Source organism: Tabrizicola sp. (genome assembly GCF_051645465.1).
Taxonomy (GTDB): domain Bacteria; phylum Pseudomonadota; class Alphaproteobacteria; order Rhodobacterales; family Rhodobacteraceae; genus Tabrizicola.
On the sequence record NZ_JBOFBI010000078.1, the window covers coordinates 1 to 44,181 of the forward strand.

Here is a 44,181-nt window from a genome sequence, read left to right on the forward strand (position 1 = left end):
CGAGCACTTCGTGCACTCCTCGCGAGGTCTTCCCGAGGAGTGCACGAAGTGCTCGACGAGGTGCCCCCAGTCAGGGGTTCGCCTCGATCACCTGGTTCAGCCAGGGCACGAACTTCGAGATGTTGGTATAGGCCGAGAATAGCGCCGTCTCCTCGCACCCCCGACCCTCCATGCCGGTCAGGCCCCAGCTCACGATCCCGGCCTGGATATAGCCGCCACCCTCGACCGGCACGACCAAGGGCCCGCCGCTGTCGCCGTTGCAGCTGGTCTTGCCGCCCTCGAACGTCCCCGAGCAGATCATGTTCTCCGAAACCGGCTTCGGCGCGCGGGCGACAAGCTCGTCCCAGATCGCGTAGGCGTCCGCTTCCGACACCCCCAGGGTCTGTACCGCATAGCCGAACCCCCCGGCCGCATCCTCGGCCCGTGCTTCCAGCATCGCGGTATTGCAAAGTTCGCGGTCCAGGACCTGGATTTCGGCCTGCCTAAGCTCAGCCGAAGCCATCCCGCCTTCCTGCAGACCCCAGCCGGTGACGATGGTCGTGACACCCTGCTGGTTCAGGATATCTCCGTACTCGGCGTCCGGCACCTCGATCGTCTGGTAGGGGACCTGCGGCGCGCGCGACAGCTTGATCAGCGCGATGTCAAAGTCGAACCCGCCCCCGACATAGGACGGATGGCGGAAGACCGCCTCGACCGGGATCAAGTCGCCAGTCCCCTCGGCCAGCTGGTTCGTGCCGACCAGGACCGCAACATCCTGCGGCCAGAGATCGGCGTAGCTGCCGTCGTCCTGCTGCATGTGAACGCAATGGGCCGCCGTCAGGATCCAGCGGTCCATGACCAGCGACCCGCCACAGAACTGGCTTTCGGTCGATACCGGGGCCCCGCCGACCAGAAGCGCCACCTGCCAGGGCCAGGCACCATCCGCCGCAACCTCGCCGCCGATGACCTTGGCCCCGGCCTCGCCCGCTGACTTCGCCCGCTCAGCCTTGGCGCCAGACTTGGCATAGGTGTAGGGCGACGCGATCGCCGGTTCTTTCGGCGTGGCGTAATCCGCCGTCTCTTCGCCCAGAACCGGGGCGGCAAGCGCGCCCACAAGGGCAGCGGCGGACAGGAACCTGAACGTCATTTCAATTCTCCATGGCAACATCGGGGGCGGTCGCCCCGGGTTTCAGGCGCACCAGCTGGCGGATCATGCTAAGCGGCGCGGGTTTTAAGCTAAAGCCCCGGTTTGTGGCCTCGGGGTCCATCCGGCCCTCCAGCCAAAGGCTCATCGGGTCCGGGGTTCCGGCAAAGGCGCGGGTCATTTCGGGTGTCGCCAGGCGCGTCAGGTCAACACGCGGGGCGTCGGGGTCAACCGGCACGGCAAGGACCCAGATTTCCTCCAGTCCCGCCACGCTGCCCTCTTCGATCATCAGGCCCACCCGCACGCTTTCGCCGGGGGCAAGTCGGTTCGCCAGGTTCTGCGTGGGCCAGATCGGCGCGACCCTGAAGTCCGCCGCAAAGTACAGGACCGAGACGTCCTGCGCCTTCCCACCCGTGTTGGTCAGCGTCAGCCAAAGCTGATCGCAAGGGGCAACTCCTTCGGCCGGGTCGAAAGGCGCCGCCACACCGACCTTGTCACACCCCGCTTCAGCCGCGTGGCGTTCCACCGTCATCGCAATCGGCGCTTTCCCGGTCAGGCTGCGCCCGGTCGCCCCCGCCAACACCTCACGCAGCCGCAGACCATGGGCCGCCTGCCCCAGCATCCGCTCCACCGCCTCAGCCGGAGTCTCTCCGGGTTCGGGCCGGATGCGGGGGGTACTGCCCGGCCCTTCCGGGTCGAGCACCCCATCCGCCCCGGCCAGCGCGACCACTCCCTCCGTCAGGATCGGCACCAGATCGGCGTCGGGACCAGCGAGCGGCAGCGCAACCGTCCAAGGCGCATAATCAAACCCGTCCGCCACATCCACCCTCACCGGCACCGCCAGGGTCAAAGGCGCGGGCGGCGGGGCCGAAACGACCTCGGCCCAAGTGGCGCCCTCCGGCACATTGCCCACCAACCGCGCATTGCGCAGAGTCACCTCACCCAAGGTCAGCACCGCCAGCGGCTCCCCACTTGCGGAGTGTTCATAAACCGCAACCTCCGCCCCTTTCGTCAGCCCCTCCAACAACCCAGCAGAAAGGGTCCCTCCCTCAATCAGCATCCGCACGGCACGCGTGCCCTCACCGAAGACCTGCCCCTCCAGCATCGGCCCCTCGCCGTCCGGCATCTGCCGGGCCGGGCCTTGCACCATCGCCTCGGTCGTCGCCGCCAGGACCTGAGCCCAGCTGGCCTCGCGAGCGTCACGCAGGGTTTGTGCAAGCCGCAAGGTGAATTCCCCGTGCCATGTGCCATCGGCCATCGGATATTCGAAAGACCGCTGGTCGGACTGCGAGGAGTAAAGGAATACGAACTCGCCGCTCAGCGGCGCCACCGGGTCCCCCGCCACCGGCACAACATCGTCCGGGATACCTAGCGCAGCCTCGTCGATCACCCGCGCCACGCCCTGCCCGGCCACCGCCCGGAACCCGGTCGCGGAATGGCAGGCGTCGATCAGGCCCACCACCTTCACCCCCCGATCCAGCATCCCTTGCGCCCAGACCTGCAGCTCGTCATCCAGGATCGCGTTTTCCACCGCCCCGATGGCGCCCTTCCACCCCGCAGCATCGGCGGGAAGAAGCAGCTCATCATACCCCCCACCCTCATCCCCCGACATATCCGGCGCCTGCGCGCCATGGCCGGAGAAATAGAAGACCACCGTGTCGCCCTCGCCCGAGGCCGCAGCGGCCGCATCCAATGCCGCAAGGATCCCGGCCTTCGTCGGCTCGCCCACAGCGGCACCCTCCGGCACGCCGGTCGGGTCGGTCGTGAGGACCGTCATCCCACCCGCAACCACCCCCCGCACAGCGAGCGTCTCGGCCATCAGACGGACATCGTTCGCTGGGCCTTTCAGATCCGCATCCAGCGTCAGGTAATCCCCCACCCCCACGAGCACGGCCCGCACCTCGGCCCTGGCCGCGGGGGCGGTCAGCAAGGCCGTCGTGGCAAGAAGCGATAGAAGACCCGCGCGCATGATGCGGCCAAGATACCGCCGGGCCAAAACGGAACAAGTGCCGTCCCGACCATGACCGCATTTGTCATGCCCCCCGCCAGCCCAAATTTTTCGCAGAAAAATTGTGGGCTGTCTCAGTTCCCCACAGGCATCACCCGACGCCCGCCCGCCGCGATGCCGTCCTCGATCCGGCCATCCACGTCGTTCCCCGCCAGCGAGGCGAGGAACCCGTTGAACTCCGGCGTCATACGCGTCGCCATCCGACCCGCCTCGATCACCATGTCCACCTGGTCGACCGGAAGCTTCAGCCGCGTCGGCACCGCGTCCAGCTGGTCGCGCATGGCCGTCGGCAGGCTGGCGAAACTCGCCTCGCCCACGAACAGCTTCACGTCCTTGCAGTCCCACCCCGCCGTCGAGCCCCGCAACCGCCGCACCTCGGACAAAGGCAAAGCACAGCGCCATTCGATCAGCTCGCTTTCCCAAAGCCTCAGCTCGCCCCGCATCGAATCGTAGCCCGACCGAGACGCCGCCGCCATCGCGCTTGTCGCGATCGACATCGCAAGGTTCACCCCACCCGGACCTTCGACCTTCCTTGTCCAGTCATAGTCCTTGTCGACCCCGGCATTCGCCACCAGGAACAGCATCCGCTTCAGCTTCACCGCCTCTTCAGCCGTCAAGGGCGCGTAAGGCACCTGCGCCCGCGCCCGTTCCACCGCCAGCCCCGTCGTGCCGAAGTTATCCGTGATCCCCCCGTCCAGAAGCTTCACGAACTTCACTTCCTCGGGGTTCGTATAGCTTTCCAGCGCCCGCGCATGCGCCCGCATCGCCGCCGTCGCTTCGGGGTTATACCGCGCCGCCGTCAGCCAGTCCGGCTCGCGGTAGGTGCACTTGCCCTGATGGGCTTCCAGAACGATCGGCGTGAAGGCCAAGGGAAAGGCCGCCGAGGCCGCAACCGCCTCGGACAGCTTTACCTTCGACAGGTCGGAGCACAGCGCATCAAACGTCTCAGGCGAGAACAGGAATGGCGTGTTGTTCGCCATGTCGGTCGCGTTGATCCAGGTCTTGATGCGGCTCTGCTTCCGCAAGTCCCCGAAGGTGGCGCCCTTGAACAGCGTCTCGTCCAGATAGCGCCCGAAGGTCTCGCGCCCGTTCACCCCCCCGGCGACCCCCTTGATGATCGTCAGCGGGTTCAGCGCCGAGGTCACCATATAGGTCTCGGCATTGGTGATCAGGAACTGCTCGCGAAAGCCCGCAATACCCTCCGGCCCGTAAAGCCCGAACTGCGCCGCCATGACCGACCCGCCAGAGACGCCCGAGACAAGGTGGACATGGTCCAAAAGCCCGTTTGGTGTGCCGGTTTCAACGCCCGCCGCCCGAAGCTCCTCCAGCATGCCATAGGCGAACGACGTCGCCCGCATCCCCCCGCCGGAAAAGGCGAGGCCAATGTAAAGCTCGCCATCCCCCGCGCTCAGCGGCTCGACCAGTGGCGCGTTCTCGCCCTCAAGCGGTTGGTTCTGGGGCTGATTCCAGGGCGCGCAGCCGAAAAGCAGCAGAAGGGGAATAAGCGCGCGCCGCATTGGAAACCCGGAGTTAAAGATCACTCCGATTGCTGAAGCTTCGGCCAGTGGATTTCAAGCACGAATCCACCCGCGCTCTCCGGCAACGTCAGCCGCGCCCCGTGGCGGGCGGCAATTGCCCGGACAAGCGCCAGTCCCAACCCGTGCCCTGTGATCCCGCGGTCACGCTCGGCCCGGACAAACCGCTCGAACGCTTCGCCCCGGATATCGGCCGGAAGCCCCGGCCCGGTGTCAGCGACCCGCATCAGATGGCGCTCGCCCGCATCCTTCAGCGAAAGCGTCAGCTGATCGCCCGCCGCGCAGTACTTGATCGCGTTGTCGAGAAGGTTCGACAGCACCTGCGCAATCAGGTTGCGGTCGCCCAGCACCTTCAGGCCGGGGGCGATGGCGGCACTCGCGACCAGCCCCTTGTCCTCGGCCACGGGCTCGTAAAGCTCCCAGACCTCGGTCGCGACGGCTGACAGGTCCACAGGCACCAATCCCCCGCCCGTCCCCTGATCGGCCTCGGCCCGGCTGATGTCCAGAAGCGAATCGAACATCCGGATCGCCTGCCGCATCTCGGCCTTCAGCTCCGCCGTCAGCTCCTCCTGCCCTTCGATCCGGGAAAGCTTCTGCAGCATCCGGTTCAAGGGCGTGCGCAGTTCATGCGCGATGGTATCGGACAGCCGGTGCGTGGCCCGGTTCAGGTTCTCGATCCGGTCCAGCATCCCGTGGACATGGGTTTCCAGAAGCCCGAACTCGTCATCGCTGCGCGGGCCCGGCAGCCGGGCGTCAAGCGCACCTTCGGCCACCCGGTCGGCCAGGTCGTTCACCCGCCCGATCCGGCCCATCACCGACCGCGCGGCCAGCCAGCCCACGACTCCGCCCGCAACCAGCATCGCCGCCAGAAGCCCCAGCATCCCCCGTCGCATCGCGGCCAGCGTCTCGTCCAGCGGGCGCAACGACCGGGCGACCAGTAGGGGAAAGCCACCCGGCAGTTCGCGCGCGACAGCCAGCCAGCGGGTGTCGGCCTCCGCGAACACCACCGCGCCGTCCACGGTAAAGCCACCGCCAACCGGGGCCAGCCCCTCTGGCCAGGCCGGTCGCGTGCCCGCCAGAACACGGCCGCTCCGGTCCAGAAGAAGGAGCATCTCTTCGCCAGTCGCCGCTGCCGCGCGATAGTCGATGGCCTGCCGCAGCGCGATGATCCGCCGCTGGTCGTAAAGCGCCGCAAGCCCGTCAAGATCGGCGGTCAGAAGGCTCCGCTGCGCCTCCATCAACCGGCTCTCGACCAGCCGGTACTGAAGCGCCATCGCCCCAAGCGAAAGAAGCGTGACTGCAAGTGCCATCATGGCCGCCAGCCGCAAAGTCGCCCTTGCGGCCATTGGCCGGGAAAGCGTCACCCGGCGGCCCCGACCTTCGGCGCGAAGATATAGCCCTCACCCCGCGCCGTCTGGATCGCCTGAGACCCGGCGTCCTCCAACTTGCGGCGCAGGCGACCGACATGGACGTCGACCACATTGGTGCCCGGGTCGAAATGCAGGTTCCAGACGTTTTCCAGAAGCTGCATCCGGGTGACGATCTGGCCTGCATTCCTGGCGAAATAGGTGATCAGCTCGAATTCCTTCGGGCTTACCGCGACATGGTTCCGCTTCACATGCACCGTGCGGGCCTTCAACCTGATCTCCAACTCGCCAAACGCCAGAAGGTCATTGTCCAGAACCTGGATCGTGCCCCGCCTGAGCAGCGCCCTCAGCCGCGCCCGCAGCTCGTCCGGCTCGAAGGGTTTCGGCAGATAATCATCCGCCCCCTTCTCCAGCCCCTCCACCCGGTTCGCAGCCCGCCCCAAAGCGGACAGGATCAGGATCAGCGCGGTCGACCCGCCCGCCCTGATCCTCGCCATCGCTTCCACCCCGTCGCCGCCCGGCAGCATCCGGTCGAGCACGATCACCTTGTAAGGCGTGCTGATCGCAGCCTGGATCCCGGCCTCCAGCGTATCGCAGTGATCCACCGCGCAGCCCAAAGCCTCGACCTCCGCCCGCACCGCAGCCGCGGTCTCGGCGTCGTCCTCAACGATCAGGATGCGTTCGTCCATTCCCATGCCTTCTTTCAGAACACCACCACGTCCGGGTCAAGCACATTTGCCCCGCCAACCGGCCTTACACCCTCCATCGCGCCCCAAGGGTCGAGATAAATGTGCCGCGTCTCGCCTCCCGGAGCCTCCACCAGGATCAGCACCGCCTCGGTGATCTCGTAGGCCTGCAGGTCCACCGTCCCGCCGTTCACCGTCAGGATCCGGTCCCCCTGCGCCAGCCCCGCCATCAGGGCGGGCGAGTTATCCGTGACCGCCGTCACCAGCCCGCCATCCTCCAGCACCACCCCAAGCGCGGCCAACCGGTAGGCCTTCACGACCTCCGGAGCCCCTTGCGATACCTCCCGCAGCCTCGCCCCCAGCCCCTCGGCCTCCGCTTCAAAGGCCAAAGACAGCTCCACCCGCTCGCCATCGCGCAAGATGCCCAGCGTGATCTCTCCCGCCTCAGCAGCCCGCTCCACCGCAAAGGCCAGGTCGCCCGGTTCCGCCAGATCGGCCCCGTCCACCGCCACGACGATGTCGCCCCCCGTCAGCCCCGCCGCCTCGGCCAGCCCCCCCGCTTCCACGCCGTCCACCAGTAGGCCAACAGCCGTCACGCCCAAAGCCTCGGCCACCTGCCGGTCCACCGGACGCGCCCGCAGCCCCAGCTTCGGGAAAGCCGGCAGCGTTTCCTCGACCAGCCCGGTAACGATGACCTCCAGATCCGCCGCGGAAATCGCATACGCGATCCCCACGAACATCCGGCTCCCATCCGCGATCTGGCTGTTCATCCCCAGAAGCCGCCCCTCGGCGTCCACCAGCGGCCCGCCGGACGACCCCGGATTGACCGCCGCGTCGTGCTGCAGCATCCGCAAGGGCACCGTGATCTCCACCTGCCGCGCCATCGCCGAAATCCGCCCCTCGGTCAGCGTGAACTCCACACCCAAAGGCGCCCCCAGCGCAAAGACCTCATCGCCCAGGCCCGGCACCTCAGGCGCCAACGCCAACCCCGAGCGCCCCTCGGCCACCGAGATCACCGCCACATCCCGCACCGCGTCCCGCGCGATCACCAGCGCTACCTCTTCAACCCCATGCCGGTCGACCAGCCGCACCTCCTCGGCCTCGCCCACCACATGCGCATTCGTCACCGCCACCGACCCATCGCCCCACAGGAACGCCGAGCCCAGAAACCGGTCCTCGGCATCCGCACTGTGCACCGTGAACACCCGCTCCATCGCGGCGTCCAGGGGCGAGGCCGATGCAGGCCGAACCAATGCCACCAACGTAATCACCACCAGCACTGCCAGCGCCTCACTCACGAACCGAAGCGGTTGTCTCCGCTTGCGCCCTTTTCCGGCCACCATGATCAAACCTCTGCTTTGCCTCGTTCCGGCCTTGCTACCAGCGCTCCGGATGAAGGGCACATGACAAAGGCCGTCATGTAGAAATCTCGCATTTACAGTCGGTAACGCCCGCCCCATTTTCGGCTCTGACAGAAGCCAGACGAGTCACACGTATGCGCCGCACGCTTATAGCCCTTCTCCTCTCCAGCCTCGCCCTTCCGGCGCTGGCCGAGGCACCCTCGCCCGTGAAGGTGGCCGAGCTTTCCGCCCGGCTTTACGCCCAAGGGGTTGAGGCGGGCGATCCCCTCCTCATCATCTCGGCCGCGAAACTCCGAAAGTCGCTCGCCCCCGTGGCCAGCGACCGCGCCGCAACGGGGGGCGAGACCGTCGAAGGCATGCCCCTGACCTGGGAAGAGATGCTGGCCAGCGCCGAACCCCTCATCGAAGGCGATGACATTCTCCTTGGCCTGATCGATGATCTTCGGGTCGAGACGGACAAAGGCGTCGCCTCCGGTCCGGTCTACAACATCGGCTCGCTCGCGAACGGCCGTGGCGATACCTACCCGCCCATCGAATTCCGCGGCGGCGAGTATGCCGAGGTCTATGTCGAGGCGAAGGCCGCAACCAACCTCAACCTCAGCATATACGACGACAAGGGGCGGCTCGTTTGCTCCGACACCGATATCTCCCACATCGCCTATTGCGGCTGGACCCCGGCGCAGCCCGGCAACTTCACGCTGAAGGTGGAAAACAAGGGGCCAGCGTCCGCCTCCTACGCGTTGATGACCAACTGATGCTGCGCGCGCTCCTCACCTCAGCCCTGTGCCTCGCCGCCCTGCCCGCCTTGGCGCGCGAGAACCATGCGCTCCTGATCGGCGCGAACCAGTATCAGAACCTTGAGGAGCGCTGGTGGCTGAAGGGCCCCGCGAATGATGTGCAGCTGGTGGCGACCTACCTGACCACCCAGGCCCCCGTTCCCTTCGCGGCGGACAACGTGACCGTCCTGACCGACGGGGTCGACGGCTACACGGCCCCCACGCTGGGCGCGATCCGTACCGCTTTCGCCGACCTGACCGCCAGGGTCCAGCCCGGCGACTTTGTCTACCTCCACTTCTCCGGCCACGGCACACAGGCGCCCGCGCTTGACCCCGCGACCGAGCTTGACGGGCTGGACGAGCTTTTCCTCCCCGTCGACATCGGCCCTTGGTCCGACCAGATCGGCGCGGTGGAGAACAGCCTCGTCGATGACGAAATCGGCGCGCTGATCGACGGGCTCCGCGACAAGGGTGCAAACGTCTGGGCCGTCTTCGACAGCTGCCATTCCGGCACCGTCACCCGCAGCCTTGATGGCTCGGACGAAGAGGTCCGCACCCGCCAGCTGCCGCCCGGCGCCTTGGGGATCGATCCCGCCACGGTCGAGGAGGTCACCACCCGCTCCATCGGCGACCCGCGTGAGGGGGCCGAGGCGCCCTTCGACGCGGGAGAAGGCGAGGGCAGCTTCGTCGCCTTCTTCGCCGCCCAGACAAACGAAGTGACGCCCGAAAAGAACCTGCCCAAGGGTAAGCCCGACCGCAAACCGCAGGGCGTCTTCACCTGGACGCTGATGGAGGTTCTGGCCGAATACCCCGGCGCTACCTACGGCCAGATCGGGCAGGAAGTCCTCCGCCGCTATTCGGTCAAGAACCTGGCCAAGTCGACACCCCTTTTCGAAGGCGACCTCGACCAGGTGGCCTTCTCAGGCGAAGCAGGCGCACGCGTGGCCCAATGGCAAGCCGAGGTGACCGAGGCCGGGATCAGCATCCCCGCCGGTACGCTGCACGGATTGTCGGAAGGCGCGACCCTTGCCGTCATGGCCAGCGCGGCGGATGCCGACGACGCAGCCCTTGGCTTCGTCCAACTGACCAGCGTCGAAACCTTCGCCTCGACCGGCGAGCCTGTCGAAGTGGACGGCAAGGCCTTGCCCGCAGACCTGCCCAAAGGCGTGACCCTCCGCCAGCTTGACGAAACGCTCGATTTCACCCTGACCGTGGCCCTCCCCCCCGCAGGCAGCGCCCCCGCTGACACGCTTCTTGCCGCGCAAGCTGCGCTGGCGGATGCCGCAGGCCCTCGCCTGATCTTCGTCCCCGACAGCGAAGAGGCCGACCTCCGCCTCGCCGTCCTGCCCGACAGCCCGCGCCCGGACGCGATCTGGGTCCTCCCCGCAACTGGCCTGGTCGAGGATTTGGCCTCGACGCCCTCCGTCTCGACCGCCGACAAAGACGGCGCGACGCTAGCGGCCACGCTGGCAGACACGCTCACCACAATGGCCCGCGCGCAAAACCTGCTGAAACTCGGCGCGGCGGTGGGGACCGGCACTCTCGACGTCGAGGTCGAACTGCTGACCCGCACCCCCGAAGACCGTACCCTGCGGCCCCTGCCGTTCGCCCCCGTACCAACCCTTCTGCCCGAGGACGAAGTCCATGTCCTGGCCCGCAACAACACCGACGGGCCGGTCGACGTGAATGTCCTCTACATCAGCGCGGACTGGTCGATCAGCCACTGGTTCTCGGGCCGCCTGCAGCCGGGGGACGAGCTGAAGAAGGGCCTCTTCAAGATTTCCGACAACGTTCTGGGTCAGGAACGGATGCTGGTCGTGGTGACCCCCGCCAAACCGCAAAGCCCGGTCGAGGATCTTTCCTACCTCGCCCAGGACGCGCTCGACGTGACGCGCAGCATCGGTGGCTCGGCCTTCGACAATGCGCTGGCCGAGGCGGGCTTCGGGGTCACCACCCGCGGCGCCGTGGCCCTGTCGGACGAGGGCGAAGACACCGGCCCCGCACCAGCTATCCTGCAACTGGAACTTAGGACAGTGGCAGCCAACTGAAACAGAAAAGGTTTAGGCTTCCCTAACGAATTCGTATAATTATTTGAAATATAATGATAAAACTGGGCGTAACTCAGCGTTACGGCCAGCCCCGATCAAAGCACCTCGCTCAGCTTCACCGTCCGCCCCTCAGCCACCGACTTCAGCGCCGCCTCCGCCAAGGCCAGGGCCAGCAGCCCATCCTCGCCCGAAGGGCTCGCCTTGGCCTTCCCTCCCATCGCCTCGATGAAAGCCCCGATCTCGGCCGCGTAGGCCTCGGTATAGCGGGTCATGAAGAAGTCATGGAGCGGCGGCCGGGTATACCCCGCCCCTGTCGCCACCTCGATGCTGACCGGCCGCTGGTTCTCGGCCGCCGCCATCCCCTTCGACCCATGCACCTCGATCCGCTGGTCATACCCATACGTCGCGCGGCGGCTGTTCGAGATGACCGCCATCTTCCCCGACCCCGTCCGCAGCATCACCTGAACGGAGTCGCTGTCCCCCGCCTTCCCGATCGCCGGATCGACCAGCACCGACGCCATGGCCGACACCTCCGCCACTTCCTCACCCAGCAGGAATCGCGCCATGTCGAAGTCATGGATCGTCATGTCCCGGAAAATCCCCCCCGACCGCGCGATGTAGTCCAGGGGCGGCGCGCCGGGATCACGGCTGGTGATCACCACCATCTCGACGGTCCCTACGCTCCCCTTGTCGATCTCCGCCCGCACCGCGCGGAAATGCGGGTCGAAGCGGCGGTTGAACCCGACCATCAGCGTCCCCTTCTGGGCGCGGACGACCTCAAGACACTGCTTCACCCGGGCCAGCGACAGATCGATCGGCTTTTCACAGAAGACCGCCTTCCCGGCCTTCACGAACTGCTCGATCAGGTCGGCATGGGTGTCGGTCGGGGTGCAGATCACCACCGCGTCAATATCCTTGGCGGCGGCGATCTCATCGATCGACCGCACCGCGCAGCCATACTGGCTGGCTATCGCTTCTGCCGCCGCAGGCATCGCATCGGACACCGCCACCAGCTTCGCGCCGGGATTGCCGGTCACTGCCCTGGCGTGAACCTTCCCGATGCGCCCGGCACCCAAAAGCCCGAACCTGATCGTCATGACGTCTCCTTGCTCCGGGTGTTCCTTGTCCCGGTTGTGTTTCGTTTTGGTCTGCATATCCCGATATCAGGCATAGGCGGTGTCGGAAGCACCCTTCACGCCCGTGATGTAGGACACGATGTCGTTCCCGTCGGTCTCGTCCCGCTTCAGCGACGCAACGATCCGCCCGCGCCGGAAGACCACGATCCGGTCCACCAGATCGAAGACCTGACGCAGGTTGTGGCTGATCAGGATCATCGGGATGCCCCGCTCTTTCAGGCCCCGGATGATGTTCTCGACCTGCCCGGTTTCCTGCACCCCGAGCGCAGCGGTCGGTTCGTCCATGATCACCAGCTTCGACGCAAAGGCCGCCGTCCGCGCAATAGACACGCACTGCCGCTGCCCACCCGACATGTTCCGGATCGGGTTGTCGATGTTCGGGATCTTCACCGCGGTCTTCGTCAGGGCATCCAGCGTCCGGTCCCGCATTGTCTTGCGGTCAAGCCAGCTGAACGGGCCAAGCTTCCATTTGAAAAGCTCTCGCCCCAGGAACAGGTTCGAGGGCACATCCAGATCGTCAGCCAGCGCGAGGGTCTGGAACACCGTCTCGATCCCGGCTTCCCGTGCTTCAAGCGGTCCTTTGAAATGCACCGGCTGGTCGTCGAAGAATATCTCGCCGCCCGTGCGCTGCTCGACCGCCGTAACCTGACGCACGAAGGTCGATTTGCCCGCGCCGTTGTCGCCCACGACGGCGACATGCTCACCCTCATGCAGGACGAAGTTCGCGTCTTCCAGCGCATGCACGCCGCCGTAGTGCTTGGTCAGGCCGCGGGTTTCGAGGATGATCTTTGACATCGTTCCTAGCCCCTTGCCCGTTGCCGCTGGCGCCACTGGTCCAGCACCACCGCACCAACGATGATCGCGCCCTTCACCATCTCCTGATAGTAGGCGTCAAGCTTGATCGACGTGAATCCCGAGATGATGACCGAAAAGATCGCGGCCCCGAGCACGGTGCCGATGATCGATCCCCGTCCTCCGGCCAGCGAGATGCCACCGATGACCGCCATGGCAATGGCGTCAAGCTCGTACATCATTCCCATGCCGGCCTGCGCCGTGAGGTTCTTCGAGGTCAGAAGAATGGCCGCAACGGCGGCAAGCACCCCGGCGATCGCATAGACCAGTACCTTGTGCCGGTCGACATTGATCCCCGACATCCGCGCCGCCGCCTCGTTCGACCCGATCGCATAGCTGCGCTTGCCGTAAAGCGTGTAGGTCATGATCAGGTGAAACAGCACCGCCAGCGCCACAAAGATCACTGCGGGGTTCTGGCCGTCCCAGCTGAGAAGACCGAAAGTCATCGTGCCCAGGATGTCCCCATTGGCAAGGCTGCCGTACTCCACCGTCGGGAAGCTGACCGGCTGACCGTTCGACCACCACCGTGCAGCACCCCTGGCCGACACCATCACGCCCAGCGTGGCGATGAAGGGTGGGATTTTCGTGTAGGCGATCAAAAGCCCGTTCACGAGACCCGCGAACAGCCCGCAGGCGAGGCCCACGACGATAGGCACGATCACCGGCAGGTCCATCGCCCAGTCGCCGAAGATCGCCTTCGGGTTCGGGTTACCGTTGACCATCGCGGTCTGGGCAAAGCTCATCACGATCATCGCCGTCGCGCCCACGATCGAGCCCGACGACAGGTCGATCCCGCCGATGATGATGACCTGCGTCACCCCAAGCGCAATGATCCCGATGATCGCGACCTGCAGGATCATGATGTCCAGCCGCTGCTGGTTGAAGATCGCGTCGACGTTGTCGCGCATGTTGAAAAGGAAAGAGCCGCCCTGGAGGCGGTTCAGTATCTCGAAGATCACGACGATCAGGACCAGCGCACCGAAGACATTCCATTCAGGCGCGCGCGTCCTCTTCGCCGGATCGTACTTCAGGCCGCCAAGCCCGTGGGTCGCTTGTGCCAAGGCGCGTTCCTCCCCCGAGTTTCCGCTCGTATAAGCCTGGTTGTGGCTGCCGATTGCAGCGACGCAAAAGCGGGGCGGCCAGAGCCGCCCCGTATGTGATCCCGAGACGCTGCCTAGTTCTTCGCCAGGTAGTCAGCCATATTCGCCGGGGTCACCAGTTCGAACGGCACATACACCTTCTGTTCGACCGTCTCGCCCGCGGCCAGCTTCACGGCCGCATCAAGCGCGCCGCCACCCTGCGCTGCTGCATTCTGGAACACGGTGATGTCAAGTTCACCCGCCTGCATCGAGGCCAGCGCATCCTGCGTCGCATCCACACCCGAGACGATGACCGAGGCCATGTCGATACCGGCGGCCTTCATCGCCTGAAGTGCGCCGAGCGCCATCTCGTCGTTGTTGGCAAGTACGCCATCAAAGGCGGTGCCGGTCGACAGCCAGTTGGTCATCAGGTTCTGGGCTTCGTCCCGGCTCCAGTTCGCAGTCTGCTGGTCGATGACGTTGATCTTGACGGCGCACTCTCCGGCCTCGATCACGTCGTAGTAGTTCTGCGTGCGCTGCACCGCTGCCTGGTTCGACAGCTGGCCCTGCATGACATAGACGCCGACTTCGGTCTTGCCGGCTGCTGCCCACTGGTTGCACTGCTCGATAAAGCCCTGCCGGGACGATTCGGCTTCGTTCGAGGCGACGAAGGCCTGGTTGTCGGGCAGGGTGTCGACGTTGATCGGCTGACGGTTCACATAGACGAGCGGCACGCCCGCGGCAGCCGCGGCATCGGTCATCGCCTGCGTGGCCGACGTGTCGACCGGGTTCACGATGATCGCATCCACGCCCGAGGCGATGAAGTTGTTGATCTGGTCCAGTTGCTTGGCAACGTCGTCCTGCGCGTCTTCGATCTGCACCGACAGACCGGCCGCATCGGCCTGGGCCTGGATGCCGTTGCGAAGAACGGTCAGGAAGTTGTCGTCAAAGCGTGCCATCGACACGCCGATGCCTTCAGCCATTGCAGTGGTCGACAGCAACGAAGCAAAGCCAGCAGCGATTAGGGTCTTCTTCATGGGTCACTCCTCCCAGTGATTGCCCGCTGTACGCTACAACGGGTTCAGTTTTCATTTCGTCCGATTGCGCCTCCCAGCACGGTTCGGACGACTCGATCAGCCTGCGCAATGAGACTGAGGAGTTGGATGTGGGCCGTCAACCGATTTTTGCAACCGGTTGCAAAGCCTGCAATCCGCCCTCGGTTCACCCCAAGGTTCACGGCTTTCTGGCCCAAGGGTGCCGCGGGTCATGCCACGACCTTGGCGATGAGATCCATGCTTGCCCTCAGTGCATCGGCGGGGTCGGCCAAGGCATGAACGACCGGAGAAAATGCCTCGAAAGAACACGGTCCGTCCCAACCGGCCGCCTGCAGTGCCGCGATCTGTTCGACGTTGCCCAGCCTGTCCCCTTGCGTGACCAGAACGCGATGCGGATCGCGCATCTCGGCCACGCTGACCGTCTGGTCGGTGACGCCAGAGATGTGAACGATGCCGGTATGATCCGGGAAGATCGGCCCGCCCGGCGCCAGCGTGTGGTGAAAGGTGTCGTGGACCAGCTTGAAGCGGCTCTTGCCGCCCACGGCTTCGATCGCCTCGACGGCTTCGGCCTTGTAGCGCAGCGCACAGATTTCAAAGCCCAGAGGTTCGACCATGCCGATCAGGCCGTGGTCGTCCAGCATCGGCCTCAGTGCCTTCAGCGCAACACGCAAAGCCGCCTGGCGTTCGCCGTTGCCCATGCCAAGGTTGTCGTTGCGCGGGATCAGGCTGACCGCTTCGGCACCGGCGGCCTTTGCGATAGTCATCAGTGACAGCGCTTCGTCCGCCTTGTCTTCCGACCAGTCGTTGAAGCGCTTCACTTCGGCCAAGGCCAGCAGACGAAGCCCGTTCTGCCGCACAAAGGCCCCTGCCGCGGCGGGGTCCATGCCGTCAAACAGCGGCTGGGGCAGATCGTTCCGCACTTCGATACCGACGCAGCCGAGCTTCGATGCCAGCGCCACAAGCTCATGGAACGACAAGCGCGCCACAGTCATGTGGTTCAGTGCGAACTGCGGCATCCCGGGCATCCCCTAAACCTTGGCGGCGTTACGGGGTGGACCTTCTGCAGCGCTTTGCCACACGTCAACCGGCACATGGGCCGAACGCATCATTCCTGACGAACCGACATCTGATCCTGTGATGCTATTTCGTCAAACCGACTCGGACAAGTAGAGGTCCGGCTGCAGGAAGTGTTGTCCCTGCACGGTGGCCATGCCCTCGACAACCGCCTCCGAAGCAAGGCGGACCAGATCGTCGCAAAGCCGCTGCAAGGGCGTGCCGATCACCATGGTGACATGCCGACTGATCAGCGCCGCCCGGCTTTCCGGCGTCAGTTCGTTGACCACAAGGGCGACCTCACCCGGCTGCCGCGCCTCGCGCACGGCGGCAATGGCGCCCTCCATCCCGCCCCCCGCGCAATAGATGCCGCGCAGATCGGGGTGACGGCCAAGCAGGTCCAGCGTCGCCTCGTAAGTCAGCTGGCGCGTCTCAAGGTTGATCAGCGTGTCCAGCACCTGAAACTGCGGGGCATGTTCCCGCAGATAGCTGCGCACCCCGGTTTCGCGCAGTTCATGCCCGTGCCAGCGGTAGCCACCAACGAAAATCGCAACCTTTCCAGCATGATGCGCCGCCGTAGCGATCATATGGGCCGCGATGCGCCCGACCTTGAGGTTGTTCAGACCAAGGTAGTTCTGCCGCACCCCCTGCGCAAAGTCGTTGAGCAAGGCAAAGCAAGGTATTCCCTTTGCATTCAATCGCATGACCGCTTCGGTGACTTCCGGATGCGTGACGGCGGTCGCCGCGATCGCGTCAACGCGCCCCGCCATCCCCTCCATCAGGCTGGTGAAGTCCTTCGGAGACTGGGACGTCGCAAAAGCCACCTGCAGGGTTGCCCGCACGCCGATGGCCTGGGTCACCGCGCGCTCGGCCACGGTCTTGAATTCCTGGTAGAAGGCCTGGCGTTCCTTGTGCAGGACCATCCCCAGCCGAAGTCGCGGCAAGTCCGCGTGGACCCTTTGCCCGATCAGCGGCGCCGCGTGATAGCCGATCAGCCGTGCCGCCTCATAGACCTTGCGGGCGGTATCCTCACGCACCTTCTCGCGCCCGTTCAGCACCCGGTCGACAGTCGCGGTCGAGACGCCTGCCTCACGCGCAACATCATGGATCGTCGGTCTGTTGGCCATATCTTCCTGACGAAAAACAATCATCTCATGCTTCAAGCATGATGGATCATGACGAAACCTTCAAGTACAAGGCTAGCCGATCCGCCCACCCCGCCATTATCCACAAGATGAGGCGGGATCAGGCAGCGGCCCCAAGGCCGGAGCATGTCAGGAGAGGCAAGATGGGTCAGCGCGACTATAACCCCTTCGGCACCGACGCACGCCGCGCGGTCGAAAGCGGGCTTACGGCGGCGGAGTGGTACCACACCGAAGTCCCACGCAAGGTGATGAAGGATCTCATGGCCCGCAGCGACGGCCCCGCCATCCGCGACACGATCCTCCTTTACGGCGCGATGATCCTTTTTGCCGGCATCGGCATCGCGCTCTGGCCGACCCTCTGGTCGATACCGTTCTGGCTCGCCTACGGCGTCCTCTACGGCTCGGCGTCCGACTCGCGCTGGCACGAATGCGGCCATGGCACCGCCTTCCGCACGCCCTGGCTGAACAACGTCGTCTACGAAATCGCCAGCTTCATGATCATGCGCAACTCTGCCACCTGGCGCTGGAGCCACGCCCGCCACCATTCCGAGACCTACCTCGTCGGCCGCGACCCCGAAATCGCCGTCATGCGCCCGCCGGAACTGGCCAAGCTGATCGTCAACTTCTTCGGCGTGATGGATGTGCTGCGCTTCATCCCCGTGATCCTGCGCAATGCCGTCTCGGGTCCCACACCCGAGGAAAAGACCTTCGTGCCGGAAAGCGACTGGCCGAAGGTCCGGAAGGTCGCAATCGTCCATGTCACGATCTACTCTGTGACCATCCTGTCAGCCATCGCCTGGGGCTCGCTCCTGCCCCTTATGCTGATCGGCCTGCCCAGGATGTACGGCGCCTGGCACCACATCATGACCGGCCTCCTGCAGCACGGGGGCCTCGCCGACAACGTCGTCGACCACCGGCTGAACAGCCGCACCGTCTACATGAACCCGATCAGCCGGTTCATCTACTGGAACATGAACTACCACGTCGAACATCACATGTTCCCGATGGTGCCCTACTACGCCCTGCCCCGGCTGCACGAGGTGATCAAGGACGACCTGCCGCCCCCGAACCGCTCCATCACCGACGGCTTCCGCGAGATGTGGCCCGCGATCAAGCGTCAGGTCCTGAACGAAGACTACTTCGTCAAGCGCGCGCTGCCGCCCACTGCCAAGCCCTACCGCGAAGACTTCCACCAGTACGTGCCGGGGATGACTGCACCTCGGGCCGCCGAATGAGGGAACCATGCCCCGGATCGATACGATGGTAGAGGCCGGGGCCACCGCTGCCCGCTTAGGCAGCAGGCCCCGCAGGCCCTATACACCACCGCCGGTTTCGGATACTGGCCCCGAACGGTCGAGATTCCGGAACTGTGGGCGAGGGGGCCCGCACCAAAGGGACACGGGCCGTTTGGCTTGAACGGGCGCAATGCGCGCTCCTCCTTTGGAAAGACATCCATGACGATTGAGAACGTGGCCACGCCGCTGGCGAAGGCTTTGGCGGACAAGGGCTATGAAAGCCTGACCGCAGTACAAGAGGCCGTGCTGGCCGAAGGCGTGGCGGGCCGCGATGCGCTGGTCTCGGCGCAGACCGGGTCGGGCAAGACCGTGGCCTTTGGCCTTGCGGTCGCGCCGGAAATCCTGGGCGGACAGGATGTCCTCCTTTACGCCGACAAGCCGATTGCCCTGGCCATCGCGCCGACGCGCGAACTGGCCCTGCAGGTCGCGCGTGAGCTGGAATGGCTCTACGCCGGTGCCCAGGCCAAGCTTGCCACCTGCGTCGGCGGCATGGACTACCGCACCGAACGCCGGGCCTTGGAGCGCGGCGCACATATCGTCGTCGGCACTCCGGGCCGTCTCCGCGATCACATCGAACGCGGCTCGCTCGACCTTTCCGGCCTTCGCGCCGTGGTGCTGGACGAAGCGGATGAGATGCTTGACCTTGGCTTCGCCGAGGACCTGGAATTCATCCTCGCCGCCGCACCGCCCGAACGCCGCACCCTGATGTTTTCGGCCACCGTGCCGAAGGAAATCGAAAAGCTCGCAGGCGAGTTCCAGAAAGACGCCCTCCGCATCGTCGCGCAAGGCGAGGCGAAGCAGCACGTCGATATCGAATACCGCGCCTATAGCGTGGCCGTCCGTGACCGCGAGCACGCGATCTTCAACGTCCTGCGCTTCTATGAGGCCCGGACCGCCATCGTCTTCTGCAAGACGCGGGTGAACGTGAACCACCTTCTGGCCCGCATGGGCAACCGCGGCTTCCAGGTCGTGGCGCTTTCGGGGGAACTATCCCAGCAGGAACGTACCCACGCCCTGCAAGCCCTGCGCGATGGCCGCGCGCGGGTCTGCATCGCGACCGACGTCGCCGCCCGCGGCATCGACTTGCCGGGGCTGGAGCTGGTCATCCACGCCGACCTGCCGTCGAACTCTGAAACGCTCCTCCACCGGTCGGGCCGGACCGGCCGGGCCGGAAAGAAGGGCGTCTCGGCACTGATCGTGGCGCCCGCCGAGTTCAAGAAGGCCCAACGCCTCCTCTCTGGTGCCAAGGTCGTCGCCGAATGGGGTGCCGCCCCCGGCGCCGATGACGTCCAGGCCAAGGACGACCTTCGGATCCTGGAACACCCCGCCCTGACCGCGCCCCTTGGCGACGATGCGGGGATCGCGGGCGATCTTCTGGAGCAGTTCGGGCCCGAGGCGCTTGCCGCCGCTTTCGTCCGCCTCTGGCGCGAAGGCCGCTCGGCGCCCGAGGTCCTGTCGACCGACCTGCCCGTTCCGCCGCCCTCGGCCCCGCGCGAGCGTGGCGAGTTCGGTCCCTCGGTCTGGTTCCGCGTCTCGGTCGGCCGCGCTGGCCGGGCCGAGGCGCGCTGGCTTCTGCCGAAGATCTGCGACGCCGGCAGCATCGCCAAGGACGGCATCGGTGCGATCCGGGTGCGCGAGGATGAAACCTTCGTCCAGATCGCCGAGCCGCTGGCCCCCCGCTTCGGCACCCAGATCGAGCTCGACAAGGGCCTCGTGATGGAGAGGGTCGAAGGCGAGCCCGATTTCGACAAGCCCCGCTTCGTGCGCCCTGAACGGGCCGAACGGCCCGAGCGCCGGGAGCGGAGCGAGAAGCCCGCCTATAGCCCCAAGCCACCTCGGGTGGTCGAGGACGGCGAAGCAGAGGCCCCTCGCCGCGAATACGCTCCGAAGCCCAAGGCGAAGTACGAAGATCGCCCGCGCGTAACACCCGCCGAGGCCCGGCCCGACTGGAAGGACAAGCGCGACGAGCGACCCGTCGCCCGCACCGACGACCGTCCAGCCCCCAAGCCCTACGCCGACCGCGCCCCGCGCCCGGCGGGCGAGACCGACGACCGCCCGAAAAAGCCGCGCTGGTCGCCCGATCAGAAGTCGGCCCCACGGTCGACGGGCTACAAGAGCCACGGCGGGTCACCCGACAAGCCTGGCCGCGCGACGGGCTACAAGAGCCATGCAACCGAGGGTTCCAGCTTCAAGCGCCGCGAGGACGGCGACCGGCCTAAGCCCGAGGGCTACAAGCCCCGAAGCGAAGGTTACAAACCGCGCGAAGCGGGTGACCGCCCGGCGAGGAAGCCTTACGCCGCGAAAACCGAAGGCTACGCACCGCGGGCGCCACGGGAAGACGGGGATCGGCCTGCCCGGAAACCCTATGCCCCGAAAGCCGAAGGCTACAAACCGCGCGAGGACGGCGACCGTCCGAAAAAGACCTACGCCCCCAAAGGCGACGAGGCGCGGCCTTTCGTGAAGCGGGATGGTCCAGGCAAGCCCGGCGGGTTCAAAAGCCACGCGGCAGGGGGCAAGAAGCCCTTCGACCGCAAGCCCTCGGACAGCCCGCGCCCGACCAAACCCAAGGCCGATGCGCGCGACACCTCCAAGCGGTTCGTCCCGCCCAAAGCGCCGAAACGGTAGGGGGCCGTACGCCCCCTCACGCCCTCCCGGTCCGACTCGCGCGGGTTGGTTAACGCGCGAAAACCGAGACGCGGGCCGAGACGGAAACAAGATGAAACCAAGACGGGACCAAGATCACTAACCTGTTCGAAAAGTGCAAGAATTAAGCAAGCGTTCCCAAGAGGTTGGGAGCGCTTGCGCCACCCCTTGCGTGACCCTTTGAGATTGCCCGTTCACACTTCGTCAACCAGACCGCGCGGCGCCTGAAACGCAACGCCCCAACCTGGCAGGTGGGGCGGGGTCTCACCCGCTTCGATGTTGGACGATCACGCTAGAGAAGAATGGTGCCGGTGAAGGGACTCGAACCCCCGACCCCATCATTACGAATGACGTGCTCTACCAGCTGAGCTACACCGGCATTCTTCTCTGGCGCGGGGGAGCCTTTAGCACCGCGACATCGCAGTGTGTAGCCCTAATTTGCGCGCCGCGCGATCTCATCCGGCGGCAACTGCTCCCCCGCCTGATCCGCCAGCTGCGGTGCAGGTCGCGCCTCCATCAACGGCAGAAGGTCGGCGAGGGCTGACGAAGCGGCAGTCGTGGCAGGCGGCTCGCGCCATGAGAGCGTATCGAAACTGCCGCAATTGTCACATACCGGGTGCCAGCTGCCATGGATCGCATGGCATTTGTCGCAGACCCACTGCGGCCCCCGCGGCGCTGCGATAGCCTTCGCGATCAGCTCGCGCACAACAGTGTCCTCTGCACCCTCGCCGCGGGCGATTGCCGCAAGAATCGCCAATGATCGTTGGGTCGGATGGCGCGTTGCCAGATCGTCCAGAGCCCGGCGCGCACCGGGAAAATCCTCGGCAGCCACCATCAGTTCGGCCAAAAGCTGTTTAGATTCATCGCTGTCGGGACGTGCATTCGTCAGCGTCCGAAAACGTTTCAGCCGCTCCTGCGGACCCTCCTCCGGCTCGATCTCGGCAAACGCCGCCGCCAGATCGGGATGCGGCATCACCTCCCAGGCCTTCTTCAACACCCGCGTCGCGTTCTTCTTGTCACCCTTCGCGACATACCCCCGGGCGGCCAGGGCAGCGGCGGGTATCAGATCCGGCGACAGCTTGTTGGCCTCGATCGCCGCCTCACGGGCCTCGATGCTGGCCTCTTCGTCGATCACCGTCCGTGCCTGCTGCAAGGCCAGCACCGCATCGCGCCGGCGGTAGACGTCTTTCGGGAGGGTCCCGGCCTTCAGCTTGGCGCCAAGCGTCGCCCGCGCACCCGACCAATCGCCCGCATCCGACTGAAGCTTCAGCAGAATATCCTGTGTCTCAGCATGCTTCGGACGCAGCTCGAACGCCTTCTCGGCCAGCTTCAGCGCAACGTCCCGGTCCCCGTCTATCAGCTTCTGCTGCAACAGTCCCCGTACCCCGACGAACCTTGTCGCGTCGTCCTTGAGAAGCGTCTTGTAGGCTTCCGTCGCCCGCTTGCGATCCCCCGCCGCCTCAGCCGCCTGAGCAACCAGAAGCGTCGTCAGTTCCGGCTTGCCCAGAAGCCGCTCGGCGCTTTGCGCCCGGGTCAGCGCCAGCCGCGCCTCCCCCGAGGCCAGGGCCATCATCCCCTCTGACAGCGCCCGATAGCCCTTCCGTTCCCGGTTGCGGTCGAAGTACCGGGAAATCGCGGTTTCATCGCCGTTCAGGAACCGGAACGTCGCGCCAAGAAAGCCAAGGATCTTCAGCGACAGCCAGACGACCACGAACAGAAGCACCGCCAGCACCGTGGCCTGCACCGGGCCGATGGTGAACTCCCAGCCCGCGACAGTGATGCGCATCGCCTCGCCGGTTTCAGAAAGAAGCCCAGCCGCAAAGGCCAGCGCCGCGATCGCCACTACAAACAGAATGACCTTTGTCAGCGACCAGAGCATCATTCCCCCCCAGTCGCCTGACCTGCCGCCTGCAAGGCCGCAGCCGCGGCCAGATGTGCCTGGGCCTGGGCAATCCAGCCGTCCAGCGGGGCCTTCACCGCCGCGTCAAGCGGCGCAAGTTCGGCCACTGCATCGGCCACCCGGCCTTCAGACAGCGCGAATTCAGCCCGCGAAAGAACGGCGTCGGCCCCGTCGCCCTCTTGCGGAGTCAGCGGCCGTGCCTCGGTCTGCGACGCAAGGAAATCCACCAACCGGTCGCCCCAGCCATCCTCGGGGCTGATGTCGCGCGCAACCTGGAGCGCGTCGCGTGCCGCGTCCGGGAACCCGGCCTGCAACGAGGCCAGCGTCGGTACTCCTGCATTCGCCAGCGGGGCCAAGGCCTCGGTCAATGCCGTATCTCCCACGGCCTGTAATTCAGCAGCAAAAGGCGCCCCCGATGCGACAGCGTCACCCAGCGCATCCAGCGCCGTCTGGCGCGCCGCTGCGTCCGCCGCCGCTTCTGCCTCGGTCGCGCGGGCCGTAGCGGCGGCCTCGGCCTCATTCAGCCTTGCAAGGGCGGCGTCGAGCTTTTCCTGCAGCGCGGGGTCCGATCCCCCATCTGGCAAAGCAGCGATCTTCCGCTCCAGCTCGGCCAGCTTGGCGGTCAGGGCGGCGGTCGATGCAGCGCCATCCGATGGCATCGCTTCGATCACCGCAAGCCGCTCGGCAAGCGCGTCGACCGCTGACAGGTCCGGCGGCTCGGGCGGCGGGGTTGCCTCAAGCTTCGCCACGCGTCCGGCGACCGAGGCAATCTCACCACTGATCCCGTCCAGCGCCGAGGCCTGCTGTGACCCCAGTTCCTCCAGTTGCGCGGAGAGGGCAGCCAGGTCTGCCGAAGCGTCCTGCACCGCAAAGCCGAAGACATTGAAATGTGACAGCGCAAATCCACCCAAAGCTGCCAGTGCGCCACCCAAAAGCGGCCCCATCACGCCGGGATTGCGCGACGGCGGCGGGGGCGGCGGAGGAAGTGGCGGGTCGGGAGGTGGCGGCTCAGGGGGCTCTTCCACTGCCGCCAGAGGATCTGCCTCAGCGGACACAACACTGTCAGGCTCTGCCAAGACGGCATCGGCCTCAGGTTTGGGGTCCTTGCGTCTGGTCATCCGGCGGCCCTTTCCGTCTCTGGGCTAACCTAAGCACTCGTGACCCCCAGGTTCAAGGCAGCGAGACGGCGGCAAGCAGCTTCCCGACCGCTTTCAGGATGCTCTCGGCATCGGGCTCGTCCGCGATCACCAGCGCGCTATGTGGCACCGCCGCAGCGGCTTTGGCAACCTCGGCGCTTATCACCGCGATGTGCAGGCTCGCCCGGGCCTCGGGCGGCAAAGCCTCGATGAAAAGCGCAGCGCTCCGGGGCGAGAAAAGCGGCAGGATCACATCGCCCGACGCCCGCAGAAGATCAGCCCCTTCGGCACTAAGTGCTTGCGGCGCTTGCCGATACACCACCAGCGACTGGGTCCCTATGCCGACGGAGTTCAGCCGTTCCGCCACATCGCCGGTCGTATCTTCCCCCCGCAGATGCAAGAGACACCCAAAAGGCCGATCAGCCGCAATGCCGGCAACAAGCGCATCTGCATCCTTGTATGCCGAGCGTACATCAAACCCTGCCGCCTCCGCCACTTTTGCCGTCCGTCTGCCCACACAGAAGGCCTGACCTGGAAGGTGCACGCCAAGCTGCGCTGCGCCCGCAACGCCCCAGATCGAGGTGAAGATCACAGCCGTGAACTCTCCTTGGGGCAGGTTCGGTGCCAGGAATTGCGGGGCCATCAAGGGGGCGACGATGGGCCGCACGGCATCGCCAAACCGTTTTGTCAGCGCCTTCGCAAAGACACGCGACTGCACCTCGGGTCGCGTCAGCAGCACCGGCGTCCCGCGGGCTATGGATTGTGTCGTCATGTCCGTGGTGTTACCTGCCGCGAAGCCTACACGCAACGGCGGCTATGGACCGGACCCTTACCTTCCTCGGCATCGAGTCGAGCTGCGACGATACCGCCGCCGCCGTGGTCCGCGCACGGGTGGGTGCGGCGCCGGAAATCCTGTCGTCCGAGGTTCTTGGCCAGACTAGCTTGCATGAGGCGTTTGGCGGCGTCGTGCCCGAGATCGCCGCCCGCGCCCATGCGGAACGGCTGGACAGCGTGGTGGAAACCGCGTGGTCGGTGTCGGGCGTTGCCCTCGATGAGATCGACGGCATCGCGGTGACAGCCGGGCCTGGCCTTATCGGTGGCGTGCTCTCTGGCGTGATGCTGGCGCGCGGATTGGCGGCTGCGCGTGGGCTGCCGCTGGTTCCCGTGAACCACCTTGCGGGTCACGCCCTTACGCCACGCCTGACCGACGGCATCGACTTTCCTTACCTGATGCTCTTGGTCTCGGGGGGACACTGCCAGTTTCTGCTTGTTGAGGGGGTCGACCGCTTCCGCCGCCTTGGCGGCACGATCGACGACGCGCCGGGCGAGGCGTTTGACAAGACCGCGAAGCTTCTGGCCCTGCCCCAGCCCGGCGGACCCTCGGTCGAGGCCGAGGCTGCGTTGGGCGATCCGAAGCGGTTTCCCTTCCCACGCCCGCTTCTTGATCGCGAGGGCTGCGACATGTCCTTCTCGGGGCTGAAGACGGCGCTTCTGCGGGCGCGGGATGCGTTGATCGCTGAAAAGGGCGGGATCACGGTGCAGGACCGCCGCGACCTTTGCGCCGGGTTTCAGGCGGCGGTGGCCGAGGTCCTGGCGGTCAAGACATCCCGAGCCTTGGCCATGGCCGCTGATGCCCGGCTTACGGCTCTCGCTGTCGCCGGGGGGGTTGCCGCGAACAAGGCCGTCCGGGCTGGGCTGGAGACCGTCTCGGCCCGCGCGGGCGTTCCGTTCCTTGCGCCCCCACTAAGGCTTTGCACCGACAATGCCGCGATGATCGCCTGGGCCGGGATCGAGCGTTTGCGTGCGGGCATCCCCCCGTCCACCGATTTCATCGCCCGCCCACGCTGGCCGCTGGATGAGACCGCCCCTGCGCTTCTCGGCTCCGGAAAAAAGGGGGCCAAGGCATGATCGGGATCGTCGGGGCCGGGGCGTTCGGAACGGCACTTGCCGTGGCACTGGCCAAGGGCGGGCGAGAGGTGCGCCTTTGGGCACGCGACCCGGTGCGGGTGAAAGCCATACAGGACACCCGGCGGAACGAGGCAGCCCTGCCCGGTGTCGATCTGCCGGAGGGCCTGTCGATCCACGCCGACTTGGCGTCTGTCTGCGGCGGGCAAGCTCTTCTCCTCGCCACGCCGATGCAGGCGCTTGGCGGGCTTCTGGACAGTTGGTCCGTGATTGACACTCGGCAACCCCTTGTCGCCTGCTGCAAAGGTGTCGACCTTGCCACACTGCGTGGCCCGGTCGCAGTGATCGAGACGCGCAGACCGGGGGCAAGGGCCGCGATCCTTACCGGCCCGAGCTTTGCCGCCGACATCGCCCGAGGCCTGCCAACGGCGCTGACGCTGGCTATGGCGGGCGATGGGGCGGGGCTTCAGGAGCTTCTGTCGACCCCGACCCTGCGCCTTTACCGGACCGATGACGTAAGGGGCGCCGAGCTTGGCGGGGCGCTGAAGAACGTGATCGCCATTGCCGCCGGAACGGTGATCGGTGCGGGGCTGGGGGATAGCGCGCGGGCCGCGTTGATGACACGGGGCTATGCGGAGATGGTTCGCCTTGCCCTGGCGCTGGGCGCGCGGGCGGAGACGCTTGCGGGGCTTTCGGGGTTTGGCGATCTGGTTTTGACCTGCACGTCGGCGCAGTCGCGGAACTTTCGGTATGGGCTCTCGCTTGGGAAAGGTGAGAGCTTTGACCCGTCGGTCACCGTTGAGGGGGTCGCGACTTCCCGCGCGGTGCGGAAGCTGGCGGAGGGGATTGGCGTCGAGATGCCGGTGACCGCCATGGTGGATGCCCTTGCCTCGGGCCGCATCGCGCTGAATGATGCCGTCGGTCAGCTGATGAGCCGGCCCCTGAAACCTGAATAACCCCAACAGGAATGACCATGCGCTACGCCCTGATCTGCCTCGACAAGCCGAACGCGTTGCAAACCCGGGTCGAGAACCGGCCTGCTCATCTGGAGCATATCCAGTCGACGGGGGTGGTCGAGCAAGCCGGGCCGTTCATCGACGCGGCGGGGCAGATGTGCGGGAGCCTGATCATCCTGAACGTCGGAACCCGTGCCGAGGCGGAGGCCTGGGCGGCGGCGGATCCTTATGGGAAAGCGGGGCTGTTCTCTTCGGTCATGATCCAGGAATGGAAGCGGGTGGTGGGATGAATTACTGGCTCTTCAAATCGGAACCGGATGTCTGGGGCTGGGACCATCAGGTCGCCAAGGCTGAGGCCGGGGAGGAGTGGCACGGGGTCCGTAACTATCAGGCCCGCAACAACATGCGGGCGATGAAGGTGGGGGACCTTGGGTTCTTCTATCACTCCAACATCGGGAAAGAGATCGTCGGGATCGTTGCGGTCAGCCGGGAGAGTCTTCCCGATACGACGACTGATGACCCGCGCTGGGACTGCGTGATGATCAAGGCGGTGAAGCCCCTGAAACGGGCGATCGGCCTTGAGGAGTGCAAGGTCACGCCGGGGTTGGAGAAGATGGTCCTGGTCAACAACTCCAGGCTTTCGGTACAGCCGGTCAGCCCGGAGGAATGGGCGATCATCTGTCGGCTGGGGGGTGTGGAGTCGTAGCTGTTCACTGTGAACAGGTTTTTCGGCTCAATGAAATCAGTGTCTTGGCTGGGGGGTGTTAGGAGTCTGGTAAGACTTCGTCGCTCGACCTCTGGCGCCGCTTCCCCCTCACCCCGGCCCTCTCCCCCAAGAGGAGAGGGGGCGCCTGGGGTTGGGGTCAGCAAGGGGCTTTGGCCGGCTGGCCTGCGGTGCGGTTGGCAAGAAGCTGGTTGAACCACGGGGGCGCATCTGTATTCCTTCTGTCGACAGGGGGGGCCATGGCCGACGCATCCGACGCAGAACAGCAGGACCGGAAACGCGGCACGGGCGCGCGGTTTGTCTATGACACGCTGCGTGATGAAATCCTGGACCTTGTCCTAAAGCCGGGCGAGCCCATCGACGAGATCGGCCTCGCTGACCGGCTATCCATGTCGCGCACCCCGGTTCGCGAGGCGCTGGTGCGGCTGGCGGGTGACGGGCTGGTCACGATGTTGCCGAACCGGTCGACCGTGGTTTCGCAGATCGACTTTCCGAACCTGCACCACTTCTTCGACGCGCTGACGCTGATGTACCGCGTGACCACGCGGCTGGCGGCCGAGTTTCACTCGCCTGCCGATCTGGAGACGATCCGGGCGCGGCAGGAGGAGTTCTCGAAGGCGGTGCTGGCGGGCGATACGGCCGGGATGATCATCCTGAACCGCGACTTCCATGTCGCCATCGCTGAGGCGGGGCGGAACCCTTACTATCTGCAGCTTTTCTCTCGGCTTCTGGACGAGGGGCGGCGGATTTTGCGGCTTTACTACTATCCGAGTTTCGAGCCGCAGCTGCCGCACCCCTACATCGAGGAGCATGAGGCGATCATCGTCGCCGTCGCCGCACGGGATGTGGCATTGTGCGACCGATTGGCCCGTGAGCATGCCGACAGGATCGTCCGGCAAATCCAGGAGATGATGGGTCGTGATCTGCGGCAGGCGATCGAGCTTTGACCTCCCGGTTGCCTGAAATTCTTGTCGACAAATAAAATACAAGAGATATCCTGAGATCGATATGGCACGGATTCGACCGCTTTGGAGGGAATGGAAATGAAGGCAGATATCTTTTCCGGAACGATCCCGGCGCTGATGACTCCCTGTAAGGCGGACCGCAGTCCGGACTTCGACGCCCTGGTCGCCAAGGCGAAAGAGCTGGTCGGCCTTGGCATGTCGGCAGTGGTCTATTGCGGGTCGATGGGCGACTGGCCTTTGCTGAGTACCGAACAGCGGATGGAAGGGGTGGAACGGCTGGTCAAGGCCGGGATCAAGGTCGTCGTGGGCACCGGTGCGGTGAATACGGTCACGGCGGCAGCGATTGCCGCCCATGCCGAGAAGGTTGGCGCCCATGGGTTGATGGTGATCCCCCGGCTTCTGTCGCGCGGGACGGTGGTCGCGGCCCAGAAGGCGCATTTCAAGGCCGTTCTGTCCGCTGCACCGAAGCTTCCTGCGGTCATCTACAACAGCCCCTACTACGGCTACTCGACCAAGGCGGAGCTCTTCTTCCAGATCCGGGCCGAGCATCCTAACCTCGTCGGGTTCAAGGAATTCGGTGGGTATGCCGACCTGTCTTACGCCGCCGAGGCGATCACCGGGGCGTCGCCGGACCTGAAGCTGATGATCGGGGTCGATACGGCGGTCTATCACGGCTACATCAACTGCAACGCCGATGGCGCGATCACCGGGATCGGCAACGTGCTGCCGCGCGAGGTGCTGCATCTGACGGCGCTTTGTCTTGCGGCGCGGGCGGGCGATGCCGAGGCGCGGCGGCTGGCCTATGAGCTGGATCAGGCGATGCAGGTGCTGTCCGAGGTCGATGCCGGGCCGGACCTGGTGCTGTTCTTCAAGCACATGCTGGTCTTGCGGGGCGAAAAGGCCTTTGCGCTGCATTTCAACGAGGCGGATGCTTTGTCGGCAAGCCAGAAGGGGTTCATCGAAGCTCAGTTGAAGATGTTTGACGCCTGGTATGCCGATTGGTCGAAACAGCCGGTGGCGCGGAAGTACGCCGCCTAAGCATGCGCGACGTCATCGTCATCGGGGCCGGGGTCATCGGCCTTTCGGCCGCGCTGATGGCGCAGGCGCGGGGCTTCTCGGTGACGGTTGTCGATCGTGAGGGGCCAGCGGCTGGGGCCTCGGCAGGGAACGCGGGGGCTTTTGCTTTCACCGATATCCTGCCTTTGGCCTCGCCCGGTATTCTGCGGCAGGCGCCGCGCTGGTTGCTTGATCCGCTGGGGCCCTTGTCGGTGCCGCCGGCCTATGCGTTGCACATTACGCCCTGGCTTTACCGGTTCTGGCGGGCCTGTTCGCCTGCCGCTGTGGCGGCCTCCACAGTGGCGCAGACCGCGCTGATGGACCTGTCGAAGGCCGAGCTGGAGCCGTTTCTGGCCGCGACCGGGACGGTTGGGATGCTGCGCAAGGATGGCAATCTGCAGGTCTACGAGGGTGAGGCGGAGTTCAGGGCCTCGATGCCCGGCTGGGAGGCGCGGGAGCGGCATGGCATCGAGTTCCGGCATCTGGGGCGGGAGGAGATGGCCACGGTGCAGCCCGGGCTGGCGGAGCGGTTCACGCATGGGACCTTTACGCCGGGTTGGTATTCGATTGCCGATCCGAAGGACTATGTGCTGGCTTTGGCCGAGCGGTTTCGCGCGCAGGGGGGCGAGATTCTGCGGACTGAGGTGACGGGGCTTGTGCCTTTGGCATCTGGCGTTCGGGTGATGACGAACGGCGAGGCGCCGGAGGCCGGGCAGGTGGTGCTGGCGGCGGGCGCGTTCTCGCACCGGATCGCGCGGACTTTGGGCGAGCGGATCCCGCTGGAGACGGAGCGGGGGTATAATACGACGCTGCCGCCGGATGCGTTTGACCTGCGGTGTCAGGTGACCTTTGGCGGGCATGGGTTCGTGGTGACGCGGCTTGCAGGCGGCATCCGGGTGGGCGGCGCAGTGGAGCTTGGCGGGCTGAAGCTGCCCCCGAACTGGCGCCGGTCGGAGGCGATGCTGCAGAAGGCGATGGCGTTTCTGCCGGGGCTTCGGGGTGAAGGGGGCAAGCGGTGGATGGGGTTTCGGCCCTCGCTGCCGGACAGCCTGCCTGCGATTGGCCGGTCGAAGGCTTCGCCACGGGTGATCTATGCGTTTGGCCACGGGCATCTGGGGCTGACGCAGAGTGCGGGGACGGCGCGGCTGGTGGCCGATCTCTTGCAAGGTGTCGGCCCGGCGATCAATCTAGCCCCCTTTAGCCCGCAGAGGTTCTGACATGGCCGTATACACCTTCTCATGCATCGACGGGCACACCTGCGGCAATCCGGTGCGGCTGGTCTCGGGCGGAGGTCCGCGGCTGGAGGGGGCGACCATGCTGGAGCGGCGGGCGCATTTTCTGCGGGAGTTCGACTGGATCCGGACCGGGCTGATGTATGAGCCGCGGGGGCATGACATGATGTCGGGCTCGATCCTCTATCCGCCGACGAGGGCGGATTGCGATGTGGGGGTGCTGTTCATCGAGACCTCGGGGTGCCTGCCGATGTGCGGGCATGGGCTGATCGGGACGGTCACGATGGGGATCGAGAACGGGCTGATCACGCCGCGCGAACCGGGGCGGTTGGCGGTGGATGCTCCGGCTGGCAAGGTCGAGGTGAGCTACCGGCGGGAGGGGCGGTTCGTCGAGGAGGTGCGGCTGACGAACGTGCCGGGGTTCCTGTTCGCCGAGGGGCTGACGGCGGAGGTCGAGGGGCTGGGCGAGGTGGTGGTGGATGTGGCCTATGGGGGGAACTTCTATGCCATCGTCGAGCCGCAGCGCGCGTTTCAGGACATGGCGGACTATACGGCGGGGGAGCTGGTGGGCTGGTCGCCGAAGCTGCGGGCGGCGCTGAATGCGAAGTATGAGTTCGTGCATCCCGAGCATCCGGCGATCAAGGGGTTGAGCCATATCCTGTGGACGGGGAAACCGACGGTTCCTGGGGCGCATGCGCGGAATGCGGTGTTCTATGGCGAGAAGGCGATTGACCGGAGCCCTTGCGGGACGGGGACGTCGGCCCGGATGGCTCAGCTGGCGGCGAAGGGGAAGCTGAGGGTCGGGGACGAGTTCCACCATGAGAGCATCATCGGGTCGATCTTCAAGGGGCGGGTCGAGGCGGCAGCGACGGTGGCGGGGCGGGAGGCGATCGTGCCCTCGGTGGCCGGGTGGGCGCGGATGACGGGGATCAACACGATCTTCATCGACGACCGTGATCCTTTTGCGCACGGGTTTGTGGTGAAGTAGGCGCTGGACCGGCGTTCGGTTTGTTAGATCAGAGGGTTAGGGGGAGTTTCCGCATCTGGAAACCGTATGGAAAGCGTATGGAAAGCATACATACGCGCGTATGGCTCCTGGGGCGTTAACCATCCGTCGCGAATCGGTCCCTTGCGGCTGCCCCCACCCCCGGCCCCTCCCCACGGTGGGGGAGGGGAGGTGCTTGGGGCTGGCGGTGCTTTTGGTGTCGCGGGGAGCGCCTGGGGTGGGCGGCGGATGCCTCCGGCGGGGATATTTGGGGACATGAAATGGTCAGGGGTTTCGGAAGGGGCGGGGGAGTGGGGGTGTGGTAGGGTGCGGCGGTGTGGTTGAGGTTGGATGATTTGGGATGAAAAAGGTTCTGGTTATTGCGGCGATTGTTGCGGTGTCGTTTCTGGCATTTCGGGGGTGTTTTGGCGGCTGGACGACCAGTTGGAACCAGCGGCTGACGCTGGTGATCGAGACACCGCAGGGCGACGTGCGCGGGTCGGCGGTGACGCGGGTGGAGAATGTGACCACCGGAGTATTCGCCGATTCGTCGCCGAGGGTCCGCTGGACTGGCGAGGCCCTTGCGCTGGAGGTCTTGCCAGGCCGGTGGTTGTTCGCGCTGCTGGACAGCGACGGCGCGGTCGATGCAGGCCATTGGGTATATACAGCCTATGATCTGTGGGCGAGCGGCGGTGTGTATGGCTACCACTTCCCGAACTATGATGCTGTAAGAACGCGTGTACTCGCGCAACCGCTGGATACGCCGGTGCCGCTGCCACTGCAGCTCGAAGGTGGGCCGATGTTGGTGACGTTTGATGACATCACCAAGCCCGAGACGGTGCGGGAGGTGGACCCGGCGAACCTAGCAGCGGTGTTTGGCGAAGGGGTGCGGTTAAAGGCAGTGACCCTGGAGATCACGCGGGATGCGGTGACGGAGCGGCGGGTTGAGGGGGTGTTGGGGTGGATCTGCGATTACACCAAAAACTACAGACGCCTAAATGGAAAGACCGGGGCGATCTTCGACAACGAGCTATCGAACAATCTCGGTCCCGGCGCCTTCAAGATTGGTGGATGTGGATGAAGCCGAAGAGCCTCTGTAGGGTGGAGTTCCACCCCACCACTGTAGCGCCAATGGTGGGGTGGAACCCCGCCCTACAAACCGGAACTAGCCGTCAGCCCTTCGCCGAGAAGTAATCCGCGATTGTCTTGGCCATCGCCTCGGAAATCCCGTCCACCGCCTGCAGATCCGCCACCCCAGCCCGCGCGACGGCCTTGGCGCTGCCGAAGTGCTGGAGGAGGGCGCGTTTCCTTGTGGCGCCGATGCCGGGGATGTCGTCGAGAGGGGTGAGGCTCACGGCCTTCGCCCGCTTGGCGCGGTGGGCGCCGATGGCCCAGCGGTGGGCTTCGTCCCTGAGGCGTTGGATGAAGTAGAGGACGGGGTCGTTCCGTTGCAGGGCGAAGGGGCGTTCGCCGGGGCGGTGGAATTCTTCCTTGCCGGCGTCGCGGTCGATGCCTTTGGCGACGCCGACCATCGGGATGTCCTCAACCCCGAGTTCGGACATGATCTCGGCCACTGCGGAAACCTGCCCCGCGCCGCCGTCGATGAGGAGGAGGTCGGGCCACATGTCGGTCTTGCGGTCGGGGTCTTCCTTCAGGAGGCGCTCGAAGCGGCGGGTCAGGACTTCCTTCATCATGCCGAAATCGTCGGAATTGGCCCCGGCCTCGGACTTGATGTTGAACTTTCGGTATTGGCTTTTCAGGAAGCCCTCGGCCCCGGCGACGATCATCCCGCCCACGGCATTGGTGCCTTGAATGTGGGAGTTGTCGTAGACCTCGATCCGCTTCGGCGGGGCGTCGAGGTCGAAGGCTTCGGCGAGGCCGGTGAGGAGTTTGTTCTGGGTGGTGGATTCGGCCATCCGCCGGGCGAGGCTTTCGCGGGCGTTGCGGACGGCGTTTTCGACCAGCTCGGCCTTTTCGCCCCGCTGGGGGATGGCAAGCTCGACCTTGCGGCCGGCACGGGCGGCAAGGGCTTCGGCCACGAGGTCGGGGTTGTCGACGGGGTGGGAGAGCAGGATCAGGCGGGGAGGATCCTTGTCGTCGTAGAACTGGGTGAGGAAGGCCTCCATGATCTCGGGTTCCTCCGCGCCCGCGCCGGTCCTGGGATAGAAGTCGCGGTTGCCCCAGCTTTGGTTGGCGCGGATGAAGAAGACCTGGACACAGGCTTGCCCGTGTTCGAGGTGGAGGGCGACGATGTCCGCCTCGGTCACGCCTTGGGGGTTGATGCCTTGGCTTTGCTGGACCTGCGTCAGCGCGCGGATGCGGTCGCGGAGGGCGGCGGCGCGTTCGAATTCCATCGCTTGGGACGCCTCGGTCATCGCTTTCGCGAGGTCGGCCTGAACCGAGGTGGTCTTGCCTTCGAGGAAGCGGGAGGCGTCGGCCACCAGTTCGGCGTAGCCCTTGGCGGTGATCTTGCCGACGCACGGCGCGCTGCAGCGTTTGATCTGGTATTGCAGGCAAGGGCGGGTGCGGGACTCAAACATGCTGTCGGAGCAGTTGCGGAGGAGGAACACCTTCTGCAGCTGGTTGAGGGTGCGATTGACGGCTCCGGCGCTGGCGAAGGGGCCGAAGTAGGCGCCCTTCTCGGACTTCTTGCCGCGGTGCTTCTTGATCTGGGGGAAGGCGTGTTCGGCCGAGATCAGGATGTTGGGGAAGCTCTTGTCGTCGCGCAGAAGCACGTTGTAGCGGGGCTTCAGCTGCTTGATGAGGTTCTGTTCTAGAAGGAGCGCCTCAAGTTCCGTCCGCGTCGTCAGGAACATCATCGACGCGGTTTCGTGGATCATCCGGGCGATGCGGCCGGAGTGGCCCGAGGGACGGGCATAGTTCGTGACGCGGGCCTTGAGGTTCCGCGCCTTGCCCACATAAAGCACCTCGGAGGCGGCATTCAGCATCCGGTAGACGCCGGGCGAGCCGTCGATCGTCTTCAGGTAATCCTGGATCACCTCATGTCCGGTGCGGGGTTTCTCAGTCATGGCGTTCCAAGCGTCGATTCTCGGTCAGGGCTGCACCGAACAAAAGGCGGTGGCAAGAGGAAAGCTGTCCACGGTTTCTGGGGATAACTCTGCGGAGAAGATTTCGCGAGGGCAGATTTTCCCTTGTATTTGGCCGGTTTCTTAGTGCTGCCTATTTTTTAGGCGTTTTTTCAAGTTGTTGTTATTGAAGGAAAGATTTTCGTCCACATGGCAAAGCCCTGAAAAATCACACGAAATATGACGGCGGCGTGACGATTGCGTGAGAAGTGGACAACTTGACTCGAAGCGAATCTGGAAGGGCTATTCCACGCCCAGAACGTCGGGCGTTTTCCAGGCGAGATGCTGACCCCCATCGACGGCGATGAACTGGCCGGTGACGGCCGGACTGTCGAGAAAGAACCCCAGCGCCGCAGTGATATCGGCAGGGTTCACACCGCGCTGCAGGATGGTTGCGGCACGCTGGGCGTCGAAGTGGGCCTTCGATTGCCGGCCGCCCTGCAGGGTCGGGCCAGGGCCGATGGCGTTGACACGGATGTTCGGGGCAAGGCCTTGGGCCGCAGTCCGCGTGAGCGCCCAGAGGCCCATCTTGGCGATGGTGTAGCTGGAGAACTCGGGCGTGAGCTTGAGAACCCGCTGGTCGATCATGTTGACGATCAGGCCCCGCGCCAGCGGTTCGCCGTTTTCGTCCGTTGTGGCTGGCGGGCACTGGCGGGCGAAGGCTTGCGTCAGGACGTAGGGTGCGCGGAGGTTCGATTCGATATGCCGGTCCCAGCTTTGGCGGGTGGCCGTGTCGATGCGGTCGTATTCGAAGATCGAGGCGTTGTTCACCAGCACGGTCAGGGGACCGAGGGCGGCCGTTGCGGCGGGGATCAGGGCCTGGGTCGCGGCCTCGACCATCAGGTCGGCCTGGAAGGTCTGCGCCTTGCGGCCCATCGCGCGGACTTCATCGGCGACGGCTTCGGCCTCGGTCTCTGACGTCGCATAGTGGACTGCGACGTCGTGGCCGCGCCCCGCAAGGTACAGCGCCATGGCACGACCGAGCCGTTTGCCTGCCCCGGTCACCAGTGCCGTCATTTCGCCTTGCCCCCGCAGTCGCATGTCTTTCGACCGATCAGGTAGCGCCCGCATTTGTCGCAGACAGGGGGCTTCTTGTCTTTTCGCAACACGCGCGGCAGGGCCGAAGGAAAGAGCACACGACCGACAAGTGCGACAAGCACCATCAGGCCAAGGAAGACGAGGATGATCTTGTATAGCATCTAGAGACCATACCGCGCCCAGAGCGCCCGGTCTTCCACGGCGCCGAGCGTTTCATCAGCAAGCGAGAGGCCGAGGCGCTGGAAGAGGCTCCGCTTGCGGCCAAGGGGGACAAGCTTGACCTTCGCGCCGTACAGCTCCTTCAGTTTGGGCACCATGTGGGCGACACCATCGACAAGCCCCAGTTTCACCGCCTCATGCCCGACCCAGATATCCGCGTTGAAAAGGTCGGCGGCCTGGTCGAGCCTTTTGCCGCGGGCCTCTTTCACATGCTCGATGAAGGCCTGGTGGATCGGGGTCTGCAGGGCTTTGAGGCGGTCGATATCCTCGGGCTTTTGCGGCAGGAACGGGTCGGCGAAGCTCTTCTGCTTGCCCGCCGTGACCACCCGCCGCTCCACCCCCTGGCGGGCCATAAGCTCCGGGAAGCCGAACGAGGCGAAGATCACGCCGATCGACCCGACGATAGAGCTTTTGTCGACCCAGATGTCATCCGCCGCACAAGCCAGCCAGTAGCCGCCCGAGGCCGCGACATCCTCGACAAAGGCGTGCACCGGGATGTTCTTCTCGTCCGCCAGACGCCGGAACCGGGCCGCGATCAGCGACGACTGAACCGCCGAACCACCGGGCGAGTTGACCTGAAGCGCGACTGCGGTGGGCTTGGTCTTGAAGGCCTTCTCGATGAGCGGGGCGAGCGCCTCATCATTCAGGCTGCGGGTGCCGGTGCCGATCGTGCCGCCAAGGCGGATCACGGGGACAAGGACGGGTTTCGGCAGGAAGGGGATGAAGCGTCTCATGCGCCAGAGGTAAGCCGTGAAGGGCTTGCGGGCAAGGGCGCCGCGGGGCAGGCTTTGCGCCATGATCGACAAGCTGGAAATGTTCATTGCCCTGGCCAAAGAGCGGCACTTCGGCCGGGCGGCCGAGGTCTGCGGGGTGACACAGCCGTCGCTGTCCTCGGCGATCCGGCAGCTCGAGGATCAGCTGGGCGTCCAGCTGGTGTTCCGGGGCAGCCGCTTTCAGGGCCTTACGCCCGAAGGTCAACGGGTGCTGGACCGGGCTTTGGGTATTGTCGGTGACGTGCGGGCGCTGAAGGACGAGATGCGCGTCGTACGCACCGGGCTTTCGGGGAACCTGAGGATCGGGGTGATCCCGACGGCACTGCCGATGGTGGCCGACCTGACCGCCCCTTTCACGGCCCGCCACCCGAATGTGCGCGTGTCGATCCTGTCGCGCACCAGCGTGGAAATCCTGACCGGGATCGAAAGCCTGGACCTTGAGGCCGGGATTACGTACCTCGACAACGAACCGCTTGGCCGCGTCTCGCAGATGCCGCTTTACACCGAGTTCTACCGGCTGCTGACCGCCAAGGGCAGCGACCTTGCCGGGCAGCGTGAGATCAGCTGGGCAAACCTTGCCGCGGTTCCCCTCTGCCTTCTCACCTCGGACATGCAGAACCGCCGGATCGTGAACCAGCATCTGGGCGAAGCCGGTGTGCAGGCGACCCCGATGATCGAATCCAACTCGACTGTCGCGCTGGTCGCCCATGTGCTGACCGGTCGGTGGGCCTCGGTCGTGCCCAAGCGGTTGGCCGATATGTTCGTCACCGACGGTCGCCTCGTCTCGATCCCGATCGTGGAGCCAGAGGCCGAGCACACCGTGGGCCTGATCACCGCCCGCCGCGACCCGCAAACGCCTGTGTTGCAGGCTTTGGTGGATGATGCGGTGCGGTTGTTTCGATAGTCTTGGCCTATCAATCGACGGCATATCTGCATTGCAATCCCTATCAATCGGAGTATCACGGGTTTATCCCAGCCAAAGGTTGCCCGGATGCTTGATTCCAATGACCAATCCGACCGGATCGCCGAGATTATCGAGGCCCATCAGGGGCTGGAAGGGCCGCTTCTGCCCATCCTCCACGCGGTCCAGCACGCTTTCGGCTACATCCCTCAACCTGCGATCCCCCAGATTGCCGCGGCGCTGACGCTGACAAAGGCCGAAGTGCATGGGGTCGTAAGCTTCTACCACGACTTCCGCGAGGCTCCTGCCGGGCGTCATGTGCTGAAGCTCTGCCGGGCCGAGGCGTGCCAGGCGATGGGCGCGGACGCGGTGGCTGGGCGCGTGAAAGCGGCGCTGGGCATCGACTGGCATGAGACGACGCCGGATGGCCGGGTGACGCTGGAGCCGGTCTTCTGCCTCGGCCTCTGCGCCTGCGGACCTGCGGCAATGGTCGACGGACGGCTGGTTGGCCGCTGCGACGAGGGGATTGTCGCGGAGGTGGCGAAATGAAGCTGTACGTTCCGCTTGATAGTGCGGCGGTGGCCCTTGGGGCTGATGCTTTGGTGGGGGCGATCGAGGCCGAGGCCGCGCGGCGTGGGATGACGGTCGAAGTTGTGCGCAACGGCTCACGCGGGATGGTGTGGCTGGAGCCGCTGGTTGAGGTCGTTGCGTCCGAGGGCCGGTTGGGCTTTGGGCCGATGACTTTGGCAGATGTGCCGGGGTTGTTCGATGACTTGGCCTTGCATCCTAAGGCTTTGGGGCCGGTCGAGGACCTGCCCTGGATGAAGGGCCAGACCCGGTTGACCTTTGCTAGGGTCGGCGTGATCGACCCGCTGTCGCTGGCCGACTACCGCGCTCATGGCGGGATGGCGGGGCTGGAGCGGGCGAAGGGGATGACGCCTGCTCAGATCGTGGCCGAGGTGACGGAGTCAGGCCTGCGGGGCCGGGGTGGCGCGGGGTTCCCGACGGGGATCAAGTGGAAGACGGTAAGCGAGGCGGCGGGGCCGCAGAAGTACATCGTCTGCAATGCCGATGAAGGCGACAGCGCGACCTTTGCCGACCGGATGCTGATGGAGGGCGATCCCTTCTGCCTGATCGAAGGGATGGCGATTGCCGGATTGGCCTGTGGGGCGACGAAGGGGTATGTGTATCTTCGTTCGGAATACCCGGTGGCGATCCAGGTGATGGAGGCCGCGGTGCGGATTGCTCGCGAGGCCGAGGTGCTGGGGCCGCAGTTCGACATGGAAATCCGCGTCGGTGCCGGGGCCTATGTCTGCGGCGAGGAGACCTCGTTGCTGAACTCGCTGGAAGGCAAGCGCGGGGTGGTGCGGGCGAAGCCGCCGCTGCCTGCGCTGCAGGGATTCCTCGGCCATCCGACGGTGGTGAACAACGTGATCTCGCTGGCGTCAGTGCCGGTGATCATGGCCAAGGGGGCGGCGCACTATAAGGACTTCGGTCTTGGCCGGTCGCGGGGCACGATCCCCCTGCAGATCGCCGGGAACGTGCGGTTCGGCGGGCTTTATGAATGCGCGTTCGGTTTGACCTTAGGCAAGATCGTCAACGATATCGCCGGGGGCACAGCGACGGGGCGGCCGATCAAGGCGGTGCAGGTCGGTGGGCCTCTGGGTGCCTGGTTCCCGCCGTCGCTGTTCGATACGCCCTTCGGCTATGAGGAGTTTGCGGGCAAGGATGGTCTGATCGGCCATGCGGGCCTTACGGTGGTCGACGATAGCGTGGACATGCTGGGAATGGCGCGCTTCGCGATGGAGTTCTGCGCCATCGAGTCCTGCGGCAAATGCACCCCCTGCCGGGTCGGAGCGGTGCGCGGGGTCGAGACGGTGGACCGCATTGCCCGCGGCGATACGTCGGCGATCCCGTTGCTGGTCGACCTCTGCAGCACGATGAAGTCGGGCTCGCTTTGTGCCCTTGGCGGGTTCACCCCCTATCCGGTGATGTCCGCCCTAACCCATTTCCCCGATGACTTCGCCCGCGCGAAGGAGGCAGCAGAATGAAAGACTTCATTATCCCGGATCGCGACTTCGGCACCCCGGCTGCGAAATCGAAACAGATGGTCACATTGACCGTCGACGGCTTCGAGGTGACGGTCCCGGAGGGCACCAGCATCATGCGGGCGGCGGCGGAAGCGGGCATTCAGGTGCCGAAGCTTTGCGCTACCGACAGCGTCGAGGCCTTCGGGTCCTGCCGGTTGTGTCTGGTCGAGATCGAGGGGCGGAACGGTACTCCGGCCTCCTGCACCACGCCCGTCGCGCCGGGGCTGAAGGTCCATACCCAGACTGGCAAGCTCAAGCAGCTGCGGCGCGGGGTGATGGAGCTTTACATCTCGGACCACCCGCTGGACTGCCTGACCTGCTCGGCCAATGGCGACTGTGAGCTGCAGGACATGGCGGGGGCCGTGGGCTTGCGCGATGTGCGGTATAAGGCGGTGGACACCCACTTCCGCGTGAAGAACACCAGTGGCGAGGCGAACCCGCTGTACATCCCGCGCGACGACAGCAACCCGTACTTCAGCTACGATCCGCAGAAGTGCATCGTCTGCTCGCGTTGTGTGCGGGCCTGCGAGGAAGTGCAGGGTACCTTTGCGCTGACCATCGAGGGCCGGGGCTTTGACAGCCGGGTGTCCTTTGGGGCCAAGAGCGACGATGCGCTGGCCTCGGACTGTGTGTCTTGTGGTGCCTGCGTGCAGGCCTGCCCGACCGCGACCCTGCAGGAAAAGTCGGTGATCGAGATCGGGACGCCCTCGCATTCCGTGATCACGACATGCGCCTATTGCGGTGTGGGCTGCAGCTTCAAGGCCGAGATGCGCGGCGATGAGCTGGTGCGGATGACGCCCTACAAGCACGGCAAGGCCAACCGGGGGCATTCCTGCGTGAAGGGCCGGTTCGCCTATGGCTATGCCAGCCACCAGGACCGGATCCTGAAGCCGATGATTCGCGAGGCGATCTCTGATCCTTGGCGGGAAGTGTCGTGGCCCGAAGCGATGGAGTTTGCGGCCAGCCGGATGAAGGGCATCCAAGCAAAGTACGGGCGGAATTCGGTGGGGGTGATCACATCCTCGCGCTGCACGAATGAAGAGACCTATCTGGTCCAGAAGCTGACTCGCGCGGTATTCATGAACAACAATACGGATACCTGCGCGAGGGTCTGCCATTCGCCGACCGGCTATGGCTTGGGTCAGACCTACGGCACCTCGGCGGGGACGCAGGATTTCGACTCGGTCGAAGAGGCCGATGTCATCATGGTCATCGGTGCGAACCCGGTTGCAGGGCATCCGGTCTTTGCCAGCCGGATGAAGAAGCGGCTTCGGCAGGGCGCGAAGTTGATCGTCGTCGATCCGCGCCGGACCGAGACGGTGGAGGGCGCACACTACAAGGCGGCGCATCATCTGGCGCTGACGCCGGGGACGAACGTGGCCGTGGTCTCGGCCATCGCGCATGTGATCGTGACCGAGGGGCTTTATGACGAGAAGTTCATTCGCGAACGGTGCGACTGGGACGAGTTCCAGGACTATGCCGAGTTCATCTCGGCCCCCAATCACTCGCCTGAGGCGGTGCAATTGGTGACCGGCGTTCCGGCGGAAGAGATCCGTCAAGCGGCGCGCCTCTATGCGACCGGCGGCAATGCGGCGATCTACTATGGGCTGGGGGTGACAGAGCATTCGCAGGGCTCGACCACCGTCATCGGGATCGCGAACCTCGCCATGCTGACCGGGAATATCGGGCGGCGTGGCGTCGGGGTGAACCCGCTGCGGGGGCAGAACAACGTGCAGGGCTCTTGCGACATGGGCTCGTTCCCCCATGAGCTGCCGGGCTATCGCCACGTCAAGAACGCGGATGCCCGCGCGATCTATGAGAACCTCTGGGGCGTGAAGATCGACCCGGAGCCGGGCCTGCGCATCCCGAACATGCTGGACGCGGCGGTTGAGGGCACGTTCAAGGGGCTTTACTGCCAGGGCGAGGATATCCTGCAGTCGGACCCGGACACCCACCACGTCGCGGCCGGTTTGGCGGCGATGGAATGTGTGATCGTCCACGACCTCTTCCTGAACGAGACCGCGAACTACGCGCACGTGTTCTTCCCGGGTTCGTCTTTCCTTGAGAAGGACGGGACCTTCACCAATGCCGAGCGCCGGATCAACATGGTCCGCAAGGTGATGGCGCCGAAGCAGGGGTATGCGGACTGGGAGGTGACCCAGCTTTTCGCGAACGCGATGGGGGCGGGGTGGACCTACACGCATCCCTCGCAGATCATGGAAGAGATCGCCATGACGACGCCGTCGTTCGCGGGGGTGTCGTATGAGAAGATCGAGACGATGGGCTCGATCCAGTGGCCCTGCAACGAGAAGGCGCCGGAAGGCACGCCGCTGATGCATATCGACGGCTTCGTGCGCGGCAAGGGTAAGTTCATCCGCACCGAGTATGTGGCGACGGATGAGAAGACCGGGCCTCGTTTCCCGCTGCTGCTGACCACGGGGCGTATTCTCAGCCAGTACAACGTCGGTGCGCAGACGCGGCGGACGGCGAACGTGGTCTGGCATGATGAGGATGTGCTGGAGATCCACCCGCACGACGCCGAGAACCGGGGGGTCAAGGAAGGCGACTGGGTGCGGCTGGCCTCGCGTTCGGGCGACACGACACTGCGGGCGACGGTGACGGACAGGGTCTCGCCGGGGGTGGTCTACACGACCTTCCACCACCCGGACACGCAGGCGAATGTCATTACGACCGACTTCTCGGACTGGGCGACGAACTGTCCGGAATACAAGGTGACTGCGGTGCAGGTCTCGCCTTCGAACGGGCCGTCGGAGTGGCAGGAGGAGTACAACGCTCAGGCCGCCATGTCGCGCCGGATTCTGGCGGCGGAATGAAGGGCGCGCGGGCTACGCCTCGTTTGGCTTTCGGGTCCTCGGTTTCTCCGGGGGAACGGGTGCTGCCCGAGGAAGTGGCTGTGGCGCTGTCGTTCAACGGCACGACCCAGGCGGTGATGATGGCGACACCGGCGGACCTTGAGGACTTTGGCTATGGCTTTGCCCTGACCGAGGGGATTGCGGGGCCGGGTGAGGTGCTGTCGGTGGCGGTCGAGGTTCTGGACCGGGGCCGCGACGTGCAGGTCTGGCTGAAGCCCGAGGCTGAGGCGCGGCTGGCGGCGCGGCGGCGGGTTATGGCGGGGCCGGTGGGGTGCGGGCTCTGCGGGATCGACTCGATCGAGCAGGCGCTGCGGGAGGTGCCGGTGGTGGCGCCGTCGGCTTTCCGGATGACTCCGGCGCAGGTGATGGCGGCGGTGGCGGCTTTGCCGGGGGAGCAGCGGTTGCATGATGCGACGCGGGCGGTGCATTGCGCGGGGTTCTGGAACGGGCGGATCTTGTTCGCGCGTGAGGATGTGGGGCGGCACAATGCGTTGGACAAGTTGGTTGGGGCGATGGTGCGTGCGAGCACGCAGCCTACGGGGGCGGTTATCCTGACCTCTCGGGTGTCGACCGACATGGTACAGAAGGTGGCGATGCTTGGCGCGCCGATGATCATTGCGGTTTCGGCACCTACGGCCGAGGCGGTGGAACTGGCCGAAAGCGCGGGGATCACGCTGGTGGCGCTGGCTCGGCCCGACCGGTTCGAGGTCTTTTCCCATTCAGATCGGTTGACGACGGAGGACAGCCATGTCGGCTGACAAGATCGCCCGCATGGCGAACGACATCTCGAAATTCATGGAATCGAAGCCGCATGCCGAGGGGGTGGCCCTTCTGGCGTCCCATATCAACGACTTCTGGGAGCCCCGGATGCGGCGGCAGCTGTTCCAGTTGATCGACGCGGGGGGCGAGGGGCTGCGGCCCTTGGTCATGGACGCGGCGGGGGCGATACGGCGGCCGGCGGCTGAGCAGGCGGCCTGAGCGTAACTCAGCGTTACGGCTTTCGTGGCTTAATGATTTCAATGGGTTGCTTGGGGTTTGTTCAGAGTCTGTTAAGGTTCGCCTCTGAACCTGCTGTCGTACCCCCTCCCCATCCCTCCCCCTCGAAGGGGGAGGGAGGCGATGATTCTTGACCGTTGCGTGGGGCGGGCAAGGTGGTAAAGCCAGCCGCTTCGCGGAAACC

The 44,181-nt window shown here is 65.4% G+C and carries 38 protein-coding genes and 1 tRNA gene; 19 read left to right on the forward strand and 20 right to left on the reverse strand.

Annotated elements, in window-relative coordinates:
* Nucleotides 1-70: 70 nt before the first annotated feature.
* The 6 genes from ACRCSW_RS04890 to ACRCSW_RS04915 all read right to left on the reverse strand — a co-directional run bounded on the left by ACRCSW_RS04890 (nucleotide 71) and on the right by ACRCSW_RS04915 (nucleotide 8,062).
* On the reverse strand, nucleotides 71-1,126 hold the full coding sequence (locus ACRCSW_RS04890; RefSeq protein ID WP_438703068.1) for a serine protease: 1,056 nt from the start codon (nucleotides 1,124-1,126) through the stop codon (nucleotides 71-73).
* Between the two features lies 1 nt (nucleotide 1,127).
* Entirely contained in the window at nucleotides 1,128-3,092 is a 1,965-nt protein-coding gene (locus ACRCSW_RS04895) for a caspase family protein (RefSeq protein ID WP_438703070.1), read from the reverse strand.
* A 113-nt stretch (nucleotides 3,093-3,205) separates the two neighbouring features.
* The gene (locus ACRCSW_RS04900; protein ID WP_438703071.1) at nucleotides 3,206-4,648 is read right to left on the reverse strand and encodes a patatin-like phospholipase family protein; all 1,443 of its coding nucleotides are present in this window, start codon (nucleotides 4,646-4,648) and stop codon (nucleotides 3,206-3,208) included.
* 20 nt (nucleotides 4,649-4,668) lie between these two features.
* Entirely contained in the window at nucleotides 4,669-6,030 is a 1,362-nt protein-coding gene (locus tag ACRCSW_RS04905; protein WP_438703073.1) for an ATP-binding protein, read from the reverse strand.
* A complete protein-coding gene (locus ACRCSW_RS04910; RefSeq protein ID WP_438703075.1) occupies nucleotides 6,027-6,722 on the reverse strand; it encodes a response regulator transcription factor in 696 nt (231 codons plus the stop codon). Before ACRCSW_RS04910 ends, ACRCSW_RS04905 begins: the two co-directional genes overlap by 4 nt.
* Before the next feature lie 14 nt (nucleotides 6,723-6,736).
* The gene (locus ACRCSW_RS04915) at nucleotides 6,737-8,062 is read right to left on the reverse strand and encodes a trypsin-like peptidase domain-containing protein (protein WP_438703077.1); all 1,326 of its coding nucleotides are present in this window, start codon (nucleotides 8,060-8,062) and stop codon (nucleotides 6,737-6,739) included.
* 152 nt (nucleotides 8,063-8,214) lie between these two features.
* Between ACRCSW_RS04915 and ACRCSW_RS04920 the strand changes: the two genes are divergently transcribed.
* Nucleotides 8,215-8,835 carry a hypothetical protein gene (locus tag ACRCSW_RS04920; RefSeq protein WP_438703078.1) on the forward strand — a complete coding sequence of 207 codons (621 nt, stop codon included), beginning with the start codon at nucleotides 8,215-8,217 and terminating at the stop codon, nucleotides 8,833-8,835.
* Nucleotides 8,835-10,904: a caspase family protein gene (locus ACRCSW_RS04925; RefSeq protein WP_438703079.1), complete on the forward strand. Its 2,070-nt coding sequence runs from the start codon at nucleotides 8,835-8,837 to the stop codon at nucleotides 10,902-10,904. Before ACRCSW_RS04920 ends, ACRCSW_RS04925 begins: the two co-directional genes overlap by 1 nt.
* Nucleotides 10,905-10,999: 95 nt before the next feature.
* Here the strand turns inward: ACRCSW_RS04925 and iolG are convergent, their stop codons facing one another.
* From iolG to ACRCSW_RS04955, 6 genes are all read right to left on the reverse strand, one after another.
* Complete coding sequence (gene iolG, locus ACRCSW_RS04930; protein ID WP_438703080.1) at nucleotides 11,000-12,001, reverse strand: inositol 2-dehydrogenase; 1,002 nt, start codon at nucleotides 11,999-12,001, stop codon at nucleotides 11,000-11,002.
* Between the two features lie 66 nt (nucleotides 12,002-12,067).
* Entirely contained in the window at nucleotides 12,068-12,835 is a 768-nt protein-coding gene (locus tag ACRCSW_RS04935) for an ATP-binding cassette domain-containing protein (RefSeq protein ID WP_438703082.1), read from the reverse strand.
* 5 nt (nucleotides 12,836-12,840) lie between these two features.
* Nucleotides 12,841-13,953, reverse strand: a complete 1,113-nt coding sequence (locus ACRCSW_RS04940) for an ABC transporter permease (RefSeq protein ID WP_438703084.1) — start codon at nucleotides 13,951-13,953, stop codon at nucleotides 12,841-12,843.
* A gap of 113 nt (nucleotides 13,954-14,066) precedes the next feature.
* Nucleotides 14,067-15,008, reverse strand: coding sequence for a substrate-binding domain-containing protein (locus ACRCSW_RS04945; RefSeq protein ID WP_438703085.1), 942 nt, complete (start codon nucleotides 15,006-15,008; stop codon nucleotides 14,067-14,069).
* Nucleotides 15,009-15,235: 227 nt separating this feature from the next.
* Nucleotides 15,236-16,042, reverse strand: a complete 807-nt coding sequence (locus ACRCSW_RS04950) for a TIM barrel protein (RefSeq protein WP_438703087.1) — start codon at nucleotides 16,040-16,042, stop codon at nucleotides 15,236-15,238.
* A gap of 132 nt (nucleotides 16,043-16,174) precedes the next feature.
* Complete coding sequence (locus tag ACRCSW_RS04955) at nucleotides 16,175-17,206, reverse strand: LacI family DNA-binding transcriptional regulator (protein WP_438703088.1); 1,032 nt, start codon at nucleotides 17,204-17,206, stop codon at nucleotides 16,175-16,177.
* A 161-nt stretch (nucleotides 17,207-17,367) separates the two neighbouring features.
* Between ACRCSW_RS04955 and ACRCSW_RS04960 the strand changes: the two genes are divergently transcribed.
* Together ACRCSW_RS04960 and ACRCSW_RS04965 are read left to right on the forward strand one after the other, a co-directional pair.
* Nucleotides 17,368-18,459 (forward strand): fatty acid desaturase family protein, encoded by a 1,092-nt coding sequence (locus ACRCSW_RS04960; protein ID WP_438703090.1) that lies wholly within the window; start codon nucleotides 17,368-17,370, stop codon nucleotides 18,457-18,459.
* A gap of 219 nt (nucleotides 18,460-18,678) precedes the next feature.
* Entirely contained in the window at nucleotides 18,679-21,144 is a 2,466-nt protein-coding gene (locus tag ACRCSW_RS04965) for a DEAD/DEAH box helicase (RefSeq protein ID WP_438703092.1), read from the forward strand.
* Nucleotides 21,145-21,465: 321 nt separating this feature from the next.
* On the opposite strand, the gene ACRCSW_RS04970 is transcribed toward ACRCSW_RS04965, so the two are convergent.
* The 4 genes from ACRCSW_RS04970 to ACRCSW_RS04985 all read right to left on the reverse strand — a co-directional run bounded on the left by ACRCSW_RS04970 (nucleotide 21,466) and on the right by ACRCSW_RS04985 (nucleotide 24,970).
* Nucleotides 21,466-21,541, reverse strand: a tRNA-Thr gene (locus tag ACRCSW_RS04970).
* Nucleotides 21,542-21,595: 54 nt separating this feature from the next.
* The gene (locus tag ACRCSW_RS04975; RefSeq protein ID WP_438703124.1) at nucleotides 21,596-23,041 is read right to left on the reverse strand and encodes a heme biosynthesis protein HemY; all 1,446 of its coding nucleotides are present in this window, start codon (nucleotides 23,039-23,041) and stop codon (nucleotides 21,596-21,598) included.
* Nucleotides 23,041-24,180 carry a COG4223 family protein gene (locus tag ACRCSW_RS04980; RefSeq protein ID WP_438703094.1) on the reverse strand — a complete coding sequence of 380 codons (1,140 nt, stop codon included), beginning with the start codon at nucleotides 24,178-24,180 and terminating at the stop codon, nucleotides 23,041-23,043. The genes ACRCSW_RS04975 and ACRCSW_RS04980 overlap by 1 nt, the downstream gene beginning before the upstream one ends.
* Before the next feature lie 52 nt (nucleotides 24,181-24,232).
* Entirely contained in the window at nucleotides 24,233-24,970 is a 738-nt protein-coding gene (locus tag ACRCSW_RS04985; RefSeq protein ID WP_438703096.1) for a uroporphyrinogen-III synthase, read from the reverse strand.
* 44 nt (nucleotides 24,971-25,014) lie between these two features.
* On the opposite strand from ACRCSW_RS04985, the gene tsaD reads away from it, so the two are divergent.
* The 9 genes from tsaD (at nucleotide 25,015) to ACRCSW_RS05030 (ending at nucleotide 33,102) form a co-directional block, all read left to right on the forward strand.
* Entirely contained in the window at nucleotides 25,015-26,106 is a 1,092-nt protein-coding gene (gene tsaD / locus ACRCSW_RS04990; RefSeq protein WP_438703097.1) for a tRNA (adenosine(37)-N6)-threonylcarbamoyltransferase complex transferase subunit TsaD, read from the forward strand.
* Entirely contained in the window at nucleotides 26,103-27,059 is a 957-nt protein-coding gene (locus ACRCSW_RS04995) for an NAD(P)H-dependent glycerol-3-phosphate dehydrogenase (protein ID WP_438703099.1), read from the forward strand. The genes tsaD and ACRCSW_RS04995 overlap by 4 nt, the downstream gene beginning before the upstream one ends.
* A gap of 17 nt (nucleotides 27,060-27,076) precedes the next feature.
* Nucleotides 27,077-27,349 (forward strand): YciI family protein, encoded by a 273-nt coding sequence (locus ACRCSW_RS05000; RefSeq protein WP_438703100.1) that lies wholly within the window; start codon nucleotides 27,077-27,079, stop codon nucleotides 27,347-27,349.
* Nucleotides 27,346-27,765, forward strand: a complete 420-nt coding sequence (locus tag ACRCSW_RS05005) for an EVE domain-containing protein (RefSeq protein ID WP_438703102.1) — start codon at nucleotides 27,346-27,348, stop codon at nucleotides 27,763-27,765. The genes ACRCSW_RS05000 and ACRCSW_RS05005 overlap by 4 nt, the downstream gene beginning before the upstream one ends.
* A gap of 257 nt (nucleotides 27,766-28,022) precedes the next feature.
* Nucleotides 28,023-28,730: a GntR family transcriptional regulator gene (locus tag ACRCSW_RS05010; RefSeq protein WP_438703104.1), complete on the forward strand. Its 708-nt coding sequence runs from the start codon at nucleotides 28,023-28,025 to the stop codon at nucleotides 28,728-28,730.
* Between the two features lie 96 nt (nucleotides 28,731-28,826).
* Entirely contained in the window at nucleotides 28,827-29,786 is a 960-nt protein-coding gene (locus ACRCSW_RS05015) for a dihydrodipicolinate synthase family protein (protein ID WP_438703105.1), read from the forward strand.
* Nucleotides 29,787-29,788: 2 nt separating this feature from the next.
* Nucleotides 29,789-31,021 carry an NAD(P)/FAD-dependent oxidoreductase gene (locus tag ACRCSW_RS05020; RefSeq protein ID WP_438703106.1) on the forward strand — a complete coding sequence of 411 codons (1,233 nt, stop codon included), beginning with the start codon at nucleotides 29,789-29,791 and terminating at the stop codon, nucleotides 31,019-31,021.
* 1 nt (nucleotide 31,022) lies between these two features.
* The gene (locus ACRCSW_RS05025) at nucleotides 31,023-32,024 is read left to right on the forward strand and encodes a 4-hydroxyproline epimerase (RefSeq protein WP_438703108.1); all 1,002 of its coding nucleotides are present in this window, start codon (nucleotides 31,023-31,025) and stop codon (nucleotides 32,022-32,024) included.
* Nucleotides 32,025-32,382: 358 nt separating this feature from the next.
* Nucleotides 32,383-33,102: a hypothetical protein gene (locus ACRCSW_RS05030; RefSeq protein ID WP_438703110.1), complete on the forward strand. Its 720-nt coding sequence runs from the start codon at nucleotides 32,383-32,385 to the stop codon at nucleotides 33,100-33,102.
* Nucleotides 33,103-33,193: 91 nt separating this feature from the next.
* Here the strand turns inward: ACRCSW_RS05030 and uvrC are convergent, their stop codons facing one another.
* From uvrC to ACRCSW_RS05050, 4 genes are all read right to left on the reverse strand, one after another.
* On the reverse strand, nucleotides 33,194-35,050 hold the full coding sequence (gene uvrC / locus ACRCSW_RS05035; RefSeq protein ID WP_438703112.1) for an excinuclease ABC subunit UvrC: 1,857 nt from the start codon (nucleotides 35,048-35,050) through the stop codon (nucleotides 33,194-33,196).
* A 300-nt stretch (nucleotides 35,051-35,350) separates the two neighbouring features.
* Nucleotides 35,351-36,124, reverse strand: a complete 774-nt coding sequence (locus tag ACRCSW_RS05040; protein ID WP_438703114.1) for an SDR family oxidoreductase — start codon at nucleotides 36,122-36,124, stop codon at nucleotides 35,351-35,353.
* On the reverse strand, nucleotides 36,121-36,306 hold the full coding sequence (locus ACRCSW_RS05045; protein ID WP_438703115.1) for a hypothetical protein: 186 nt from the start codon (nucleotides 36,304-36,306) through the stop codon (nucleotides 36,121-36,123). The genes ACRCSW_RS05040 and ACRCSW_RS05045 overlap by 4 nt, the downstream gene beginning before the upstream one ends.
* Complete coding sequence (locus ACRCSW_RS05050) at nucleotides 36,307-37,098, reverse strand: S49 family peptidase (RefSeq protein ID WP_438703126.1); 792 nt, start codon at nucleotides 37,096-37,098, stop codon at nucleotides 36,307-36,309.
* Nucleotides 37,099-37,159: 61 nt separating this feature from the next.
* Between ACRCSW_RS05050 and ACRCSW_RS05055 the strand changes: the two genes are divergently transcribed.
* From ACRCSW_RS05055 to ACRCSW_RS05080, 6 genes are all read left to right on the forward strand, one after another.
* Nucleotides 37,160-38,041, forward strand: coding sequence for a LysR family transcriptional regulator (locus ACRCSW_RS05055; protein ID WP_438703116.1), 882 nt, complete (start codon nucleotides 37,160-37,162; stop codon nucleotides 38,039-38,041).
* 87 nt (nucleotides 38,042-38,128) lie between these two features.
* A complete protein-coding gene (locus ACRCSW_RS05060; protein WP_438703118.1) occupies nucleotides 38,129-38,587 on the forward strand; it encodes a formate dehydrogenase subunit gamma in 459 nt (152 codons plus the stop codon).
* A complete protein-coding gene (locus tag ACRCSW_RS05065) occupies nucleotides 38,584-40,089 on the forward strand; it encodes a formate dehydrogenase beta subunit (RefSeq protein ID WP_438703120.1) in 1,506 nt (501 codons plus the stop codon). The genes ACRCSW_RS05060 and ACRCSW_RS05065 overlap by 4 nt, the downstream gene beginning before the upstream one ends.
* Entirely contained in the window at nucleotides 40,086-42,962 is a 2,877-nt protein-coding gene (fdhF, locus tag ACRCSW_RS05070) for a formate dehydrogenase subunit alpha (RefSeq protein ID WP_438703121.1), read from the forward strand. The genes ACRCSW_RS05065 and fdhF overlap by 4 nt, the downstream gene beginning before the upstream one ends.
* On the forward strand, nucleotides 42,959-43,759 hold the full coding sequence (fdhD, locus tag ACRCSW_RS05075; RefSeq protein ID WP_438703122.1) for a formate dehydrogenase accessory sulfurtransferase FdhD: 801 nt from the start codon (nucleotides 42,959-42,961) through the stop codon (nucleotides 43,757-43,759). Before fdhF ends, fdhD begins: the two co-directional genes overlap by 4 nt.
* Nucleotides 43,749-43,979, forward strand: coding sequence for a formate dehydrogenase subunit delta (locus tag ACRCSW_RS05080; protein ID WP_438703123.1), 231 nt, complete (start codon nucleotides 43,749-43,751; stop codon nucleotides 43,977-43,979). Before fdhD ends, ACRCSW_RS05080 begins: the two co-directional genes overlap by 11 nt.
* The last annotated feature ends 202 nt before the right edge of the window (nucleotides 43,980-44,181 follow it).

Excerpts from the sequence above, each read along its gene's own strand:
- ACRCSW_RS04890 (WP_438703068.1), bottom strand. The coding sequence starts at position 1,126 with ATGACGTTCAGGTTCCTGTCCGCCGCTGCCCTTGTGGGCGCGCTTGCC.
- ACRCSW_RS04895 (WP_438703070.1), bottom strand. The coding sequence starts at position 3,092 with ATGCGCGCGGGTCTTCTATCGCTTCTTGCCACGACGGCCTTGCTGACC.
- ACRCSW_RS04900 (WP_438703071.1), bottom strand. The coding sequence starts at position 4,648 with ATGCGGCGCGCGCTTATTCCCCTTCTGCTGCTTTTCGGCTGCGCGCCC.
- ACRCSW_RS04910 (WP_438703075.1), bottom strand. The coding sequence starts at position 6,722 with ATGGACGAACGCATCCTGATCGTTGAGGACGACGCCGAGACCGCGGCT.
- ACRCSW_RS04915 (WP_438703077.1), bottom strand. The coding sequence starts at position 8,062 with ATGGTGGCCGGAAAAGGGCGCAAGCGGAGACAACCGCTTCGGTTCGTG.
- ACRCSW_RS04920 (WP_438703078.1), top strand. The coding sequence starts at position 8,215 with ATGCGCCGCACGCTTATAGCCCTTCTCCTCTCCAGCCTCGCCCTTCCG.
- ACRCSW_RS04925 (WP_438703079.1), top strand. The coding sequence starts at position 8,835 with ATGCTGCGCGCGCTCCTCACCTCAGCCCTGTGCCTCGCCGCCCTGCCC.
- iolG (WP_438703080.1), bottom strand. The coding sequence starts at position 12,001 with ATGACGATCAGGTTCGGGCTTTTGGGTGCCGGGCGCATCGGGAAGGTT.
- ACRCSW_RS04935 (WP_438703082.1), bottom strand. The coding sequence starts at position 12,835 with ATGTCAAAGATCATCCTCGAAACCCGCGGCCTGACCAAGCACTACGGC.
- ACRCSW_RS04945 (WP_438703085.1), bottom strand. The coding sequence starts at position 15,008 with ATGAAGAAGACCCTAATCGCTGCTGGCTTTGCTTCGTTGCTGTCGACC.
- ACRCSW_RS04950 (WP_438703087.1), bottom strand. The coding sequence starts at position 16,042 with ATGCCGCAGTTCGCACTGAACCACATGACTGTGGCGCGCTTGTCGTTC.
- ACRCSW_RS04955 (WP_438703088.1), bottom strand. The coding sequence starts at position 17,206 with ATGGCCAACAGACCGACGATCCATGATGTTGCGCGTGAGGCAGGCGTC.
- ACRCSW_RS04960 (WP_438703090.1), top strand. The coding sequence starts at position 17,368 with ATGGGTCAGCGCGACTATAACCCCTTCGGCACCGACGCACGCCGCGCG.
- ACRCSW_RS04965 (WP_438703092.1), top strand. The coding sequence starts at position 18,679 with ATGACGATTGAGAACGTGGCCACGCCGCTGGCGAAGGCTTTGGCGGAC.
- ACRCSW_RS04975 (WP_438703124.1), bottom strand. The coding sequence starts at position 23,041 with ATGCTCTGGTCGCTGACAAAGGTCATTCTGTTTGTAGTGGCGATCGCG.
- ACRCSW_RS04980 (WP_438703094.1), bottom strand. The coding sequence starts at position 24,180 with ATGACCAGACGCAAGGACCCCAAACCTGAGGCCGATGCCGTCTTGGCA.
- ACRCSW_RS04985 (WP_438703096.1), bottom strand. The coding sequence starts at position 24,970 with ATGACGACACAATCCATAGCCCGCGGGACGCCGGTGCTGCTGACGCGA.
- tsaD (WP_438703097.1), top strand. The coding sequence starts at position 25,015 with ATGGACCGGACCCTTACCTTCCTCGGCATCGAGTCGAGCTGCGACGAT.
- ACRCSW_RS04995 (WP_438703099.1), top strand. The coding sequence starts at position 26,103 with ATGATCGGGATCGTCGGGGCCGGGGCGTTCGGAACGGCACTTGCCGTG.
- ACRCSW_RS05000 (WP_438703100.1), top strand. The coding sequence starts at position 27,077 with ATGCGCTACGCCCTGATCTGCCTCGACAAGCCGAACGCGTTGCAAACC.
- ACRCSW_RS05005 (WP_438703102.1), top strand. The coding sequence starts at position 27,346 with ATGAATTACTGGCTCTTCAAATCGGAACCGGATGTCTGGGGCTGGGAC.
- ACRCSW_RS05010 (WP_438703104.1), top strand. The coding sequence starts at position 28,023 with ATGGCCGACGCATCCGACGCAGAACAGCAGGACCGGAAACGCGGCACG.
- ACRCSW_RS05015 (WP_438703105.1), top strand. The coding sequence starts at position 28,827 with ATGAAGGCAGATATCTTTTCCGGAACGATCCCGGCGCTGATGACTCCC.
- ACRCSW_RS05020 (WP_438703106.1), top strand. The coding sequence starts at position 29,789 with ATGCGCGACGTCATCGTCATCGGGGCCGGGGTCATCGGCCTTTCGGCC.
- ACRCSW_RS05025 (WP_438703108.1), top strand. The coding sequence starts at position 31,023 with ATGGCCGTATACACCTTCTCATGCATCGACGGGCACACCTGCGGCAAT.
- ACRCSW_RS05030 (WP_438703110.1), top strand. The coding sequence starts at position 32,383 with ATGAAAAAGGTTCTGGTTATTGCGGCGATTGTTGCGGTGTCGTTTCTG.
- uvrC (WP_438703112.1), bottom strand. The coding sequence starts at position 35,050 with ATGACTGAGAAACCCCGCACCGGACATGAGGTGATCCAGGATTACCTG.
- ACRCSW_RS05040 (WP_438703114.1), bottom strand. The coding sequence starts at position 36,124 with ATGACGGCACTGGTGACCGGGGCAGGCAAACGGCTCGGTCGTGCCATG.
- ACRCSW_RS05045 (WP_438703115.1), bottom strand. The coding sequence starts at position 36,306 with ATGCTATACAAGATCATCCTCGTCTTCCTTGGCCTGATGGTGCTTGTC.
- ACRCSW_RS05050 (WP_438703126.1), bottom strand. The coding sequence starts at position 37,098 with ATGAGACGCTTCATCCCCTTCCTGCCGAAACCCGTCCTTGTCCCCGTG.
- ACRCSW_RS05055 (WP_438703116.1), top strand. The coding sequence starts at position 37,160 with ATGATCGACAAGCTGGAAATGTTCATTGCCCTGGCCAAAGAGCGGCAC.
- ACRCSW_RS05060 (WP_438703118.1), top strand. The coding sequence starts at position 38,129 with ATGCTTGATTCCAATGACCAATCCGACCGGATCGCCGAGATTATCGAG.
- ACRCSW_RS05065 (WP_438703120.1), top strand. The coding sequence starts at position 38,584 with ATGAAGCTGTACGTTCCGCTTGATAGTGCGGCGGTGGCCCTTGGGGCT.
- fdhF (WP_438703121.1), top strand. The coding sequence starts at position 40,086 with ATGAAAGACTTCATTATCCCGGATCGCGACTTCGGCACCCCGGCTGCG.
- fdhD (WP_438703122.1), top strand. The coding sequence starts at position 42,959 with ATGAAGGGCGCGCGGGCTACGCCTCGTTTGGCTTTCGGGTCCTCGGTT.
- ACRCSW_RS05080 (WP_438703123.1), top strand. The coding sequence starts at position 43,749 with ATGTCGGCTGACAAGATCGCCCGCATGGCGAACGACATCTCGAAATTC.